Origin of the sequence: Nonomuraea sp. H19, assembly GCF_052068215.1 — a bacterium.
In the GTDB taxonomy this organism is placed as follows: Bacteria; Actinomycetota; Actinomycetes; order Streptosporangiales; family Streptosporangiaceae; genus Nonomuraea.
This window is the reverse complement of the sequence record NZ_JBQHCV010000030.1, coordinates 55,641-113,311: the sequence shown is the minus strand read 5'-3', so window position 1 is coordinate 113,311 and position 57,671 is coordinate 55,641. Positions and strand designations below refer to the sequence as shown.

Genomic DNA, 57,671 nt, shown 5'->3' with positions numbered 1-57,671 from the left:
CGTTCCTCGGAGAGGAGGTGCTGGTCGGCCCCGGCGGCGAGGAACTGGACGTCTACCACTCGCTGTTCTGGCACGACCAGACCGCCCGCTTCACCGACGACTACGTACAGACCATCTCCAAAGGCCTGGCCAAGTCCAAGCTGGACGCGGACGGCCGGGTGGTGCGCCGCCTGCCGTACGGCAAGCACTACACGGGCATCACCAAAGCGGGTCTGACCAGGGAGAACACCTTCGTCGCCAACTACGGCGAGTCCACCAACTACCTGCCCGAGTGGTTCTACCGCACCTGGGGTCACGCGGGCGACGAGCAGCTCAACGACGAGATCCTGAAGCTGGCGCTGAAGAACCTGCACGCCCGCGGCTTCACCCGCTACACCGACGTCGACGACAACGGCAAGCGGGTCATGCGCGCCGAGATGGTCGTCGACGAGCGCAACACCGGCTTCCCCGGCTGGCCCGCGTACGGGCTGCGGGTCAGCGAGGGCCGGATCATGGAGTACGTCTCGCTCGAGAAGCACATGGCCGACCACCCTGAGCGCTACGCCGGCGACGAGTGGAAGCCCTACTGGGACTACGCCGCCGAGGCGGTCGGCTTCGCCCAGCAGCAGCGCGCCGACAACCAGTTCTTCAACGCGTTCGGCTCGGTGGAGGGCAAACGCAAGTACGACCTGTGGCTGGCCGAGTCCTACGCCTACATCACCAAGGGCAGGGCAGGCTACGACCGGTTCGGCAAGGTGGCGGCCGGCAAGGTGATGCCGCACACCGACTTCGCCTTCTACACGCCCGAGCAGCTGCAGGCGCTCGGCGTGAACCCCGCCGACTACGAGCGCTTCGCCTTCGCGGACGTGGACAACATGTTCGTGTCCGTACGCGACGGCGACACCCGCATCTTCGGCTCGCTCTTCGAACGCCAGCGCGGCGTCGCGGGGAACGGCAGGCTGCACGTGCTGACCGGCACCCACCACGCCATCGTGCAGCTCGCCACCGACGGCGAGTTCTCCTACCAGGACTACTACCTGCGGATGAACAACATCGACGTCGACTTCATGGAGGACCAGCAGACGGGTGACGGCACGCTGCCCCAGGCCCTGGCTGGAGAGGTGGCGCCGGCCGCCCACCAACCGGGCGTGGGCACGGTACGCCGCGAGGGCTTCGAGGTCGACCACCCCTACGCGGGCTACCGCGACTTCCTGACCGCCCGCTACGGCTCGTACCTGTTCGCCTTCAACACCACCAGGCAGGAGTACGGCAACAAGCGGGACTTCACCCTGCAGGTGCCGGGCGACGCGTTCGACCTCGTCTCCGGCAAGCCGGTCGCGCGGGGCGCGGTCACCGTGCCGCCGGAGACCGCGATGGTGCTCCGCCTGGACAGCGCGGTGGAGCAGCAGGTCAAGCCGCACAAGGTGGACTTCGTCCAGGCGCTGCGCGGCCCGGCCGAGCAGGTGGTGCTCACCTGGAAGCCCGCCTCCGGCGCCGAGTCCTACACGATCGAGCGGGACGGCCAGGTCGTCGCCAAGGACGTGCGCGGCACCTCCTTCACCGACCGCCACCCGAAGGCCGCCTCCTACACGGTGACCGCGGTCAACCGGCACGGCTCCGGCTGGCCGTCCCAAGCCGCCAAGGTGGCGGACGACCCGCCGGGCGAGGGGCCGTGGCGCGCCGACAAGGTCGGCGAGGTCAGTGGCACGGTGAAGATCGACAACTTCCGCGTGGCCGTCTCCGGCGGGAACGGCAAGGGCCTCGGCGACGGCGACGAGCACCGGCTGAGCGAGCGCCCCGGCATCACCGACTCGCTCCACCTGGTGAACCAGGTGCTCACGGGCCCCGGCTCGATCACCGCGAAGATCGACGAGCACTCCGGGCCGCTCAGCGGCGTCATGCTGCGCGACCAACTCGCCACCGCCACCCGCTACATCTCCTTCGGAGCCGACGCGGATGGAAAGCTGGTCCTGCGGAACCGTACCCGCGACTCCTTCCACGACTGGCAGGACGAGCGGCGCAGCCCGCTCAACGCCCGCATCCCGGCCTACACCGCCGCCCAGTATCCCTGGGTCCGGCTGGTCCGTGACGTGGACGGCCAGATGGTGCGGGCGTGGGCGAGCAAGGACGGCCGGGCGTGGGAGTTCGTGGCTGAGATGTTCACGCCGTTCCCCGAGGGGGTGCACGCCGGCGTGGCGGCGGCCACGGCCGCGACGTTCAGCCACGTGCACGTCGAACGGGACCGCGAGGACACGCTGTACGCCAGGGTGGAGCGCGACCGTGACCAGGTGAGGCTGCACTGGAGCAAGCCCGACCAGGCGGTGCGGTTCAACGTCTACCGGACCATCGACCCCAAGGTGGCCACGACCCGGGGCGTGGAGGGCTGGAGCAAGATCCTCTCCGACATGCTCACGTTCAGCCACGCCGACAGCGAACCGCTGCGGTACGGCACGCGCTACTACAAGGTGACCGCCATCGGCGCCGACGGCGTGGAACGCAACGCCTCCCGCATGCTGGTGGCCACGGCCCGGCCGCTCGCCGAGGTGCTCGCTGAGGCGGAGCGACTGGTGCCGGCCGACTACACCAAGGGCAGTTTCTACCTGCTGTCCACGACAGTGGCCGAGGTGAAGGAGGCGATGAAGCAGGAGGGCTTCGACGAGGAGGCGCTGATCAACCGGATCTACGCCGCGATCGCCGAGTTGATGCCGGCGACCACGCTGCTGAAGAAGGTGCCGATCCAGCCCTCGATGGTGGAGGCGTCCACGGTGATCTGGCCGGGCACCGGCACCAAGGCCGAGAACGGCTGGCGAGCCGTCGACGGTGACATCACCACCTACACCGACACGACCACGGCCACGGGCTGGATCGACGTTCGCCTGCCCAACGCCGTGGCGCTGGACGGCCTGCGCTTCTACCCGCGCGCCACCCACACCACCCGCATGAACGGCGTCGTCTTCCAGGGCTCCGCCGACGGCGGCGTCACCTGGACGGCCCTGCACACCGTCAGCGGGGTCAGCGAGGCCAGATGGTACGAGGTCAAGCTGGCACGCACGGCCGCCTACCCGCGGCTGCGCATCGCCTTCCCCACCGGCGGCAACACCAACGTCGCCGAGGCGGAGTTCCTCACCACGATCAACGACTCCACGCTGCTGGCGGTGCTCATCGGTGAGGCGAGCGCGATCGACAGGTCGCGCTACACCGACGACAGCGTCGCGTCGATGGCCGCCGCCCTGGCCGCCGCCGAGCAGGTGCTCGCCAACGGCCAGGCCACCCAGCAGGAGATCGACACCGCGGCCGACCGGCTGCGAACCGCGATCGAGAACCTGGTCCCCAGGGCCGCGTGAACCACGGGCGTGCGGCGGCACCGGCCGCCGCACGCCCGCGTCACGCCGGCAGAGCCACGGATCAGCGCATCAGCGGGGAGTCGGCCGGCAGGTAGAGGTTTCCTTTGACCTGGCTTCCGGCCGCGAGCTGTCTGTGCAGGATCTGCGCGGCCTCGCGTACCGCTTCCGCGTCAAGAGCTGCGTGATTCATGCAGTGAGGCATCCTTGATCGGTCCAGCTGGTGGTTTGTAACGTTACATCCCGGGTTGGGCGGAGTGCCAGACCCTGTTCCGCGATGATGTCGCGGCGGCGGTGGCCGAGTTGAAGCCGGGTTTGGTGCGTTGCCTGGCGGCCGTCCGGCGCACGGGCTCGGGCGGTGGCCGTCATGAGCCGCGCACCGGGCCGGTTCTTCCCCGTGAGGGTCCGGCAACAGAGGGTTGACATGTCATGACTTTTATCGATACAAGTTTTTTATCGATACAAAACCCCAGCACAGAAGGGGCGGAAACCCTCCATGGCTCATGACGCCGAGACTCGGCCATCGGTGGATGGCGACCCCTCCGCCGAACCGCCGTCGAGTCTGGGCCGCTGGCTGGCGGATCCCGCTCTGGTGGCGGTGGGGGAGCGCTACTACCTCTATCCGACGACGGACGGCCATCCGGGCTGGGGTTCAACGAGCTTCTCGGCGTTCTCCTCACCTGATCTGGTCGACTGGCGCGACGAAGGCGTCGTCCTCCGGCTGGGCGAGGACGTCCGGTGGGCGGCGCACCACGCCTGGGCCCCGGCCGTGCTCGAGCGCGACGGCGCGTTCTACTGCTACTTCACGGCCGAGGAGAGCATCGGCGTGGCCCGCGCGGACTCGCCGACCGGCCCGTTCGAGGATCTCGGCAGGCCGCTGATCGCGAAGGGGGACTACCCGGGCGTCGCCATCGACCCGTCGGTGTTCACCGACGAGGACGGCGTGACGTACCTGTACTGGGGCAACGGCGTCGCCCACGGTGTCCCGCTCGGCGCCGACCTCATGTCGTTCGACCCGGCCGAGGTCGTCTCCTGGGTGCCCACCGGCTTCCGGGAAGCGGCCACCGTGCACCGGTGGCGCGACCGCTACTACCTGTCCTGGTCGGAGAACGACACCCGCGAAGCCGACTACCGCGTCCGGTACGCCGTCGGAGCGGGCCCGCTCGGCCCGTGGCAGGACCGCGGCGTCCTGCTGGAGAAACGGCCCGAGCGCGGAATCCTCGGCACGGGGCATCACGCGATAGCGCGCGTGCCGGGCACCGACGACTGGATCGTCGCCTACCACCGCTTCGCGATCCCCGATGGAGACGGATTCCACCGGGAGATCATGTTCGACTGGCTCGTTCACCGCCCCGACGGCGATCTCGAACCGGTCACCCCGGCGCGGACGCACATCCGCGCTCCCATCCCCCCACGGTAAAACGAGTACCGAAGAGGTGAGCGATGTCCCCACTCAGGATGTCCCTTCCCAGAACGAAGTCCCTGCTCATGCGCTCGGCCGCGGTGCTGAGCGCCGCCGCCCTGGCCCTGACCGGATGCGGGTCGGGAGACGGCGGCGGTAGCGGCGGGAAGACCAAGCTGAGCTTCTTCTCCTGGGACGGGGAGAAGATCATGAAGCCGCTCATCGAGGACTTCGAGAAGAAGAACCCCAGCATCGACGTCGAGTTCTCCCACGCCCCGCCCGTGGCCGAGTACATCGCGGCGCTGCAGACCAGGGTCGTCTCGGGCACCGCGGCGGACGTGTTCCTGATCGCGGCCGAGAACAAGACGAACCTCATCCAGGGCGGCTCCGTCAAGGACCTGACCGGCAAGCCGTTCATGGCGAACACGTCCAAGTTCAACACCGCGACCTACTCCCTGGACGGCAAGGCCTACGGCATGTCGGTGTCGTCGTGGTCCGCCGGGATCCTCTACAACAAGGACGTCCTCGACAAGGCGGGCGTCACCGAGTTCCCGACGAAGTGGGACGACTTCATCGCGTTGTGCCAGAAGCTCAAGGCGGCGGGCGTCACGCCGTACCTCGAATCGGTGACGGGCATGCCGCTCACCGCCGCCGCGCTCGTCGGCCACGCGAACGCCGCCCAGGGCGGCGACGTGGACGCCCAGATCTTCGCCGGGAAGAAGAAGTTCGGCGAGCTGTGGGACGGGCCGTTGACGAACTACAACCAGCTGTTCACCAGCGGCCTGGTGAGCAAGGACGTCGTCAGCCTGAAAGGCGAGCAGATCGTGGACGAGTTCGCAAACGGCCGCGTCGCCATGATCGCCGCGGGCCCGTGGGACGTGCCCACGCTGCGCGAGAAGGCGCCGAAGATGAACATGGCCTTCGCCGGCGTGCCGACACCGGACGGCAAGCCGTTCTGGGGCGGCGCGGCCTCGCCCGGCTACGCCATCAACGCCAAGACCGAGCACGAGAAGGAGGCCGAGGCGTTCCTGACGTACCTCGGCAGCAAGGAGGGCGTGGCGCTGTTCAACAAGCAGACGAGCGCCATGACCACCACGACCGACTTCACCCCCGTGATCGACAAGGTGCTGGAGCCCAACCTCCAGGCGCTCAAGGACGGCACCTTCTACCTGCCGCAGATCGCCTGGCCGCGGGTCCAGGACGCGCTCAACACCGAGGCCGTCGCCCAGCTCCAGCTGATGGTGCAGGGCCAGGCCAAGCCGGCGGACGTGGCCGCCGCGCTCGACAACCGGCTGGCCCAGGGCTGACATGACCGCGCTCGGCAGAAGGGCGCCCGCGCCGACGGGCGCCCTGTCCTGGCTCACCTCGCCGAAGAGGCTCGAAGGGCTGCGCCTGCAGGCGTTCCTGGTGCCGATCGGGATCGTGTTCGCGGTGTTGTTCGCGATCCCGCTGGCGCAGTCGCTCTACTTCAGCGTGACCGACTTCAACGGCTACTCGACGGACGTCAACTTCGTCGGCCTGGAGAACTACCGGAAGATCTTCAGCGATCCGTCCATGCTGGCGGGGCTGGGGTTCACGCTGCTGTACGCGATCGCCACCACCGTGATCGTCACGGTGCTGGCGATCCCGCTGGCCGTGCTGTTCAACCGGCGCTTCTTCGGCCGGAACGTCGTACGCGCGGTCTTCTTCTTCCCGGCGATCCCGAGCATCGCGATCCTCGGCCTGGTGTGGGGGTTCATCCTGTCGCCGCTCGGGTCGGGCGCCCTCAACTGGCTGCTCGACGCCGTCGGCGGGCTCGCACCCGTGCCGTGGCTGTCGGACGGCACGCTCGCCCAGCTGTCGGTCATCGTGGTCGCCGTCTGGTCGTCCACCGGCTGGCACGCCATCCTCTACCTGGCGTACCTGCAGTCCATCCCCGGCGACTACTACGAGGCCGCGCGGGTCGACGGCGCCTCGCCGCGCCAGTCGTTCTTCAGGATCACGCTGCCGCTGCTCGCCCCGGCGGTCACGGTCAGCTCGCTGCTGCTGATGACCGGCGGGCTGAAGGTCTACGACCTGCCCTACACCCTCACCAAGGGCGGCCCCGGGTACGCGACCTTCACCATCACCCAGTCGATCATCCAGAGCGGCATCGCCCAGGCCAAGTTCGGCCAGGCCTCCGCGCTGGCCGTGGTCTTCATGCTGGCTGTGGGGGCGATCGTGGCGGTCCAGCTCGTCCTGTCCCGCCGCCTGGAGGGACGCCTGTCATGAGAAGAAAGCGCTCCTCACCCATCCTGTCCCTGGCCATGATCCTGGCCGCGGCCGTGGTCGGCGTGCCCTTCTACTACATCGTCGTCAACACGTTCAAGACCCAGCGGGAGACGTCCGCCGCGCCACTCGCGCCGCCGACGAGCCTCTACCTGGACAACTATGTGCGGGTGTTCGAGAGCACGCCGATCCTGCAGTCATTCCTCAACACCGTGTACGTCACCGTCGTCTCCATCGTGATCATGCTGGTCATCGGGTCGATGGCGGCCTACGCGATGCTGCTGCGCAAGACCCTCCTCAACCGGGTGGTCGGCGTGCTGCTGGTGATCGCGTTCCTGGTGCCCGGGCAGGCCACGCTGATCCCGGTCTATCGGATCTTGGTGGAGCTGCGGCTGGTGGACAGCCTGGAAGGGCTCGTCTTCCTGTACGCGGCCGGCTCGATCTTCTGCTACTTCCTCATCCAGGGATACCTGCGGTCGCTGCCGATCTCGATCTTCGAGGCCGCGCGCATCGACGGCGCCGGACCCTGGCAGATCTACTGGCGGATCGTGCTGCCGCTCATCCGGCCGATCCTCATCACGGTCGGCGTGTTCCAGACCATGTGGATCTGGAACGACTTCATCACGCCGAACGTGTTCATCAGCTCGCCCGACAAGCAGACCCTGGTCCTGCAGGTCTACAAGGCCGTCGGGCAGTACTCGGTGGATTGGCCGGCCTTCATGACGCTCAGCGTGATCGTGCTGATCCCCGTGGTGATCTTCTTCATCGCGATGCAGCGGCACATCGTCAGCGGGCTCCTGCAAGGAAGCGTCAAGGGCTGAGCCCGTGAGAGGATGCAGCCCGTGCGGGTGAACGGCGAATGGTGACGATCCAGGACGTGGCGAAGGCCGCGGGCGTCTCGCCCATGACCGTCTCCCACGTGATCAACGATCATCCGCACGTCAGGAGCGAGACCCGCGAGCGCGTGCTGCGGGCCATCGCCGAGCTCGACTACCGGGTCAACGTGGCGGCGCGCAATCTGCGCACCGGGCGTACGGGGACGATCGGCCTGGCGGTGCCGGAGGTCGACCGTCCCTACTACGGGCAACTCGGCGCCGCGATCATCGCGGCGGCGGCGCGGCACAACCTCAAGGTGGCGATCGAGCAGACCGGCGCCTCCCGCGAGGGCGAACTCGCCGCGCTGGCCCTGTCCCGCAACCGGCTCTACGACGGGCTCATCCTCGCCACGGTCGGGCTGGGGCCGGCCGACACCGACCTGCTCAAGGTGGACTACCCCATGGTCATCCTGGGGGAGCGGATCTTCGACGGGCCGGTGGACCACGTCGCCATGCCCAACGTCGAGGGCGCGCGGGCCGCGACCGCGCACCTGATCGAGCGGGGCTGCCGCCGCATCGCGCTGATCGCCGGCGCGCCGCGGGACGAGGTCGAGGTCTCCGGCCTGCGCCACGACGGCTACCGGCAGGCCCTCGACGAGGCGGGCATCCCCTTCGACCCGCGGCTCCTGGCCGCCATCGAGGGGCTCACGATGGAGGAGGGGGCCGCCGCCGCGCGGCGGTTGAACGAGTCCGGGGCCGAGATCGACGGGGCGTTCTGCGTGACCGACACGGTCGCGATCGGGGCGCTGCGCGGCTTCGCCGACGCCGGAGTACGCGTCCCGCAGGACGTCAAGGTCATCGGCTTCGACAACATCGCCGAGGACGCCTACACGATCCCCTCGCTGTCGTCGGTCGACCCCGACCACCCGCTCATGGCCGCTCAGGCCGTCGGCTTCCTCGTCAAGCGGCTGGCGGAGAAGGGCAAGAAGCGGCAGGTCGCCCGCGAGTTCATCAGCCACTTCTCGATCGTGGCGCGGGAGTCGACCGGCGGCTGAGCGCCGCCGGTCCGACCGCCGTCGTTATCTTCCCGGCGTCCGCAAGCGGGGCACCGGCACCTGCGACCAGTCGACGTCCGAGCCGAAGTAGAAGCTCGGATAAGCCGGCTGGTTGTAGCCCGTCTGCTGCCTGGCCACCTCGACCCGGTACTGCGGGTCGTGCATCAGCGTGTACAGCTTGCGGTTCGTGACCTCCGTGCTGAGGAAGATCCGGATCGCCGCGCTGTCGGCCGTGCGCGTCAGCAGTTCCTCCCGCCAGTCGCCGAACACGTCGGCCACCAGCCCGGGATTGCCCTTCGTCCAGTTGTTGGTCAGGGTGCCCTCCGCGGTGAGCACCCTGCCGCGCTTCCAGTCGTCGATCGTCGGCGTCTGCAGCACGGTGGTGGCGGTGCCGTTGACGAGCTGGGTCGTCATGTCCGCCGCCCAGCGGATGCTCATGTTCGTGCCGGGCGTGCTCCTGCCCAGGTAGTCGCCGCGCGCCGACCACAGTCCCGCCTGGACCGCCTGGTTGGGCGGCATCGACGACCACGCCTCCAGGCCGCGCAGCGCCGGGTCGATGTCGCCGACCATGCCGCGCCCGGTGTCCACGCCGCTGTAGCCGCCGAACAGCACCTTCCCGGTGGCTGCGGCGCGCATCGCCCACCCGTACGGTGCCCACGGGCCGCCCTCGTGCACCGACCAGATCTCCAGTCCCGGGTGGTCGGGGTCGAGGTCGCCGACGTGGATGGCGTCGCCGTGGCCCAGCCGGACGTTCTGTCCTGGCACGTTGCTCTGCGGCGGACCCTCGGCGAACGACGAGTACAGCACGTCGCCGTCGTCGTCGATGGTCGCGGCGCCGTACACGATCTCCTGCCGGCCGTCGCCGTCCACGTCGGCCACGCTCATCGAGTGGAAGCCCTGCGTGGTGATGTCGGCATATTTCGGGTTGCTTCCCGGCACGCCGTGGGGCGAGGCGTTGAACGGGTTGGCCATCGGCGCGTGGCCGCTGTCGACGTACCAGACCTCCTTCAGCCGCCTGCCGTCCCAGTCGTAGGCCACCAGCGTGGTGCGCGTGTAGTAACCGCGGGCGAACACCGCCGACGGGCGCTTGCCGTCCAGGTACGCCACCGAGGACAGGAACCGGTCGACCCGGTTGCCCGGCTCGATCCTGCCCATCGCGTAGTCGCCCCACATCAGCCCGTCGTCGCCGCGGCCCGGCTTGTACGGGATGGTCTGCAGCTCCCTGCCGGTGGCTCCGTCGAGCACCGACAGGTATTCGGGACCGGTGATGACGAACCCGGCGAACTCCCGCAGCCGGTTGTTGCCGCTGCGGCTCGGCGCGTACACGTCGACGAAGTGGTTGGCCAGCTTCACGGCGTCCTCGTGGGACAGCGGGTACTGGTGCGCCGGCGCGATGCCGAAGGCCTGCTCCAGCGTGGCCGGCCAGCGTCCGGCGACCACCTCGGGGTGCTCGTGCCATTTCTCGAACATGGCGACGACGTGGTCGAAGTAGTCCGCGGCGCTCTTGCGGTAGTCGTCGGTGTGCGCGTATCCGGCCTTGACGTCCTGCCTCGGCATGGTGACGAACCGCTCGGAGACGACCTCGCCGCCGGCCCCATAGCGGATCATCTTCGTGCCGGGGGCCGTCTTGAGCATCAGCTCCGAACGGCCGTCGCCGTCGAAGTCGTAGACGAGGAACTGTGTGTAATGGGCGCCCGCGCGGATGTTGACGCCCAGATCGAGCCGCCAGCGCAGGGTGCCGTCCAGCTCGTAGGTGTCGATGTAGGTGTTGCCGGTGTATCCGCGCTGGGAGACATCCTTGGCGTTCGACGGGTCCCATTTGACGACGTACTCGTACTGGCCGTCGCCGTCCACGTCGCCGACGCTCAGGTCGTTGGCCGCGTACGTGTACGCCTCGCCCGCCGGGGTCACCCCGTCGGCGGGTTTCTTCAGCGGAAGATCATAAAACGATTTAATCCAGGGCGTGGCCGAGGCGCTACGCCGGCCCTCGCGGCCCTTCACGATCGGCGCGACGCGGTACGCCGAGGAGCCGGTGCCCGCGGTGTCGAGGAAGTTGGTGCTGTCGGTGACCGTCGCGATCGGGCGGCCGTCGCGGTAGACGCGGAAGTCGGCGCCCGTCATGCCGGTGGCGCCATGACCGGACACCTCGTCGCCGAGCAGCCGCCAGCTGAGGAACACGCCCTCGCCGGCGGTGGTCGCGACCAGGCCGCGGTCGAGGTGTTCGAGCTGGACGCCCGGTCCGGGCCGGCCGCTGCCGGCCGAGGCCGGGACCGCCGCGAGGGGCGTGCAGAGCAGGGCGGCTAACGCGGTGACGAGCGTGCGGCGGACGCCGCTGGGGGGTCTCATGACACAGGCTCCGGCGCATTAAATCGATATAATCATTCGGGAGGCTATTGGCCGCCTGTGAGGTTTGTCAAGGATGGATTTCAGGAGTATTTCGCGAAATCAATGCATCCCGCCTGGCCGCTCCCCGCGGAGGTCTGAGCTCAGGAGACACCGCCGCCGCCCCGGCTTGGCGAATATTTCCAGCGCATCCTGACTCGTGAAGAAATTTTGAGCAGAATGAGCAAAACTCTGGACCGGTCTATGGATCAGGGTGACAATCCGATCGTCAATCGAAGATCGTGGAGACGCCGGGCGGCCCCTTCGTCCCGCGCGTAACCCCTGCTCACCATGGGCGAGGCAGTATGCGGGTAATGCGTGGGACGGTCGCGGCGGCACTGGCTATCACAGTCCTGACAGTGCCCCATCCAGTGGCCTCCGCCGAGGCGCGGACCGTGCATCAGGTGCAGCCCCCGGAGGAGCCGATGGCCGCCCGTGCCCGGCAGACGGGGCAGCCGGTCGAGGTCGAGTCGATGCGGAGCGAGACCCGCCAGGTCTTCGTCAAGCCGGACGGCTCCTACAGCATGGAGCAGCACGTCCGCCCGGTGCGCGTGCGCAAGGACGGCAGCTGGGTCCCCGTCGACACCACGCTCCGCCTGCGCCCCGACGGGGCGGTCGAGCCGGTCGCCGCGGCGGTCGGGCTGACGTTCTCCGGCGGCGGCGACGCCCCGCTCGCCCGCTTGTCGCGCGGCGCCAAGTCCCTGGAGCTGGGCTGGCAGGGCACGCTGCCCAAGCCGGCGCTGAACGGCGACACCGCCACCTACGCCGAGGTCATGCCGGGAGTGGACCTCCAGGTCACCGCGGACGTGGACGGCTTCTCCCACGTCCTGGTGGTCAAGTCGCGGGCCGCCGCGGCGAACATGACCGAGCTGACGTTCCCGCTCTCCACCCATGGCCTGTCGCTGAAGTCCGACAAGGCGGGCAACCTGGAGGCCGTCGACAAGAGCGCGGGCACGATCTTCATAGCGCCCACCCCGAAGATGTGGGACTCCGAAGGCATCACCAGCCCACAGGCGCTCAAGGAAGGCCGCTCCCCGGAGGCCCGGGAGGCCAGGATGGGTGTGGAACTCGCGGGCGGGCGGCTGCGGCTCAAGCCGGATCAGAAGATGCTGGCGGATCCGAGGACGAAATTCCCCGTCTATCTGGACCCGTACTTCTCGGCCGCGCGCGGCTCGTGGACGGCGATCTGGAGCAACTGGCCCGACTCCAACTACCTCAACTCCAGCGACATCGCCCGCGTCGGCCGCATCAGCTCCTCCCAGACGAACCGCTCGTTCTTCCAGATGAACACCGGCTCGACCATCCACGGCAAGCAGATCATCAAGGCGACGCTGCGCACGTACGAGACGTGGTCGTACTCCTGCAGCGCCCGCAAGGTGGAGGCCTGGGGGACCAGCGCGATCGGCAAGAGCACCACCTGGAAGAACCCGCCGGCGAAGACCAGGTTGCTCTCCACGGTGAACGTGGCCAAGGGCTACAGCTCGAGCTGCCTGCCCGGCGGCGTGGAATTCGACGTCACCTCGTGGGCCGCCGACGCCGCCGCCAAGAAATGGCCCACCATGACCATCGGCCTCTATGCCACCAGCGAGACCGACGTCTGGGCCTGGAAGAAGTTCAGGAACAACCCGAGCGTGGTCATCGAGTACAACTCGCTCCCCACCAACCCCGTGGCCGCCGACGCGTGGTCGGATCCGGGTGGGACTTGCGCCTCCGGCGACACGCGGCCGATCATCAGCAGCACCGCGCCGAAGTTGTGGGCCCGGCTGAAGGACGCCGACAACTCGGTCAAGGGCCGGTTCGAGTGGTGGTCGGCCGCCGGGGTGAAGCTGGGCGAGCACGTCACCGCCGTGGGGTCGAGCGGGACCGCGTTCACCGCGGCCGTCCCGGCGGGTGTGTACGCCGACGGCGCGCTGATCCGCTGGCGGGTGCGCGCCGAGGACGGCAGGGCAAGCAGCGCGTGGAGCCCCTGGTGCGAGGTCACCGTGGACGCCACCGCCCCCGGCAGGGAGCCGGAGGTCAGGTCGCCCCAGTATGCGGAGAACGCCTGGAGCGACGGCGTGGGCCTGGCGGGCTCGTTCACGTTCGCCCCTAACGGCGTCGCCGACGTGGCTGCCTACGTCTACGGGCTCGACGCGACGCCCGGCACCGAGGTCGCACCCGGCCCGGACGGCACCGCGACCGTCCAGCTCACGCCGCGCCACGACGGCCCCAACGTCCTGGCGGTACGCAGCAGGGACCGCGCCGGCCAGTCCGGCCCGATCCGCACCTATGTCTTCAACGTCAACGCGGGTAAGGCGCCCGCAGGCCACTGGACGCTGGACGAGGGCCAGGGCACGGTGGCTGCCGACGCCGCGAACGCCCACCCCGCCACGTTGTACGGCGCCACGTGGACGACGGGCAAGACCGGCGGCGGCCTGAGACTGGCCAACGCCCACGCCCAGACCTCCGGCCCCGTCGTGGACACCACCCGCAACTTCACCGTCACCGCCTGGGCCCGCCTGACCGCCACCACTGGCACGGCCACCCTCCTCACCCAGGAGGGCACCAGGGCCGGGGCGTTCGCACTGCAGTATTCCAAGCCCGACAGCCGCTGGGCTCTGACCCGCACAGGCGCCGACGCGGACGCTGCCACGACCGCGCGCGCCCTGTCGGCCGCCGCGCCGCGCCTGAACGAATGGACCCACCTCACAGGCGTGTACGACGCGGCGGCCGCCGAGCTCTCGCTCTACGTCAACGGCCGTCTCGAGTCCACGGTCGCCTTCACCCAGCCGTGGAACGCCACCGGCCCCCTGACGATCGGCCGCGGCAAGGTCGCGGGTGCGGCGGCGGAGTTCTGGGCGGGCGACGTCGACGACGTGCGCGTCTACGGCCGGGCCATGTTCGCCGACGAGGTCGCTGAGCTGGTCAACAGCGCCGCCGCGCTGGTCGGCCACTGGAAGCTGGACGAGGAGTCCGGCACCTCCGCCGCCGACTCCTCCGGCCGGGCCACGGCCGCCACGCTCGCCGGCGCCGCCTCCTGGACGTCGGGCTGGCTGGACGGCGCGCTCGCGCTCGACGGCGTCACCGGCGCCGCCGAGGCGGCCAGGCCGGCCATCTCCACGGCGGCCGGGTTCACCGTGGCCCTCTGGACCCAGCTCGACCACCTGCCCACCCGCGACGCGGCCGCCGTCGCCCAGGCCGGGACGCGGGCGGCCGGGTTCCAGCTCGGCTACGACCAGGCGCAAGGGCGGTGGCTGTTCGGCATGGCCGCCGACGACACCGACGCGGCGGCCCTCGTACGGACCCGCTCCGACGCCATCCCGAACCCGCTCGAATGGACCCACCTGGCCGGCGTCTACGACCCCCTCGCCGGCCAGATCCGCATCTATGTCAACGGCCGCCTGTCCACCACCACCGTCACCAACCATGTCAGCAAATGGAGCGCCACCGGCCCGCTGCACCTGGGCCGGACCAAGACCGCGGGCGTCCTCACCGGCCACTGGCCGGGAACCGTCGACGACGTCCGCACGTACGACGGCGTCCTGAGCGCCGAGCAGATCGCACAGCTAGCAGCCCAGTAATTCCTGACCAGCACCCCCCGACTGGGAGAGGTACATGGACCTGCCGGACGAGTTAGACCTGCCCGAATCCCGCTGGAATCGTTTTCAGCCCCCCGACGAACCCGCCGACCTTCCCGACCCGTCCTGGAACGACCCGCTCCCTCCCAAACCCGAATCCCCCTGGCCGCGACGGCTGGCGACGGCGCTGTCGATCGTCCTCGTCGTGCCCGTGGCGTACGCCATGCCCGCCTACGCGGCCCCGCGCCCGGCGCCGGCCGTGCAGAAGGAAGCGCCGGTGACGGGCGGGAAGGTCCCCGTCAAGCCGCCGCTGGCGGATCCCGCCGCCAAGCAGGCGTGGAAGGCGGCTCCGGCCGTCACCTGGCCCAAGCCGCAGAAGGCGGAGCTGGGCGGCTCCGTCTCCACCCTGGCGGCCGGCTTCCCGGTGAAGCTGGCGCCGGGGACGGCCAAGACGGCGCAGGCGACGGCCCCGATCAGTGTCGAGTTGCTCGACACCGACCTGCTCGGCCTGGCGATGCGGGTCACGCCGGGGCAGGGGGTGGCAGCTGCGGCCAAGCCGGTCAAAACCCGCCTGGAGGTGGACTACTCCAGCTTCCGGTACGCCTACGGCGGTGACTACGGCTCCCGGCTGCGCCTGGTGAAGCTGGAGGAGTGCGCGCTCACCGGCGCGGCCGGCTGCGCTCAGCCGCAGCCGGTGAAGAGCGACAACAACGTCACGAGCGGCACGGTGACCGCCGAGGTCGAGACGGGCGGCCTGTACGCGCTGACCGCGGCGGCGTCCGGCCCGTCGGGGGACCACGCCGCCACCTCTCTGGCGGCTTCGTCCGACTGGAGTGTGGGCCCTCAGTCGGGCGACTTCACCTGGGGCTATGAGCTGCGCATGCCTCCGGCGCTGGGTGGTGAGGAGCCGGGCGTGTCGCTGGGCTACTCCTCCCAGAGCGTGGACGGGCGCACAGCCTCCACCAACAACCAGGCGTCCTGGGCGGGGGAGGGCTTCGAGCTGAACCCGGGCGGCTACATCGAGCGCCGTTACAAGTCGTGCATGATCGACGGCAAGAAGACCGGCGATCTGTGCTGGGACCAGGACAACGCCACCATGTCCCTGGGCGACTCGTCGGTCGAGCTCGTCAAGGACGCCACCACGAAGCAGTGGCGGCCCAAGCGGGACGACGGCACCAGGATCGAGGCGCTGACCGGCGCCACGAACGGCGACAACAACGGCGAGTACTGGCGGGTCACCACGCCGGACGGCACGCAGTACACCTTCGGCCTGAACCGGCTGCCCGGCTGGGCGACCGGCAAGCCGGAGACCAAGTCGGTGCAGACGGTGCCGGTGTTCGGCAACAACAGCGGCGAACCCTGCTACTCCAGCACCCCGGCCAACGCCTGGTGCCAGCAGGGCTACCGGTGGAACCTCGACTACGAGGTGGACACCCACGGCAACGCCACCACGTACTGGTACGAGCGCGAGACCAACCACTACGGCCGCAACATGAAGCCGGAGCTGGGCACCCAGTACGTGCGCGGCGCGTACCTCACCCGGATCGACTACGGCTACCTGAAGAGCGAGCTGTTCACCAAGTCGCCGGCCGCTCGCGTGGTGTTCGAGGTCGCCGAGCGCTGTCTGCCCAGCGGCACGGTGACCTGCGCCGCCGACCAGCTCAAGAAGGAGACCGCGGGCTCCTGGCCGGATGTGCCGTTCGACCAGATCTGCGACGCGGGCGTGAAGTGCATCGACCGCCTGGCTCCGACGTTCTTCACCCGCAAGCGCCTGGCCAAGGTCACCACCCAGATCCTCAACACCAACACCGCCAAATGCTCGGGCGCGCAGTACTGCTCGGTGGACTCGTGGGCGCTGGCGCACCAGTTCCCCGCTTCGGGTGACGGCATGAGCCCGGCGCTGTGGCTGGCCTCGGTTCAGCAGACCGGTCACGTGGGCGGCACGATCACGCTGCCCCCGGTGAAGTTCACCGGCGTGCAGCTCCCGAACCGGGTGGACGCCCTTGAGGGCCGCGCCCCGCTGGTCAAGTGGCGGGTGCAGGCGATCAACAACGAGTCCGGCGGTGAGCTGCGGATCAACTACTCGCCGGCCGACTGCAAGCCGGGCGACGTTCCCGCGGCCGACAAGAACACCAGGCGCTGCTTCCCGCAGCGCTGGGCCCCGCCGAACGAGGCCGAGGTCACCGACTGGTTCCACAAGTACCTGGTCACGCAGACCATCGAGGTCGACCGGGTCGCCGGCTCCCCGAACGTGGTCACCGACTACGAGTACCTGGACGGCGCCGGCTGGCACTACGCCGACAACATCCTGGTCAAGCCCGAGCACCGCACCTGGGCCGACTACCGCGGCTTCGGCCGGGTTCGCGTCCGCCAGGGCGACGGGCAGGACGGCAAACGCACGCTGACGGAGTTCCGGTTCTTCCGCGGCATGCACGGCGACAAGCTGGCCGACGGCTCCAAGCGCAGCGCGCAGGTGGAGGACTCCGAGGGCGTCAAGCTGGACGACCTCGACCAACTCGCGGGGTTCGAGCGGGAGGAGGTCCTGTTCGACGGTGACGGCGGGGCGATCCTGACCGCGACCGCACAGGAGCCGTGGTCGGTAAAGACGGCCGAGTCCACGCAGGGCGGTGTCACCAAGGCCGCGCACGTGGTCGAGCCCAAGTCCATGGTCACCCGCACCGCGCTGCCCGGGGCCACGTGGCGGCGTACCGGCGAAGACCGCGCGTACGACGCCAAGGGCCTGCTGCTCCAGGTGGACGAGAAGGGCGACCTGGCCAGCGCCGATGACGACGAGTGCATCCGCTACAGCTACGCCCGGAATGACACCTCCTGGATGCTCGACTATCCCAGCAGGGTTCAGAAGGTCGCCGCCGGCTGCGGCACCGCGGTCTCCACGCTGGCCGCCGGTGAGGTGATCTCGGACGAGAAGATCCAGTACGACGGCCAGGCGAACGGCCAGCCGCCGACCAAGGGCGACGTGACCACGGTCCAGGAACTCGTCTCGGCGGACGGCCAGACGATCACCGGCACCACCCGTACCTACGACGCCTACGGCCGCGAGACCAGCGAGACGGACCCGGTCGGCACCAAGTCCGTCACCACCTACAGCCCGGCCGCCGGCGCCCCGGCGACGGAGACCACGGAGACGAACCAGCTCGGCCACGTCGAGCGCACCCAGCTCGAACCGGCCTGGGGCGAGCCCATCGCCGAGATCGACGCCAACAACCGCCGCGTCGACATGGAGTACGACGCGCTCGGCCGGCTGATCAAGGTCTGGCAGCCCGATCGCAGCAAGGCGGCCGGGCAGTCGCCCAACACCGAGTTCTCCTACACGGTGCGCACCGACGGGCCCAGCGTCGTCACCACCAAGACGTTGCGCGCGGACGGCGGCTACACCACCAGCCACGAGCTGTACGACGGCCTGATGCGCGAGCGCCAGACCCAGGAACCCGCGCCCACGGACGACCAGACGACGGATCCCGCGCTACGTGACGGGCGCACGATCACCGACACCTTCCACAACTCCCAAGGCGAGGAGTACAAGGCCAACACCGGCTACTTCGCCACGGGCACGCCGTCCACCGACCTGCTGGCGGTGGCCGACTCCGCCGTCCCCAACCAGGTCGTGTCGTTGTTCGACGGCGCGGGTGAGGTCAACGCCGAGATCTTCAAGGTGAAGGGCGTGGAGAAGTACCGGGTGACGGCCAAGGAGGAGGGCGACCGGCTCCACGTCACACCGCCGCCGGGCGGTACGGCGACGACCCGGATCGGTGACGCGCAGGACCGGCTGATCGAGCTGCGCCAGTACAAGGGCGCGACCCCGACAGGCGAGTACGACTCCACCAAGTACACCTACGACCACGCCGGCCGCCTGTCCACGGTGACCGACCCGGCGGGCAACGTCTGGCGCCACCACTACGACCTGCGCGGCCGGGAGATCAGGACGGAGGACCCGGACAAGGGCGTCACGACCACCACGTACAACGACGCCGACGAGATCGTCACCACCACCGACTCGCGCGGCAAGACCCTGTGGTACGACTACGACGCTCTGGGTCGCAAGACGCAGATGCGCGAAGGCTCGGCGAGCGGCCCGCTGCTGGCCGAGTGGAAGTACGACGCGCTGGCCAAGGGAGAGCTGAACGCCACCATCCGGTACGTGGGCGGGCAGGCGTACACGGCCGAGATCAACGCCATCGACACGGCCTACCGCATCCTGCGCCAGACCGTGACCATCCCGGCGCGGGAGGGCAAGCTGGCCGGCTCCTACCAGCTCAACACCCGCTACACGCTCGACGACCAGGTGCAGTCGGTCAGTTTCCCGGCGGGCGGCGGGCTGGCCGAGGAGTCGGTCGTCTACAGCTACGACGGGCTCAGCCAGCCGACCAAGGTCACCGGCCTGTCGGCGTACGTGAGCGCGGCCCGCTACTCCAAGATGGGCGAGACCCTCCAGTACGAGCTGGGCGAGGGCACCAAGAAGACCTGGCTCACCTACACCCATGACGAGGGCACCCGCAGGCTGACCGGCATGCGGCTGGACCGGGCAGGTGCCGCCGCCAGCGATCTGGACCTCAATTACACCTACGACGCGGCCGGCAACATCACCAAGATCGCAGAGAAGGCCGGGGGCCAGGACACACAGTGCTTCAAGCACGACCATTTGCGCCGGCTGACCTCGGCGTGGACGGCCACCGACGACTGTGCCGGCGGCGCTCCGCAGTCCGGGGTGATCGGCGGCGTGGCCCCGTACGCGGTCAGCTACGCCTATGACGTCACCGGCAACCGTACCCAGGAGACCAAGCACGCCTGGGGCGGCGCGGCCGAGACCGTACGCGCCTTCACCTACCCGGCGGCGGGCGGCAAGCAGCCGCACGCGCTGCAGGCAGTCGGAGCCGACCTGTTCGCCTACGACGCGGCGGGCAACACCACCCGGCGCAAGGTCGGCACCTCCGACCAGAGCCTGGTCTGGGACGCCGAAGGCAACCTGGAGTCGGTGACCGAGGCCGGCAAGACGACCTCGTTCGTCTACGACGCCGACGGCGACCGCCTGCTCCGCAAGACCCCCACCGACGCCACCCTCTACATCGACGACATGGAACTGCGCCTCGACTACGCCAAGGATGTCGTCGAGCAGACCCGCTACTACACCATCGGTGGCGAGGCCATCGCGGTGCGCACCCCGGACAACCAGGTCTTCTTCATGGCCAACGACCACCAGGGCACCGCGCAGGCCATGGTGAACGCCGGCACCGGAGACGTGGCCATCCGCAGGCAGACTCCGTTCGGCGAGGACCGCGGGACACCACCACCCTGGTGGCCGGGACAACGCGGATTCGTCGGCGGCACCAAGGACGCGACCACGGGGCTCGTCCACCTCGGCGCCCGCGAGTACGACCCCACGAACGGCCGCTTCCTCTCGGTCGACCCGATCATCGACGAGGCCGATCCGCAGCAGCTCAACGCCTACGCCTACGCCAACAACAGCCCCGTCACGATGAGCGACCCCGACGGGCAGCTGTTCTGGTTCGCCGCGGGCATCGCGGCCAGGATCGCGGCGCGCTACATCGCCAAGCGGCTGGCCCAGGCCGCCGCCAGGCGGGCGGCGCAGGCCGCTGCCAGGCGGGCGGCGCTCGCCGCGGCCAGGCGCAGGGCCGCCGAGGCGGCCAGGAAGCGGGCACTGGAGGCGGCCAGGCGGAGGGCCGCCGAGGCGGCCAGGAAGAAGGCGGCCGAAGCAGCGAGGAAGAGAGCCGCGGAAGCGGCCAAGAAGAGGGCGGCGCAGGCGGCCAGGAAGAAGGCCGCGCTGGCCAGGCAGCGGGCGGCCGCCGCGGCTGCCAGGCGAAGAGCGGCAGCGGCAGCGCGCCGGGCAGCGGCGGCCAGGCGACGGGCCGAAGCTGCGCGCAGGGCGGTGACCAGGCGTGCGAGCAGGCCCCGGACCACGGTCAGGCATCGGCCCGCCGTCCGTCCGACCAGTCGCAGGGCGGTCCAACGGCAGTCGCCGCCCAAGGCACAGCGAAATCCGCCGAACACCGGCCAGAGTCAGTCGCGCGGGCTGACCGACGCGCAGAGACGCTCGATCGACGAGCAGTTGGGAAGGACCCAGTCCACCGGGGCGTACACGAGGAGCGCCCGGACCGAGACGGAAGGCATCGCGTGGCAGGGCACTGCGCACGGCCCGGCCTCCAAGCCGTACGCGTCGGAGGCTCCGCGTTCGAAGGGGTGGGCGCGCGCCTATCGCATCTGGGAGATCTTCAGGCCGCCGGCGGTCCCCCCCAACTAACACCCATGCCGTGTGGTCAAGCGTGATACGGCGTAGTCAAGGTTAGTCGAAAGAGCAACGGAGCTCCTGCCCGAACGGTGTCGACCAAGATCACTGTTCGGTGCGGGAGCTCCGTTGTGACGAATGACTGAGCCCAGGGCAAGGGGACGAAGACAGGACCGCTTCGATCTCTTCTTGCCGGACAACCCCGGATAACTTCTCGACGCTGCCCCTGATCCGCCAGCCACCGGCGTTGGTGAAGTCCACGACCTTCAGGTACGGACCTCCGCTATTGCCGAAGTGAGCCTCGCCGTAGAAGCTTCCGCCGCAAAGTTGATCACCGGGGCTAATCGCCCCGTATGTCCAGGCCCCGGGTGTATGTCCAGGCCCCGAGGAAGCAGCCGCCGCGCGAACCGACCGGAGACGCATCCGCGAAGGCTGTGTGAGCGAGCGAGCCGACCACATCAGAGCCGGCCAGTGCGTCCTGACCGAGCCGGCCGTCTTCGACCAGGACGACGACGGCATCGTGGCCCTGCTGACCGATCACCCCGGCGACCAGAGCGCCGCACAGGCGCGCCACGCCGTCATCCTGTGCCCATCTCGAGCCCTGTCCATCCTGCAGGAGTAAGCCCTACCCGGGTGGACTACGCGTCCGTGCCAAGAGAGGGCGACGTAGGTCAGACCTTGCCTCCAGTTCATCTGAGCTGGAGGCAAGACGAACCGGGATCTGGGCACACGCCGACCAATCACCCCTCCACCAGCGCCTCACCTGCCCTGAGGTAGGCGTGCCGTATGGGCTCCGGACTCCTATCCGTGACCCAGGGTGCAAAGTAGCGAGATGATCACGTACTCACCGCTGTGTCGACCGGTTCGTCGTGGTCGCGCAGCATTCGCATGACGGTGGCCGGTGAAGGGTGCTGGCCCTTCTCCTCGCCGGTGGTGCACTGGGCCAACCGGTCAACGGCCGGGAGCACGGCACGCACCGTGCTGGCCGGGGTCGCCGCATTCGCACGCCTCAGCGTCCGCATCCGCCTCACCGAGGTCAACGGCCAGCCCGGCGCCATGGCGTACGACACGCAGGACCGGCTCGTCGAGGTCATGGGACTCGGCATCGCCGACGATGGTCGGATCCAGACCATCCACCTTGTCGTCAACCCCGACAATCTGCGGCACCTCGACCAGGTCAGCGACCTCGGCGCCCGGCTGCGCGCACAACGCCGATCCGGTGGCAACCCCTGACCGAAGGTCGCGCCCGCGACGCGGCCGGCGACGCCGACGCCGTAGCACGCCGGTCCGCCCGGCGGCGCCGCTCGAGTCCCTCCAGGCACTGACCCCGGCCTTCCCCACGAATCGGCCCGGTCACGCGGTGGCGGTCGGCGTCGGGTCACCACTGGGTGATGAGCGGCGTGTCCGGTTCGTGCTGCCGCCAGGCTTCGGCGAGGCGGGCGAGGCGGGTGGGGGCGGCGATGCCGCGCACGGTTGCGATCTTGCCGTTGGTGATGTCGAACGCCACGGCACCGACGACCTTGTCGCCGACCACGAAGAGGATGGCGGAGGCGCCATTGACGAGCGCGTAGTGGATGGCGGGCGTGCCGCCGGCAAATCGCCGTTTCGCGGGTGTGGGTCTGAAACCGGCCCGTACGACGGCGGCGATGCGCTGCGGAGTGTCGTACTGCAGCAGCGTCTCGGTCAGGCCGGCGCCGTCGGAGATCCCGGTCGCGTCGTCGGTGAGCAGCGCCGCCAGCCGTTCGGTGCGGCCCGAGGAGGCAGCGGCGAGGAATTCCTCGACGATCCTGCGGGCGGATGCCGGGTCGACTTCGCCGACGCCGCGGCGGCGTGCGGCGGTGATGCGGCGCCGGGCCCGGTGGAGGTGCTGCTGGCTTGCGGACTCGGAGATGTCGAGGATATCGGCGATCTCGGCGTGGCTGTAGGAGAACGCTTCGCGCAGGAGGTAGACGGCCCGCTCGAGGGGTGACAGGCGCTCCATGAGAGTCAGTACGGCCAGGGAGACCGATTCGCGCTGCTCGAAAGTGTCGGCCGGGCCGAGCATCGGGTCGCCGTCGAGGAGCGGTTCGGGCAGCCAGGCGCCGACGGTGCGTTCGCGGCGGGCTTGTGCCGAGCGGAGCCGGTCGAGGCACAGGTTGGTGACGACCTTGGTCAGCCATGCTTCCGGCACCTTGATCCGCTGCCGGTCGGCGGCCTGCCAGTGCAGGAACGCATCCTGCACGGCGTCTTCGGCGTCGGCGGCGGAGCCCAGCAGCCGGTACGCCAGCGAGGCCAGCCGGTTCCGGCTGGCCTCGAACCGACCGGTGTCGAAACGATCAGTGGCGGTGCTGTCCACGCGGACCACCCTAGGCGGCTACGCGACCACCTTCGCGGCAGACACATCCGGCGCGGCTGCCAGGCGGCGCCTGCGCTTGGGCACGCCGAAGGTCGGGTGCGAGTTGGCCCACAGCGACATCTTGAGGATGCCCGCCTTGACCCGCGCGGCCGTCCGGCCGCCCACATACGTCGGCTTTGCTTGCCCTTCGTCGTCGACCAGCTGGAGGATCCCGTCCCGCCGCCCGAGGCTGATGTGGTTGTACGAGTAGACCAGCTTGGTCTTCGCAATCTTGCGGCCGGTCAGGCGTCCCACGATCGCGTGGATCGCCTGCCCACCGGTGAAGCCGGCCGAAGCGCAGGACATCGGCAGCGGCCGGCCGTTGTCGCCGATGGCGTAGGCGCTGTCGCCGGCGGCGTAGACGTTCGGGTGCGAGACCGACCGCATGGTGCGATCGACGACGATCCGACCGTTCTCGGTGACCTCCAGCCCGCTGGCGGCGGCGATGGGGTTGACCGCGAACCCGGCCGTCCACACGGTCGCGTCGGACGCCAGGGCGGTGCCGTCGGCGCACAGCACCCGCGTCGCTTCGACGGCTTCGACGCTGGTGTGCTCCAGGACGGTGATGCCCAGCCGGTCGCAGGCCTGGCGCAGGTGGCTGCGGGCTCCGGCGGAGAGCCGGGCGCCCAGCTCACCGCGGGCAATGAGCGCCACCGACAGCCCGGGCCGGGATTCGGCGATCTCGGTGGCGGTCTCGATGCCGGTCAACCCGTCGCCGACGACCAGCACACTCCCGCCTTCGCCCCGCCTGCCCAGGCTGTCCAGGCGCTCGCGCAGGCGCAGCGCCGCGGGCCGGGCGGTGACGTGGAAGGCGTGCTCGGCCACGCCGGGGACGCCGCAGTCGGCGACGTGGCTGCCGAGCGCGTAGACAAGCGTGTCGTAGCCGAGCTCGCCGCCGCCGTCGGCGTCGGCCACGGCGACGACCTGGCGCGCGGGGTAGACGGCGGTGACACGGGCCAGGCGCAGCCGTATCCCCGTCCCCGCGAAGACGTCGGCGAGCTTTTGAGCCTCGATCTCCCGGCCGGCCGCCAACTGGTGCAGCCGCAGCCGCTCGACGAAGTCCGGCACAGCGTTGACCACGGTGATCTCGGTGTCCGCCGGGGACAGCCGGCGGGCCAGGTTCCCGGCCACGTAGACCCCGGCATAGCCGGCGCCGAGGACGACGATGCGGTGCTTCATGTGGTGCTCCTGTCGGTTCGCTTGCTCTCGGTGAGTTGAGCGGAACGGCGCCCCGATTGCTGACAGGAACTGCATATGGCATGGGTCACAGAGCGGCAGGAGCCCCGCCCAACGATGCTCGCGACGCCGAGGCGGCGCAGATCCAGGCCGAGCGCCGCGCTCTGCGAAGCCCTCGACTGCCAGGCCGAGCTGCACGCGGACTCCGCGGGCGCGTGATGGCCACGGGCCACCGAGGCCCCCGGAGGGTTGCCGGTCACGCCAGGCCGGCCTTCTAATGAAGGATCACCGCCGGTCGGGGCGTCCAGCAGCGCACCCGATCCGCTCTTTCGCTGGAGGCCTCCTTGCGCTTATCCACCGCCCTGCTCGGCGTGGCCGTCTCGGCCGCACTCCTCGTGATCCCCCCGGCCGTCGCCGACCCCGCCGATCCGCCCCACTCCGCTGTACGCGACTTCGGCAACGGCCCCGAGCGGAACGAGGTGGCGGCCGGCGCGGCGGAGCAGGCGCAGACGTTCCGCCTGGCACCCGACGCGGAGCCGTACGGACTGGCTCGCGACCGCGGGTATCCCAGGCAGACCACGCTCCCGATCCCCGCGGAGAACTCCGCCGACGCCTCCATCAAGCTCGGCCTGGTGCCGTACCACGCCATCGCGCCCAAGCTGAACGACCTGCAGCGGCGCAGCGACCGGGTGAGCGTGGAGGTCATCGGCCGCTCGCACCAGGGCCGCGACCTCTACCTCGTGACCGTCACCGCCCCCGAGAGCCGGGACCAGGCCCGCGAACAGAGCCGCATCCGCGGCCGCATCGAGAACGACCCGGCCGCGGCCGCCCACCTCGTCAAGAAGTACAAGGCGCCGATCTTCGTCAACGCCAACATCCACGGCAACGAGTGGGAGGGCACCGACGCCGCCCTGCGTGCCATCGAGGAACTCGCCACCGGCACCGATCCCCAGACGGCCGCCCTTCTCGCGCGCACCAGGCTCTACTTCAACATCACCGCCAACCCCGACGGCCGCGTCAACGGCGTGCGCGCCAACGGCGCCGGCTTCGACCTCAACCGCGACTTCGTCACCGCCTCGCAGCCCGAGGTGCGGGCAATGCGCCAGGTGATGATCGACACCCAGCCGGTCGCCATGATCGACCTGCACGGCTACGTCAACGGCACCCTCATCGAGCCCACCACGCCGCCGCACGGCGCCAACTACGAGTACGACCTGTTCATCACCAACACCTACGCCAACGGGCTCGGCATGGAGTCCGCCGTCAACGCGCTCGGCTACACCGTCGAGAAGGACGGCGTGCATCCCCCGCAGATCCCGTTCCGGGACTCGGCGGAAGGCTGGGACGACTGGCCGCCGATCTTCACGCCGCAGTACGCCCCCTTCCACGGCGCGGTCGCCGCGCACACCATCGAGATCCCGCTCCGGGTCAACAACGCCGACTACAACCAGCAGCCCGTCGCGGAGCTGCGCCGCCGCTCGGCGATCAACACCGACGTGGCCGCCGCGGCCATCCGGGCCACGTACGGCTTCGTGCAGGCCAGGCGCGACAAGCTGATCGCCGACCAGATCGAGGTCTTCCGGCGCGGTACGGCCGGCGAGCCGTCCAAGGTCGTGCCGCTCGGCATCGTGCCCGGCTTCGGCCCCGAGGACGTCTACAACACCACCTTCCCCCGCGCGTACGTCATCACCGGGCAGCGCTCCGCCACCGCCGCCGCCCGCCTGGTCGACCACCTGATCGCGAACGACGTGCGGGTCGAGCGGGCCAGGCACGCGTTCCGGCTGAACGGGAAGACCTACCCGGCCGGCTCGTACGTCGTGGACATGCGCCAGCCCAAGCGCGGGCTGGCCAACGTGATGCTGGAGCCGGGCGCGGACATCTCTCCCCGAGTGGATGCGATGTACGACATCTCGGGCTGGAGCCACGGCCTGCTCTGGGGCGCCACCGTGGACGGCATCCCCTCCGGCCCGCTCCACGTGGCGTCCGAGCCGGTCAAGGCCGCAGCCCCCACCGGCTCCGTCCCGCGCACCGCCGGGCCGCTCGCGCTGAAGGTGGCCGACGCCAAGGACGTCCGGGCCCTGAACGACCTGCTGGCCGATGGCGTCGCGGTGACCTGGGCGAACGACGGCAGCGCGATCGTGCCGGCGGCGGCGCGCCAGGCCGCCAGGACCGTGTCCGACCGGTACGGCGTCGTCTTCGCCCCGGCCGGCCAGGCCACAGGCATTCCGCTCTCGCAGGTGCGCATCGCCGCGGCCGCCTCCGCCGACGAGCTGTTCACGCTGCGCGAGATGGGCTTCGCCGTCAGCCCGGTCTCCACCGCCGTGCTCAACGCGGGCTTCGACTGGAGCGGGACCGACGTGCTGTTCGTCTCCAGCGGGCTCGGCTACGCGGCGCTCAACCCGGCCGCCCGCACGGCGCTGGACACCTTCCTCGCCACCGGCGGCGTGGTCACCCGCGGCGGCACGGGGGCGACGTTCAACGCCGCCGCCGGGCTGCTCACCGCCACCGCGGTCGCCGGCCGCGGCGACGCCAACGGCGTGGTGCGCACGGTCCCGTCGGGCGGTCCCGTGGGCGGCGGGTCGCCGGAGCACTCCTTCGTGTACTCGCCGCGTTGGTTCACCGCCCTCGGGGCCGAGGTGACGGTCGAGCAGTCGTACGCCGCCGACGGCCCGCTCGTCTCCGGCCACTGGCGGGCCAACGCCGACGGCACGGGCGGCCCCGAGGCGGCCAGGGGCCAGGCGGCCGTGGTCAGCGGCAGGGACGAGCGGGGCGCGGCCGTGGTGCTGTTCGGCACCGAGCCGCTGTTCCGCAACCACCCGAAGGGGTTGTTCCCGCAGGTGGCACGGGCGCTTTACTGGTCGGCCGCGGTCACGGGCGCGCCCGTCACCACGCCCTGACCGGCGGCCGGGCCGGCGGCCTCGACCACAGGCCGCCGGTCCGGCCACTCCTTCTACCGCACCCGCACCGTGATTGTCCCGCTGTGCCCGCCGCGCTGCGAGCGACGATCCCGACGTCACGGGATTCATGTATTCTTCCGACGCGAACACGACCCGGGAGCCGGCCAGGTGAATCCTTTTCCCTCGACGGCGGAGCGAACCGCAGCGGCGGCGCGCGCCGGAATGGGTGCCGCCACCGCGACCCTCGGCTGGTTCGCGATGCTCGCGAGCTTCATGCCGACCAACTACAACTGGGACCCCGGCATGCCGGATTACAGCGATCCCGACTCAGTGAGGCTGGCGATGGTCGCCTCGGGCTTCGCCACCTTCCTCACTGCGGCCGCCACGGCGTTACTCTGGCGCAGCAGGGTGGCCGTCCTCGTCCTGTGCCTCCTGCTCGCCGTGGACATCTACCGGTTCGTCACGCTCCTGCCGCACTACGAGGGCTGAGCGGGGCAAGCCCGCTCAGCCTCGGCGTCACGGCGCCGGCGCGTACCCGCCGGGCCGGGTGGTGAACGTGCCCCGGCCCTGGGTCCGGCTGCGCAGCCGGGTCGCGTACCCGAACAGCTCAGCCAGCGGCACCATCGCCGTGATCACCACGGTGCCCGCGCGGGCGGTCGAGCCGGAGATCCGGCCGCGCCGGGCCGCCAGGTCGCCCAGCACCCCGCCGGCGGCCTCGTCCGGCACCGTCACCGTGACTTCGGCCACCGGTTCCAGCAGCGCCATCGCGCAGGCCCGCAGCGCCTCGCGCAGCGCCAGCCGCCCGGCCGTGCGGAAGGCCAGTTCCGACGAGTCCTTGACGTGCGTGGCCCCGTCGGTCAGCGTCACGCGCAGCCCGGTCACCGGGTGGCCGCCGAGCCCTTCGCACGGACAGCAACCGTAGCGACGAAGTCCCCGCGAGATTACGCGACCAGCGGCAGCCGGCCTCGACCGCCCGCACGTACTCGCGCGGCACCCGCCCGCCGGTCACGGTCGAGCGGAACTCGAAGCCCTCGCCGTCCAGCGGTTCCACGTCGAGCACGACATGGGCGAACTGCCCGGCGCCGCCGTCCTGCTTGACGTGCCGGTACAGCAGCCCCGGCACCCCGCGTACCACCGTCTCCCGGTAGGCCACCTGCGGCCGCCCGACGGCGACCTCCAGCCCGTGGTCACGGCGGAGCTTCTCCGCCGCCACCTCCAGGTGGAGCTCGCCCATCCCGGACAGCAGCGTCTGCCCGGTCTCGGCGTCGGTACGCACCGACAGCGACGGGTCCTCCTCGGCCAGCCGCGCCAGCGCCCCGGCCAGCCGGTCGCCGTCGGTGCTGCGGCGCGCCTCGATCGCCACGGACACCATCGGGTCGGTCACCTCCGGCGGCTCCAGGACCACGGGCGCCTCGGGCGCGCCGCTGGTGGCGTATTCTCGCGGGGACTTCGTCACTACGGTTGACGTCGCGCGGAGGGACTTCGGCCCGACCACCGCGACGATGTCCCCGGCCACCGCCCGGTCCACCTCGGTGTGCCGGTCGGCCTGCACCCGCAGGATCCGGCTGACCCGTTCGGTGGGTCCCGCGTCCGCGTCCAGCACCGTGTCTCCCTTCCGCAGCGTTCCCGAGTGCACCCGCAGGTACGTCAGCCGCCCGCTGGGGGTGGAGTTCACCTTGAACGCCTGCGCCACCAGCGGCGCCGCCGGATCCGCCGTGGTCCCCCCGCACGTCCACGGGCGAGGGCAGGTACGCCACGACGGCGTCCAGCAGCGGCTCGATCCCGCGGTCGCGGTAGGCCGACCCGCACAGCACGACCACGCCGTCACCGGTACGGGTGAGGTCCCGCAACGCGGCGGCCAGCGTGCCCGCGGAGATCTCCGGTGCCGCGCAGAACTCCTCCAGCGCGCCCGGATGCAGCTCGGCCACCGCTTCCTCCAGCAGCCGGCGCCGCCGCCGTGTCTCCTCCAGCAGGTCATCCGGCACCGGCCCCTCTTCGAGGACGCCGCCGGCCCAGGTCAGCGCCCGCATCCGCAGCAGGTCGACCACGCCGGTGAAGCCGTCCTCGCGGCCGATCGGCAGTTGCACCACCAGCGGCGCCGGATGCAGCCGCGAGCGGATCGACTCGACCGCCGCGTCGAGGTCGGCGCCGGCGCGATCCAGCTTGTTGACGAACGCGATGCGCGGCACCCCGTACCGGTCGGCCCGCCGCCACACCGACTCGCTCTGCGGCTCGACCCCGGCGACCCCGTCGAACACCGCGACGGCGCCGTCGAGCACGCGTAGCGAACGCTCGACCTCGTCGGAGAAGTCGACGTGGCCCGGCGTGTCGATCAGGTTGATCCGGTGGCCGTCCCAGACGCAGCTCACGGCCGCGGCGAAGATCGTGATGCCGCGGTCGCGCTCCTGGGAGTCGAAGTCGGTGACGGTCGTCCCGTCGTGGACCTCGCCGCGCTTGTAGGTGGCGCCGGTGACGTACAGGATCCGCTCGGTGATGGTGGTCTTGCCGGCGTCGACGTGGGCGAGGATGCCCAGGTTGCGGACGGCGGTCAGGGGGTTGGAGACATGAGTGCGCACAGCCCATGGCCTTTCAACAGGCAAATGACAAGGACAGCGCGATTCCCCCGGCGAAGCGGCCAGAAATCAGGCAGGTGTTCGTCAGGGCGTCCAGTGACGGCCGCGCAGCCGGCACCGGGGCGACGAAGACACCAGGATCACCTCGTACCGCGACAGAGAGACGACGACGGCGGTGGTGCTGTGGCGCACGGCCGGCTCCTCTCCCTCGTCGATCACGGTGATTGCGGTTCGAGGCGAGTGTAGGGAAACCGGCGCGCGGTGGAAACCGATTTATCCGTCCGGTGGCGAGTTCACCACGCGGACGCCTGCCTGCCCCCGATGAGAGACGCCGTCGTCATTTCCGCATGTCGACATAGGTGCGAGACCCTTTCAGGGAAGGACGCGCGCCCATGACGATCTCTCTAGACACTGGTCGGTACACGGTCGGCATGGCCACCACTCCAGCCGACCTCCGGGCCGCGCAACGGCTCCGGTACGAGGTCTTCGCCGAGGAGATGGGGGCGCGGCTGGACAGTCCCGTCTCGGGCCTGGACGCCGACAGGTTCGACGCCTACTGCGATCACCTCCTCGTGCGCCATGGCGACAAGGTCGTCGGCACGTACCGGCTGCTCCCGCCGGGCCGTTCCGACCGGCTCTACTCCGACGCCGAATTCGACCTCCGCAACCTCGCGCCGATCAGGAAGGGCCTGGTCGAGGCGGGCCGCACCTGCGTGCACCCCGATCACCGGGACGGCGCGGTCGTCGCCTTGATGTGGGCGGGCATCGCCCGGTACATGGTGAGCGGCGGCCACCAGTGGCTGGCCGGCTGCTGCTCGGTGCCCCTCGACGACCAGGGTGCGGTCGCGGCCGCGGTCGCCGAACGGGTGCCGCTGGGCCCCGAGGAGTACCGCGTCACGCCGCGCGACCCCTGGCGCGGCCGCGCCGGCGCGTTCCGGGCCGACCGGTTCGTGCCGCCCGCGCTCCTGCGCGGCTACCTGCGGCTGGGCTCCTGGGTGTGCGGGGCGCCCGCGCACGACCGCGACTTCGGCACCGCCGACTTCTTCGTGCTGCTGTCCATGGCCCGGGTGAACACCCGCTACCTGCGCTACTTCCTGGGAGAGCCACGGTGAGCGGCGACCCCTGGCGGCCACTCGGCCCGTGCACGCCCGCCGCCTGCGTGCGGCTGCCGGCCGCCGTCGCCGGACCCGTCCGGCTGGTCGCGCGACTGGCGGCGGTGCTGCTCGTGGTGCTCGCGGGCGTGCCGGTATCGCTCATGGCCGGCCGGGCGCGCGCCGCCTGGCGGGCGGAGATCACCAGGCTGTGGGCGCGCCTGCTGCTGCGCGCCCTCGGCGTCAGGGTCGAGGCCACGGCGCCTCCGCGGAGTGAGAGCGGGTCAGGGGTCACGCCAGGGGCGCACGGGGAGGGCGGCCTGGTGGTCGCCAACCACGTCTCCTGGCTCGACCCGCTCGTCATCGTGGCCGCGGTGCCGTCGCGGCCGCTCGCCAAGCGGGAGATCGCCGGGTGGCCGATGCTCGGCGGGCTGGTGGCGGGATCGGGGGCGCTGTTCATCGACAGGGAGCGGCTCCACGAACTGCCGGCGACCGTCGCGGCGATCGCGGACGTCCTGCGGGCGGGCGACACGGTCGTCGCCTTCCCTGAGGGCACCACCTGGTGCGGGCGCGGAATGGGCCGGTTCCGGCCCGCGGTGTTCCAGGCGGCGCTCGACGCGGGCGTCGCCGTACGCCCGGCCACGTTGCGCTACCGCGAGGGCATGGCGACCTCGACCCGCACCTGCTACGTCGGCGACGACTCGCTGCTGGCCTCTCTGCTGCGGGTGGCCGCGACCCGGCACCTGTCCGTCGAGGTGACGTTCCTCGACCCCGTACGGCCCGCGCCCGCCGCTCGGCGATCCGAGGCCCGCGCCGCGCTGGCGCGGATCGCCGAGGCCCGGGTACGCGCCATCGTCCTCGACGACGACGCGCATAGGCCCGCAGGACAGGCCCTTGGGGCGAAGATGACATTGCACCCCCTGATCGGTTAGGTTAGCCTCGCCTAATAGGCGGCCTATCGATTGAGGAGCCGTTCTTTGTCTCGCACGCTCGCCCTCGTGGCGCTCGTACTGATCACGATCGTGGGCTGCGGCTCCACGGCCCCGGCAGGGGCCCCCGCCCCGTCCACCGGCACAGGGGCGACGGCGGCCGGCGCCTTGCCCGTCACCATGACGCACAAGTACGGCAGCACCACGATCCCCGCCGCCCCCAAGCGCGTCGTCACCGTCGGCCTCGTCGAGCAGGACGCGCTGCTCGCCCTCGGCATCGTGCCGGTCGCCACCACCGAGTGGTTCGGCGGGCACCCGGGCGCGATCGGCCCGTGGGCCAAGGACAAGCTCGGCAGCGCCGCCGTGCCGCAGGTGCTGAAGGACACCGGCAGTGGCCCCCAGTTCGAGAAGATCGCGGCGCTCAAGCCCGACCTGATCCTGGGCCTGTACTCGGGGCTCACCCAGGAGCAGTACACCACCCTGTCGAAGATCGCTCCTACCGTGGCCCAGCCCAAGGAGTACATCGACTTCGGCATCCCCTGGGACGAGCTCACCAGGAAGGTCGGCGTCGCCGCCGGCAAGCCCGCAGAGGGCGACGCGCTGGTCAAGCAGATCGAGGCCCGGTTCGCGCAGGTGCAGAAGGACAACCCCGCGTTCAAGGGCGCGACCGCGCTCATGGCGACCGTCTACGAGGGCTACTTCGTCTTCGGCAGCCAGGACTCGCGCTCGCGCCTGCTCGGCTCGCTCGGCTTCCAGCTCCCCACCGGCCTCGACCAGGCCATCGGTGACAAGTTCGGCGCGAACATCAGCCGGGAGCGGCTCGATCTCGTCGACACCGGCGTGATCGTCTGGAGCGTGGCCGACATCGCCAAGGGCCAGGCCGAGCTGCACGGCGACACCGTCTACAACAAGCTCAAGGTGGTGAAGGAGGGCAGAGAGGTCTTCCTGCAGGAGAACACCCCGCAGGGCGACGCCGTCGCCTTCCTCACCGTGCTCAGCCTGCCGTACGTGCTCGACAGCCTCGTCCCGAAGCTCGCGGCCGCGGTGGACGGCGACCCGGCGACCAAGGTCTCGTGAAGGCCCTCGGGGCCGCGGCGGTCGCGCTGTTCGTGGTGTGCCTGCTGTCGCTCTCGCTCGGCGCCCGCCAGATCCCGCCCGACCAGGTGATCGGCGCCCTGGCGGGCACGGTGACCGACCGCGACGTCCTGGACGTCATCTGGTCGGTACGGGTGCCGCGCACGCTCGTCGGCGTGCTGGCCGGGGCCGCGCTCGGCCTGTCGGGCGCCCTCATGCAGGCGCTCACACGCAACCCGCTCGCCGACCCCGGAGTGCTGGGCGTCAGCGCGGGGGCCGCGTTCGCCGTGGTCCTGGCCATCGGGGCGTTCGGGATGGGGACGCTGGGCGGGTTCGTGTGGTTCGCGTTCGCGGGCGCCCTGATCGCCAGCGTCGTGGTGTACGGGCTGGCCGGGCTGGGGCGCGACGGGATGACGCCGGTCAAGCTGGCGCTGGCCGGGGTCGCGGTGACGTTCCTGCTGAGCTCGGTGACCAGCGCGTTCGTGCTCGTGGACCCGGAGTCGCTCGGCAGGTACCGCTTCTGGTCGGCGGGGTCGCTGTCCGGCGCGGGCGGGCAGGTGCTGCCGCAGCTCTCGCTGTTCGTGCTCGCGGGGGCGGCGCTGGCGGTCGCCTGCGGACCGGGCCTCAACAGCCTCGCGCTGGGCGACGATGTGGCCCGCGGGCTGGGGCGCCGCGTCGGGCTCGTCAGGCTTCAGGGGGCGACGGCCGTGATGCTGCTGACCGGGTCGGCCGTGGCGGCCATCGGGCCCGTGGTGTTCGTCGGGCTCGTGGTGCCGTACCTGGCGCGGGCCGTGGCCGGGCTCGACGGCTCGGAGGCCGACCACCGGCTGCTGCTGCCGCTGGCCGCCATGCTCGGTCCGTGCCTGCTGCTCGCCGCCGACATCGCCGGACGCGTCGTGGCCCCGCCCATCGAGGTGCAGGCCGGGCTGCTGGTGGCCTTCATCGGCGGGCCGTTCTTCGTCGTGCTGGCCCGGCGCCGGCGTTTGGCGGAGCTGTGATGAGCGCGACTCGGCAAGCGGTGACGCGCCGGGTCGTCACGTTCCGGCTGACGATGCCGCCGGTCTCCGGCGTGCTGCGCCCGCGGCTCATCCTGGTCTGCCTGGCCGTGGCCGCCGCCGCGTTCCTGGCCTTCTGCCTGGGGCTGGGGCTCGGCGAGGTCCGGCTCGGCCTCGGCGAGGTCATCGCCTCCCTGCTGGGCGGCGGGGACCAGGGGACCGCGTTCGTCGTACGCGAGCTGCGCCTGCCCAGGGCGCTGACCGGCCTGCTCGTGGGCGCCGCGTTCGGCCTGTCGGGCGCGCTGTTCCAGACGATGACCCGCAACCCCCTCGCCAGCCCCGACATGATCGGCGTCACGCAGGGCGCGGGCGTCGCCGTGGTGGCCGGGATCGTCCTCGGCGTCGGCGCCGGGCTGCAGCTGCTCGGCTTCGCGGGCGCCGTGCTGGCCGCGCTGCTCACGTACCTGCTGGCCTGGCGGCGCGGCGCCGCCGGCCACCGCATCGTGCTCGTCGGGATCGGGCTGTCGTGGATCTGCACGAGCGCCACCGAGTACCTCATGGTCATCAGCGGGGACTTCCAGGCGCAGCAGGCGCTCGGCTGGCTGTTCGGCAACCTGAACGGCCGCACCTGGGACCACGTGCTGCCCCTGGCTCTCGCCCTGGCCGTGCTCGTGCCCGCCACGCTCCTGCTCGGCCGCTGGACGCGGGTGCTGCAGCTGGGCGACGAGGTCGCCGTCGTCCTGGGCACCCCGGTGCAGGCGGCACGGCTGACGCTGATGATGACGGGCGTCGCGCTGGTCGCCTTCGGCACCGCGGCGGCCGGACCGGTCGCGTTCGTGGCACTGGCCGCACCCCAGATCGCCCAACGCCTGGCTGGCACGGCCTGGCCGCCGCCGCTGGCCTCGGGCCTGGCCGGGGCGTTCATCGTGCTGGGCGCGGATCTGGTGGCACGCTTGCTGATCCCGGACGTGGAGCTGCCCGTGGGCGTGGTCACGGGCGTCCTGGGGGCACCGCTCCTGCTCTGGCTGCTGGCCAGGGCCCGCCGGCGATGAGGCGCCGGGGTCATCCGCCCGCCACGTTCTGGATGCGGGCCGACGCGGCCCGGTGGCGGGTGAGGATGTCCTCGACGCCCGCGGCGAGGAGCTTGCCGTACTCGACCAGGGGCCGGCCGGCGACCACGGTGTGACGGGCGGCCGAGGGGCCGCAGCGGAGCCAGGCCTCGATCGGGTCGGTGAGTGCGCCCGCGTAGGCCACGCCCTCCAAGGGCCAGCACACCACGTCGCCGACGGCTCCCACGGTCAGTTCCCCGAGTTCACCGGTACGGCCGAGGCAGGCGGCGCCGCCGCGGGTGGCCATGTCAAGGACGTCGCGGGCGGTCATGCCCGTCGGGCCCAGCCGCTGGCGGCCCAGGAGCAGTGCCGTACGTGATTCGAGCCAGAGCGAGGCCGAGTCGGTGGAGGCCGAGCCGTCACAGCCCAGGCCGACGGGGACGCCTGCCCGGCGGAACTCCCGGACCGGGGCGAAACCGCCGCCGCCGATCAACATGTTGGAGCTCGGGCAGTGGGCCACGCCGACGCCCGCCGCGCCGAGCCGGGCGATCTCCTCGGAGGAGGGGTAGATGCAGTGCGCCACCCAGGAACGCCCGGTCATCCAGCCGACCTCCTCGAACTGCTCGATCGGTCGCCTGCCGAAGCGTTCCAAGCAGTACGCGTCCTCGTCCCGGTCCTCGGCCAGATGGGTATGCAGGCGGACGTCGAGCCGCTCGGCGAGTTCCGCGGCGCGGCGCATCAGGGCAGGGCTGACGCTGAAGGGCGAACACGGGGCGATGGCCACCCGCACCATCGCGCCGTGCGCGGAATCGTGATGCCGCTTGACGAGCCGTTCGCAGTCGGCGAGGATCTCGTCTTCGTCCTGGACGACGGAGTCCGGGGGCAGACCGCCGTCCTTGACCGACACGCTCATCGAGCCGCGCGTGGGATGGAACCGGAAGCCGAGCTGCCGGGCCGCCTCGATCTCCGCCGACCACAGGTCGCCGCCCCCGGACGGCGCGACGTACAGGTGATCGGTGGACGTGGTGCATCCGCCGAGGGCGAGTTCGGCGAGGCCGACCCACGCCGACAGGTAGGACGCCTCCTCGTCGAGACCCGCCCACAACGGGTAGAGACCGGTCAGCCACTCGAACAGGGTGCCGTTGACGACCGGCCCGTAGGAGCGGGTGAGGTTCTGGTAGATGTGGTGATGGGTGTTGATCAGGCCTGGAGTCACCAGGCACCCATCCGCGTCCAGCACCCGGGCCGCCATCGGCGCAGGACCGGTGCCCACCCCGCTGACGAGCCCGCCGGTGATCGCCACCCAGCCGCCGGCGAGCTCCCGCCCTTCGCCGTCGCAGGTCGCTACCAGTACGGCCCCGCGAATTAGCAAATCCGCAGGGGCGGCCTCCACGCGGTCGTCGTTCATCGGTAGCGCCCTTTGCCTCGCCGGTCCGTCACGTACTGATCTTCGCAAGGATGTCCTTGCTGAACAGGTCCTGGGCGGTGATGGTGATGCCCACCTTCTTGAGAGTGTCGATGGTGGTGTTCATCGCGGCGTCGGGCAGGTCGATCGGCTTGGGCACGTCGGGAGTGACGATGAGGGAGTTCATCGCCTTGCTCTCGCCGAGCTGCTGTCCGGCGTCCAGCCCTTGGTCCTTGCCGTACGTCCCCACAGCCAGGTCGGTGCCCGGCTGCGGATCGGCGAGGTTGTCCAGCCAGCCCCTGCGGGTCGCGGAGAGGAAACCCGCCAGCAGGTCGGGCTTGTCCGCGATCGTCTGCTCGGTGGCGAAGAAGCAGTCCGACAGAATGCCGAATCCGAAATCGGCGAGCAGGAACGTGTTGGTCTTGATCCCGCGTGCCTCCAGCGTCGGTGGCTCGTTGGTGACGTACACGATCTGGCCGTCGACCTCGCCGTTCGCCACCGGCGCGGGGTCGAACTGGACGGGGACGACCGTGAGCTGGCTCTTCTTGATGTTGTTGAGGCTCAGCATCACGTCGAAGGCGGTCTCGTTGGCCGCCGCCACGCCGATCTTCTTGCCGATCATCTCCTGCGGCGAGTTGATCGGCGTCTCGGCCTTGCTCAGGATGCAGAACGGCGACTTCTGCAGCAGCGCGCCGATGATCTTGATGGGGGCGCCCTGGGTACGCGCCGTGGCGATGGCATCCGCGTTGAGCATGCCGACCTCGGCCTTGCCGCTGGCCACGATCGTCGCCGGACTCGCGTTCGGGCCGCCGGGCAGCCAGGCCAGGTCGATGCCCTGGGCGGTGAAGTAGCCCTTGCTCAGGGCGAGCCAGGTACCGGCGAACTCCGTGGTGGGCAGCCAGCTGAGCTGGAAGGTCATCTTCTCGGTGGCCTTGCCGCCGCTCGCGGAGGCGGCGGGGGCGGCGGTGTCGTCGCCACTGGAGCAGGCGGCGAGAAGGGGAGCGGCCAGGCCCGCCGCGGTGGCGATCCCGCCGATTCTGAGCAGGTCGCGACGGCTGTAGAACATGAGGGTGTTTCCTTTCGAGCGGGATGAGGTGGGTCAGGAGAACCGGCGGAGCAAGCTGCTCTCCACGGCCGCGGCGATGGCGTAGGTGACGATCGATACCGCGGTGACCAGGACGACCGCGCTCCACAGCAGGTTGTACTGGGCGTTCACGCTGGCTCTGAGCATGAGGAAGCCGAGGCCCTCACCCGTTGCCAGCCATTCGGCCAGGAGCGCGCCGAGAAGCGCCGTCGGGGCGGCCACCCGGGAGGCGGCGAAGATCGACGCCATTCCGTACGGCAGACGGGCGGCGGCGAGTGTCCGCCACGGCCCTCCGCCGTACGTCGCGACGAGATCGACGGCCGACCGGGGCGTGGCCCGCATCCCCGCCACCACGGTCACCAGGCACGGGAAGAACGTGACCAGTCCCGCGATCACGATGACGGTCAGCACGCCACGGCCGAAGATCAGCGCGATGAGCGGCGTCATGGCGACCAGCGGTACGGTCCGCAGGATGACCGCGATCGGCATGACGGCGGCCTCGGCGAACGGGCTGACGACCACCAGTGAGGCGAGCACGACGGCGGCGACGGTCCCCGCCGCGTAACCCAGGGCGGCATTGCGCAGCGTGACGCCCAGCGGGCCGAGCACCTGGTCCAGGTTGCCGGAAAGGTATGTCCACACGTCGAGCGGCCCTTTGGCGAAGAACGGGCTCAGGCCGCTCACCGTGATGAGAACCTGCCAGAACACCAGAATGAAGGCCGTACCGGCCAGCCCGGTGGCCAGCGCCACCACCGTGCGCCTGCCCAGGCTCCCCTGACGCGCCGTCGACGGGACCGCGGCGGTGGACCCCGACCGGGCCCACGGGGCGATGAGCCGTTCGGCGAGCGCCGTCAGGCCGTAGGCGACACCGGCGAGCAGCGCGGCGTCGAGGGCGAGGCCCCAGGTCCGGGTGGCGTCGAGCGTCTGCTGGCTGTAGACCATGGCCACGCCGAGGCCCTTGCGCCCGCCGAGGTACTCCCCGATGACGGCGCCGAGGACCGCCGCCGGGGCGGCGATGCGCAGGCCCCCGAAAAGCGCGGGCACCGCCGCCCACACCCGGACACTGCGCATCTGCCGCCAGCGCCCCCCGCCGGCCGCCGCGACCAGGTCCAGACTGGTGGCGTCGGCGGACCGGAAGCCGAGCATGACGGCGACGAGCGTGGTGAAGAACACCCCCTGGGCGGCCACGACGATCTGGGGATCGTCGCCCTCCAGGATCGCGGTGAGGATGGGCGCGATCGCGACCAACGGCAGGCAGTAGAGGGCCACGAAGAATCGGAACGCCACCAGCTCGATGGGCTTGACCAGCACGAACACCACCCCCGCGGCGATCGCGAGGAGGTTGCCCCACAGCCATCCCCACGCCGCTTCCTGCGCCGTCTGGGCGATGTGCGGCAGGGCGAACGAGAGATCCTGTACGGCCCGGCCGGCCACGGCGACGGGGCTGGGCACCGTCCCACCGCCGGAGAACACCGTCATCGCGAGGATCTGCCACCCGGACAGAACGGCGAGCGGCCCCGCCAGCCGCGTCACGGCGGGGGAGAGCGGCGCCGTTCTCCGCCTGGTGAGGGCGCTCACTGTGGCCTCCTGCCGCACGGAGTGGTCATGCGGCGCCGCCACGGCTCGCCACGCGGTCGTTCGGGGCGGTCATATGGCCGATCCGGAGCCGAAGAGGATCTCCGAGAGGCGATCCTCCAGCTTGTGGAATTCGGGGCTCCGCAGCATCTCCGGCGTGCGCGGGCGGGGCAGATCGATCTCGACGGTGGTCGCGATCCTGCCGGGACGCGGGGTCATCACCGCGACCGTGTCCGAAAGGAACACCGCCTCGGTGATCGAATGGGTGACGAGCAGCGTGGTCGTGGCCCGGGCGGTCCAGATCCGCAGCAGTTCCAGGTTGAGACGCTGCCGGGTCATGTCGTCCAGCGCGCCGAACGGCTCGTCGAGCAGCAGGATCCGGGGCTCGATGACGAGGGCTCTGGCGATGGCCACACGCTGGCGCATGCCGCCTGACAACTGCGCCGGGCGGGCCTTGCCGAAACCCTCCAGGCCGACGAGGGCGATCAGATCCTCGATCCGGCCCTTCGCCGGCTTCACGCCGCTGACCTCGAGGGGCAGCCTGATGTTGGCGTGGACACTGCGCCAGGGCAGCAGCGCGGAGTCCTGGAAGGCGATGCCCACACCGTGCGCGTTCCGTACCGCCTCGGGCGCCTCTCCCTGGATCAGCGCCTCCCCGCCCGTCGGGCTGTCGAGGCCCGCCAGGATCCGCAGCACGGTCGACTTGCCGCACCCGGAAGGGCCGAGCAACGTCAGGAAGTGGCCCGGGGGCATCTCCAGGTCGACACCGTCCAGCGCGGTCACCGTCGATCGGCCGAGCCTGAACTCTTTGCGCAGATCGCGCAGCGTCAGGCCGGTGATCGCCTTTTCCGTCACAGTCAAAGAACGCTCCCACCAGGTATTTGGTGAGATGCTCGCCGGGCAGGACTACAGGGGCCTTTCCCGCTCGTAAAGTTGCCGTTTCACCGCGCGCACCAGCCCGGAATGCGCTCGGTAATGTGCTTTCCTCCAGCACAACCGGATCCGGTGGCGGTGCCTTCTATGCGCACTGACAATTGACAGTGAGACGGCCACCACGGCACCTTTCAGACCTGCCCGATCTCCTCATGCTGTCTTTCCAAGGCGCCGGCGCGTACCGGCTTCGGGTATGCGCGAAAGGCCACCCCGGGGCCGTCACGCCGGGACGACGTGGCCGACGCGGAAGAAGCCGTCCGGATCGTAGGCGCGCTTGACCTCCCGCAGCCGCCGGTGGTCCGCCCCGGTGTAGGCCGCCGCCATGCGACCAGGGTCGGACAGGAAGTTGAGGAACGTACCGCCGTTGGCGTACGGCCGTAGCGCCTCGGCCAGGCCGGGCACCACCGTGTCCACGATGACCGACAGTTTGGTGCTCCGGTGGCTGACCGGTCCCACGTCCGGACCCGGGTGGCCCATCGCGCCGCCCCAGTGCCGGATCTCCACCGTCTGCGCCTGCTCAGCCGCCCGCACCAGGATGTCGACGACCTCGCCGGGGACTGTGTCGAACATGTCCATGTGCCGGTTCGGCGTGCCGCCCATCGCCGCGTCCGCGTACGTTGTCTCCCGGATCTCGTCTACCAGAGCCGGTCCCGCCGCCCGCCACAGCGGCGCGAGCAGCCGCCTGGCCTCCGCGGCCTCCCCGGCGTGCAGCACCTTCAGCATCAGCACGTGCCGGCTGCTCAGGGGAGCGGGCGCGTCGGCGGGCATCCGCTTGAGCACGATCGCGGTGCTGATCTCGCCGGGGGCGTCGTCGATCCAGCTCCGGTACGCCTCCAGCGTCTCGGCCGCCGCCTCGATCGGGAAGTACGCGAACCCCGCGTACACCCGCGAGACCGGGTAGAGCCGGAACTCCAGCGACGTGACCACGCCGAACCCGCCCCCGCCCCCGCGCAGCGCCCAGAACAGCTCCGGATGGCTGCTCGCGCTCGCCGTCACGTGCCTGCCGTCGGCCAGCAGCACCTCGGCGCGCACCACGCTGTCGGCGGCGAACCCGTGTTTGCGGGCCAGCCAGCCCAGCCCGCCGCCCAGCGTGTAACCGGTGACGCCGACCGAGGACGCCGAGCCCGACAGCGGCGCCAGGCCGAACGGCGCGGCGGCGGCGATCACCTCGCCCCAGCGCGCGCCCGGACCCACCCGCGCGATCCGGCGGAGGGGATCCACCAGCACCGACGCCATCGGAGACGTCCTGACCAGGACGCCGCCGTCGCACGGGGCGTGCGTGCCGTGCCCGGTGGCCTGGACCGCGAAGGGCACCCGGTTCGCCCGCGCCGCCAGCAGCGCCGCCCGCAGGTCCGCCACGCCGTGCGCCTCGGCCACCAGCGCCGGGCGGGCGTCGACCGACGGGTTGAGTGAGCGCCGCAGCTCGTCGTAGCCGGTCTCACCCGGCAGGTGCACGGCACCGGCGAAGCCGGGGAGCGCGATCTCTTCCTGGACGGTGGTGTACGGCTGGCTCATCTGTCTGCCCTTCTCTGCGGTGATCTGTGACCACTGTGCGGGAGGGCGCTTACGGCTTCGTTCTCGTCGCCTTACCGGCGCCCTTAAGTCCGGAACGACTCCAGGATCTTGCCAACCGCCACCGACGAAATCCGCCGGCCGTCGCCATCTCGCCTACGCCGCCGGTCGTACGGGCGGTGCCGCCGGTGCGGAGAGGGCGCAGGCTTTCGAGTTAGGTAAGGCTAAGCTAATATTCCGTCCGGAAGGGCGAGCCTGCGCAACGAGGAGAATCCATGGGTCAGTGTCCCCGACGTACCCTTGCCGCCATCGGCGTCGCCGCCGTGCTCGGCGTCAGCGCCTGTGGCGGCACTACCTCGCCGCCCGCCGCGGCGCCGACATCCTCCGGGCCGGCATCCTCCGGGCCGGCCTCCTCCGCGGCGCAGGGCCCCTGGACCTGGACCGACGACCGCGGCAAGAACATCTCGTTACCGCAGCGCCCGCAGCGCGTCGTGGCGCAGTCGGCCGCGGCCGCCGCGCTGTGGGACTTCGGCGTGCGGCCCGTCGCGGTGTTCGGTCCGCACAAGCTCAAGGACGGCGGCCGCGATCCGGAGGTGGGCGAGGTCGACGTCGCCAAGGTGGAGTCGATCGGAAACGTCTGGGGTGAGTTCAACGTCGAGAAGTACGCCTCGCTCCAGCCCGACCTGCTGGTCTCGGGCATGTACCAGAAGAACACGCTCTGGTACGTCCCGCCGGACTCCGTCGCGACCGTCGACCAGATCGCGCCGTCGGTGGGCGTGCAGCTCAGCGGCAAGCCCTTGGTACAGATCATCGAGAACTTCGGCCGGCTCGCCGCCGCGCTCGGCGCGGACCCGAAGGCCGCCCCCGTGGTCGAGGCCAAGAACCGCTTCGACGCGGCCGGCGCCGCCCTCAAAACCCTCGCCGCCGCCAAGCCCGACCTCAAGGTCATGATCGTCACGGCTACGCCCGACGCCCTGTACGTTGCCTACCTGCCGGACCACCCCGACATCAAGTACTGGGCAGAACTGGGCCTCAACATCGTCTCCCCGCCCGAGCCCACGGAGAGCGAAGACGGCTTCTGGGAGATCCTGAGCTGGGAGAACGCCGACAAATACCAGGCCGACGCGATCCTCGTCGACGCGCGCACGCAGTCGATGAAGATCGAGGAGATGGCCAAGAAGCCGACCTGGGCCAAGCTGCCCGCGGTCAAGGCGGGGCAGCTCTACCCGTGGCACGCGGCCGAGCGCTACAGCTACCTCGGATACGCCAAGGTCATGGAGGAGCTCAAGGCCAACCTGGACAAGGCCCGCGACGACCTGGTCAAGTGACGGGCACGATCTCGGCCCCAGCCAGCACGCCGTCCTCGATGACGAGCACGCCCAGCGTGCCGTGCGGCTGACGGCGGCGGTCGGTGGGCGAACCCGGGTTGAAGATCCGCAGGCCGTCGCCCGACTCGTCCAGCGGGATGTGCGAATGCCCGAAGACCACCAGGTCCGCGTGCGGGAAACGGCGCCGCATGCGCGCCAGACGGCCCTTGGCCGGGCCGCTGTCGTGGATCATGCCGATCCGCAGCCCGCCCAGGGCCAGCTCCAGCGTCTCGGGCGCCACCACGTCAGGGCCGTCGTTGTTGCCCTTGACCACGTGAACCGGCGCGTACGCGGCCAGCTCGTCGAGCACCGACGGCACGCAGACGTCTCCGGCGTGCAGGATGACGTCCGCGTCGCGCAGGTGCTCGGCGACCCGGGGCGGGCACGAGCGCCAGCGCCTGGGCGCATGGGTGTCGGACAGCACGACCACCTTCATGTGCTGCTCATGCCCCCTTCGCGCGCGACCAGGCCCCGCGTCACGTGCCGTCCGCGTACCGACTTTTCAGCCAGGCCCGCCACACCGCACCCTGGCCGTCCTCCTCGGCCGAAACGACGGTACCGAAAAGGTCGTCAAGACAGCCTTGTCGCTCTGTCCTCCAGGTAGCGCTGCTCGGGCAGGCTCGTCGTCAGGCGGGCCGCCTCGTGATAACCGGCCACCGCCCCAGCGGTGTCGCCGGCCATCTCCAGCAGGTGGGCGCGTACCGCCGCCAGCCGGTGGTGCCGCGACATCCGCTCGTCGGCGGCCAGGCGTTCGAGCCGGTCGAGCCCGGCACGCGGGCCGTGCACCATGGCGACGGCGATCGCCCGGTTGAGCTCGACCACGGGGTTGGCGTCCATGCCGGACAGCACGTCGTACAGCGCGAGGATCTGCGGCCAGTCGGTCTCCTCGTCCGTGGCCGCCTCGTCGTGCACGGCCGCGATGGCCGCCTGCACCTGATAGGGCCCCAGCGCGGTGCTGGACAGGGCCTTGGTGACCAGCTCGACGCCCTCCTCGATGAGCCGCCGGTCCCACAGGCCGCGGTCCTGCTCGGCGAGCGGGATCAGCCGCCCGTCAGGCCCGGTGCGCGCGGGCCGCCGCGCCTCGGTGAGCAGCATGAGCGCCAGCAGCCCGGCCACCTCGCCGTCGCCGGGCAGCAGCCGGTGCACGGCCCTGGTGAGCCTGATCGCCTCGGCCGTCAGATCCATCCTCAGCAGCTCGGGCCCGGAGGTGGCGGTGTAGCCCTCGTTGAAGATCAGATACAGCACGTGCAGCACCACGCGCAGCCGGTCGGCCCGCTCCGGCCCCGGCGGCATGCCGAAGGGCGCACCGGTGGCCTTGATGCGCTGCTTGGCCCGGCTGATGCGTTGCGCCATCGTCGCCTCGGGCACCAGGAACGCGCTGGCGATCTGCGCCGTCGTCAGCCCGCCCACGGCCCGCAGGGTTAGCGCGAGCTGCGAGGGCTGCGACAGCGCCGGATGGCAGCACAGGAACAGCAGCGTCAGCGTGTCGTCCTGGTCGCCCGGGCGTTCCTCGCCGGGCGCCGGCGCCACGGACTCGTCGGCGGGCGCGCTGACCGCCGCGCTCTCCTCCCGGCGCCGCCGCGCGTGCTCGCTGCGCATGTGGTCGATGACCCGGCGGGAGGCGACCGTGATCAGCCAGGCCCGCGGACTGTCCGGCAGTCCCTGCTCCGGCCACTGCACGGAGGCGTCGAGCAGCGCCTCCTGCACGGCGTCCTCGCACGTGTCGAACTGTTCGTAGCGGCGTACGAGCACGCCCAGCACCTGCGGCGCCAGCTCGCGCAACAGCCCTTCGACCGCGGTGTCGCCCACGTCTACACCTCGTCGATGATCGGCCGCACCTCCATCGCGCACAGCCGCGCGTCCGGCCAGCGAGCGGCGATCTCGGTGGCCCGCTCGACACCGTCGCACTCGACGATCAGATAGCCCGCCAGGAACTCCTTGGCCTCCACGAACGGCCCGTCGGTGACCACCGGCACGCCGTCGCGCACCTTGACGGTCCTGGCGCCGCCGGGTCCGTCCAGCGCCTGCCCGCCGGCCAGCTCGCCGCTCTCGCCGAGCTCCTTCATCAGCGCCTCGACCTCGGCCATCACCTCATCGCTCTGCTCCGCGACGGCCTGCTGCGACTCGGGATTGGCGTAGATCATCAGCATGTACTTCACCTGGACATCCTAGTGGTCCGCCACCTGGCAGCACGAAGCCATAGCCCAGCTCAGAGCAGGTGTGGCAAGCGCGGCCGGGGCGACGACCGCCGTCCGCCGGCGCGTGCGCAGATGGTCTGGCCGCCGGATGGATGCCGATCAAGCGGCCGCCGTGCGGCCTGCTCTAAGCTCGGCCCGTGCAGGACGAGAATCTTCACGCCATCGCCGCCAAGCTGGTCCAGGTGCCCGGTGTGGTGGCCGTGGTGCTGGGCGGCAGCCGGGCTCGGGGCACGCACCGGCCGGACTCCGACATCGACCTCGGCCTCTACTACCGGGGCAAGCTCGCCGTCGGCGAGCTGCGGGCGCTCGCGCACGAGCTGACCGGCGAGCCCACCGAGGTGACCGAGCCGGGCGGCTGGGGGCCGTGGGTGGACGGCGGCGGCTGGCTGACCGTGGACGGGTGGCGGGTCGACTGGATCTACCGCGACCTCGACCGCGTCCACCGGATCTGGCGGGACTGCCAGGCAGGCCGCTACGAGATCGGCACGCAGGTCGGGCACCCGCTGGGCTTCTACTCCCACGCCTACGTGGGCGAGGTGGCCCTGTGCCGGGTGCTCGCCGACCCGGGCGGGGAGCTGGCAGCGCTGCGGGCAGAAGTCGCGACCTACCCTCCGGCGCTACGCGAGGCGGTGATCAGGGGCCTGTGGGAGTGCGACTTCGCCCTGATGATCGCCCGGTACGGTGCGGCGGGCCGCGACCCGGCGTACGCGGCCGGGGCGCTGTTCCGTGCGATCGGCGTCGCCTGCCATGCGCTCCATGCGGCCGACGAGGCGTGGCTGATCAACGAGAAGGGCATGGTCGCCTCGGCGGACCGGCTGCCGTCGGCGCCACCCGGGTTCGGCGAGCGGGCGCAGGCGCTGCTCGCGGCCGTCGGCCGGACGCCGGAGGAGATCGACCGCACCATCGACGACGCGGTCCGGCTCATGGCGGAGGTACGGGCCGCCTGCGGAACATAAGCCGGCTCGATCAGTGTCGGTCGGTGTCGCCGCGTGCCGCTTTCCATCGCTCTGCCCGACGGACGGGCGGCATCACCAGGCCCGAACGGGTCGAGCAGATGACAGAGCTTGCCGAGTACGCTGTTCCGGAGCCGGATCGCTCCGGCTCCCGAGGAGGTCCGGCTTTCATGACCACGACGTTCGGCGCGATCGGCAGCGGGCGGCGGACGCGGTTCTTCCTGCGGTTGGCCGCTGTGATGCCAGACCGGCTCCGGGTCAGCGGCGTCGTGACCCGCAGCGCGGATCGCGGCAGCAAGGTCACCGCCGAGTGGGGCGTGCCGGCCTTCCGCTCGGTTGACGAGCTGCTCCGGCATGAGCGACCCGACTACATCGCCGCGGCGGTGCCATGGGCCGCGATGCCGGACGCAATCCGCGAGGTGGTCGGGCACCAGATGCCGGTCCTCGCTGAGACGCCACCCGCGCCGGACCTGGCCGGGCTGCGATCATTGTGGCGGGACGTGGGGAGCACCGGTCTGGTCCAGGTGGCCGAGCAGTACCTGCTGATGCCCGGACACGCGGCCCGGCTGGCGCTCGTCCGGGACGGCGTGATCGGCGAGCCGACCTCGGTTCAGGTCTCCTCGACCCATCTGTACCACGCGGTGTCGCTGATCCGCGGCCTGCTGGGCATCGGGTTCGACGCCGCCGAGGTACGTGCCGGCGCATTTGAGGCGCCGCTCGCGAACCCGCTGGGGTTCGACGGGTGGACTGGTGACGACAGGCCGCAACGGCTGACCACGACCATCGCCACCCTCGACTTCGACGGCAAGATGGGCCTGTACGACTTCACCGACAACCAGTGGTGGAATCCTTTGCGGATGCGGCGCGTCGTGGTGCGCGGCTCGATCGGCGAGTTGGTTGACGATCGGGTGGTCCGGCTGGTCGACCCCATGACGCCGGTGGAGTCTCGGCTGATCCGGCGGGAGACCGGCGTGGACCTCAACCTGGAGTTGCGTGACCTCAAGCACATCAGCTTCGACGGGCGGGTGGTCTACCGCAACCCGTTCGAGGGCGCGTCCCGGTCCGACGACGACATCGCGGTCGCGGACATCCTCGAGCGCATGGGTGCCTGGGTACGCCAGGAGGGCCCGCCACCGTACCCGCTCGCCGAGGCTTGCCAGGACCACCTGATCAGCCTGGCCATCGAGGAATCGGTGAAGACCGGCGGCCCGGTCACCACCGGCAAGGAGGCTTGGGCGGGATGAAGGATCTCCGCTCTCCTCACTGGACGGTGACGACCGTGAACACCCGGCGCTTCCGCCGCGGGGGGATCGACCACGCCCTGCGTCACCCGCGCGGCCGAGTGGGACGCGGCGAGCCCCGGAGGAGGGACGGAAGCCTTGACGGCCGGGGTTGCGGGACGACACGGAAACCTGCTTCGCAAGGCCGACCGCAGGACTCCTCCGGGTCGTTCGTGAGCTCGTGCCGGTACTGGTTCCGCGGCGACCTCGCGGTGGATGCGCCGGCGAAGGCGGGGGGATCGAAGTGTCACGGGTTGCCGGACCGGCAGACCGCGGAGGTGCGGAATTCGACGGACGCCCCGGTGGCGTCGGATATCACCGCCCGGATGTCGTACCTGAAGGTCGGCTGGCAGCCGATCCCCACGAAACTTCTGTTGTCGTACGCCGGCACGTGATTGCCGTTGACGAACCAGCGGACGGCGATCGGCGCGGCCGCACCGCTGAAGGCAACCGAGCAGAGGAATCGCCGCGAGAGCGGCTCGCAGCTGCCGCCGTCCAGGGTCAGCGTCATCATGGTCGCTGAGCCGGTGGTCGAGGCTGATGCGGCCGACGCGGAAGAGGTGAGCGCGCCCGGGAACATCAGCAGCCCGGCCGACAGCGCGGCGGGTACAGCGATTCTGTGCGACTTGCGCATTCCTGTCTCCTTTTGGGTAATGATGGAATCGGATGTCGCATTTCGACGGGATTGGCGTGGCAGGCCCGTCTAACCCTTTGCTTCGCCGGCGCGGCGGTCGCGGATGAATGCGCAGACATTTCTGTGCGGATCTCGTACCGGCTGCGGGCGGTTGAGTTTTCGGCATTCACAGGGTGGACGGCGAGATAGGACAAAGACCACAATTTTTACTGATCCCGCATCTCATATGACGCCGGTGGGAGAAGGGCGAAAGTGGCGGAGTGCATGCCGTCCGTGCTGAGGCCGGCGGCTTCGGCACCTCGCCGCCGACGGATGTTGTGGGCGAGGCTTGAAACGATAGGAGGCTGGAATGCGGTTATGGCGGAAGGTTCTCGCGGTGGTTGCGGGGGCGGTGCTGGTCGGGGAGGCCGGGTTCGCGACCAGCGCGTCCGCGGGCTCCATCCAGTCCGCGGGTTCGGCCCAGTTGTGGGTGAGCACGTGGGGGACCGACGTGAACGTCCGCAACTCGCCAACCGGGGGCTCGGCCATCTGGCAGATCGACGCCGGCAATTACCCGTACACCTGTACCACGGCGGGCGACCGGGCGACTTACGGCCCGTACACGAACTTCTACTGGTCAAAAATCAATTTCGACCGGGACGGCGACGGCTACTACGAGTCGGTGGGGTGGATCTCCGACATCTTCATCCGCGGCGGCGTCAACGACCGTCCCGCCCGCGACCCCTACGTCCTTTGCTGACACCCCGAATCGTCGTCATCTCCTACGGTCTGCCCCGGCGGCCTAACCGCCGCCGCGGCTGGCGGAACGGCCTCCACGAGTAGTGGGAAGCCGCGGTGCGCGACGCCCAGGCCGTAGTCCGCGCCCCCTGCGACGACACCGGCCCCGCCGCCCACCTCCCCAGGAACACGCCTTGGTGCGGACGCCGGCGGCACCGTCGGCCCACCTGACGATGCCGTCGTGAGCCTCATTCCGGCGATGCCAGCGTGGAGCGGAGCGCGGCGGGAACCGGTGCGCCGAGCCCGGGGGAGGCGACCCGCACGCCGTCCCCCTGCACCGCCTCCCCGGCGGACATCGCGCCTGATCGCGCGCGTCCGAACCGCTGGAGGTGTGTGAGATGACGTCCATCCGCTGGTCGAGGCACGCGTCACAGCAGTGATCGGACGTCCTCAGTGAGCGTCGGACGAGCGGAGGAAGGCCAGGACGGCGAGGACGCGGCGGTGCGAGCCTGCGTCGTCGGCCAGCCCGAGCTTGGCGAACACCTGGGCCACGTGCGCCTCGACGGTGCGCTCGGTGATGGTCAGCCGGGCGGCGATGGCCTTGTTGGACAGGCCCTCCGCCACCAGCCCGAGCACCTCCCGTTCGCGGCCGGTCAGCGCGTGCAGCGGGTCCTTGATCCGGCGGCGGCCGAGGATCCTGGACACGATCGTCGGGTCGATCACGGTCTCGCCGTCGGCCAGGCGGCGCAGCGCGTCGACCAGGATGGCGGGGTCGAAGACGCGCTCCTTCAGCAGGTAGCCGACCTGCTCGGGGTGCTCTTCGAGCAGGCGCAGGGCGTAGCGCGGCTCCACGTACTGCGACAGCACCAGCACCCCGGTCACGGGATGGTCCGCCCTGATTCGCTCGGCCGCCACCACACCTTCGTCGGTATGCGTCGGCGGCATCCTGATGTCCACCACCACGAGCTCGGGTTTCTCGGCGTTGACCAGGGCCAGGAGCTCGCCGGCGGTGCCGGCCTGGCCGGCCACGGTGAACCCGGACCTGTTCAGCAGGTGAACGATGCCCTCGCGGGTCAGCAGGGAGTCATCGGCCACGACCACACGCATGAGATCTCCACTCGCAGAGGGTGAGTCGAATGTAGCCGCCTGCCGCCACGCTGTCAGCGGCCGAGACTCGCCTCCAGGCGGTCCGGGGTGACGGTCAGCCGCCCGCCGAGGGCGCCGACGCGGTCGGCCAGGTGGCCGGGGACGGGCGGGACCCGGCCGTCGATCCGGAGGGACGGCGTCCCGTCCTCCTCCAGCACCGCGACGGACAGCGGCCCGCCGGCCACCTCCGAAGCATGCTTGACCAGCAGGTACACCGCCTGCTCTGCGGCGGGCGCGAGCCGTTCCCCGGGCACATCGCCGACCTCGACGGGAACGGGAGCCTGATCGGCGAGCGACCACAGAGCCGGACCGAGCCCGGCCTCGTGCAGGATGGCGGGGAAGATGCCGTGCGCCAGCTCGCGCAGCTCCCGCAGCGCGGCCTGGGCCTCATCGAGGGCATGCGAGAGGGCGGCGTCGCCGGGGGCGTCGGCCAGGGCGAGCCGGATTCCGTACGTCAGCGCGAGCAGACGCTGCTGCGCGCCGTCGTGCAGGTCGCGCTCCAGCCGCCGGCGCGCCTCGTCGCCCGCCTCCACGACCCGCGCCCGGGATCGCCGCAGGTCCGCCACCTGGGCTAGCACCTCGGCACGCAGCCGTTCGTTCTCGATCGCCAGCCGGGCGGCCGCGCCGATGCGCTCGGTCAGCTCCCGCCCGCCGGGATCGTGACAGACCACCGCGATCGGCACACCGTCCCTGACCACCGAGGTGGCGACCTGGCCGGCCTGCGGGGCCGCGCTCACCGCGGCGCCGGTGGAGTCGACGTACCGGCCGGAGACCGGCAGCCAGTACGCCACGCTCAGCGACGGATCGCCGGTCACCCTGCGTAACGCCGCCTCCAGCGACCCGGGCGGCGGCGCGGCGCCCAGCGCCTGGGCAAGCCGGGTCACGGCCGCCTGCCGCAGCCACGCGCGCGCCCCAGCCCAGCCGGCCGAGCCCGCGACCATGCTCAGCCCGGCCGCCACGGCGAAGAAGACGGCCTGGTGGAGGGGGCTGGAAGGGGAACTCGGGCGGACCGGCCAGGCGCGCCGCCCCGTACCCCGCCCACGCCGCCGCGGCCACCGCGCATGACGGCAGCACCACTCCTCCGGCACGCCGGGCCGCCGGAGACATGCGGACGAACCCGGCCATGGCCACCCACGCGATCACCAGGCCGAACACCACCGCGAAGACCGCCAGCGCCACATCGAGCGTCCGGGCCGCCTCCGGCCACGGGCGCACCAGCAGCACGTTCTCGCGCGAGCAGGTACGCCAGCAGAACACATCGAGGAACGGATCGTAGACCAGCGCCCACGCGAGCACGGCGCCGGCCGTGACGACATGGCCGGCGACCGCCGGCCGTCCCCGGACGGCCACGTGGGCGACGGCGGGAAGGACGAACGGGATGGCCGCCGCGCCCAGGGTCTTGACGATCGGCGGCCCCGCGGCCCAGCCCGCCCAGATCTGGGCCAGCCAGCACGCGCCCGCGGCGATCGCGGCAGCGCCGGTGACGCTCTCGCGGCGGAGCCAGAGCAGGCTGCCCGCCGCCAGCAGGCCCAGCCCCGCCGTGAACGTGGCGGCCGCCGCGGCGGGCGACATCGCGGCGTAGGTGGTGTGCGTGTGCTCCAGGCCGGTGAACACGGCGAACGTCGCGCCCGCGTACGCGAGCGCCAGAATCGGCAGCATGACCCGCACAGGCCGATTGTCACACCACCGAGTCCCGGCCACCATCGGTGCCAGCACGGACTCGCCCGCCAACGGGTGTTGTGGCTCGCCGCGATGTGCTCCACCGGCCGCGCCCCTACAGTCACCGGCAGTCCGCGAAATGGAGGGGTGGAGGATGAAGGGCGTCAGAATTGCCGCGGCAGCCTTGGCCGCCGTGCTCGCCGCCGTGCTCGCCGCCGGTTGCGCGGCGCCGTCCGGCGGCGTGGACAAGGCCGGGGCGGGCACGAGCGTGAAGACGTTGACCATCGGCACCGATGACGAGCCGGGACGCCCGTCCGCGGACGCCATCCAGGAGTTCGCGCGGCAGGTGAACGCGAAGTCAGGCGGCCGGCTGCGCATCCAGCCGCGCTGGCAGGCGGTGGGTGAGAGCGCCGACGACTGGGACCAGCAGGTGGCTCGCCTGATCACAGGGGGCCGGCTCGACATGGGACTGATCCCGTCGCGGGCCTGGGACACGGAGGGCGTGACGAGCCTGCGTGCGCTGAACGCCCCGTTCCTGATCACGACCGAGGAGCACGTGCGCCGGGTGCTGTCCGGCGACCTCTCCGGGCGGATGATGAAGGGCCTGGAGCAGATCGGGCTCACCGGGCTCGGGCTGCTGCCCGAGGGCATGCGGCGGCCGTTCGGGTACGACGGGCCGCTCGTGTCGCTCGCCGACTACGCGGGCGGAGGCGTCGCGGCGCCCAACTCGGCCACGGTCTACGCCATGCTCCGGGCCCTGGGCGCCAAGCCGGACGACTACGCCGACGACGGCATCGCACTCGACCGGGCACTCGCGGACAGGTCCCTGCGCGGCATCGAATCGAGCTACACATTCGCGACCGACTTCACGTCGATGGTCGCGACGGGCAACGTCGTCTTCTTCCCGAAGGTGAACTCCCTGGTGATCAGGAGCGACGTGCTCTCCCGCCTCCCCGCCGACCAGCGGAAGGTCCTGACGGACGCGGCCCGGAGCGTGTCCGCCTGGTCTCTGGAGCGCTTGCCCAGCGAGGCGGAGGAGGCCAAGCGGTACTGCGGCAAAGGCGGCAAGGTCGTGCTCGCCTCGGCCGCCGACCTCCAGGCCCTGGAGAAAGCGGTGCGGCCGGTGTACGCCGAGCTGGAGCGTGACGCCGTCACCAAGGAACTGATCGGCCGCATCCGTGAGATGAAGGCAGGTCAGCCGCAGGCGTTGTCCTGCGGGACAGGCGAACGGGAAGAACCCAAGGCTGGGCCGAGCCGCGACCCGGGGCCGTTCCCGGAGGGCGTCTATCGCGTGGAGATCTCCGCCGAGGAGTTCTCGAAAGCAGGCGTCACCCGGGGTACCGCGCTGCGGCACGGCGGCGTCAACACCCTGATCGTCAAGGACGGCACGTGGCTGTGGCGCGGTCCCGAGGGAGAGCGGATGTGCGGCGGGCCCTACTCCGTCACGGACGGCCGGATCAAGCTGCAGCTCGACGGGGTCTGCGGCCCCAAGGACTGGTGGCTGTTCACGGCGACGTGGACCCTGGACGGCAGGTTCCTCCGGTTCCTGGACTACCAGCAGGGCGACAGGAAGACCGCCGCGGAGGACCCCTTCGGCTGGAGGCTTTGGACGTCCGAGTCCTGGGAGAAGATCGGATGACCGCTATCCCTGGCCGTCGAGCGGGAGCTCGGCGGCCAGCCGGGTGCCCTGGCCGATGGGCGAGGTGATGGTCAGCCGGCCGCCGAAGGTCTCGATCCGGTCGGCGAGGCCGCGCAGGCCGCTGCCCGCGGCCGGATCCGCGCCACCCGCGCCGTCGTCGCTGATCTCCACCCGGCAGGTACGGCCCCGCCGCGACACCTCGATCGCGGCCGCGGACGCCCGGGCGTGCTTGGCGAGGTTGGCCAGCGCCTCCGCGCACACGTAATAGACGGCGGCCTCCAGCTCGGCAGACAGACGGCCCTCGGCGACGCCGACCCGGACGGGCACCGGCGAGCGAGCGGCGAGTGCAGCCAGCGCCGGGGCGAGCCCGTCCGCCAGCTCGCGCGGATGCAACCCACGGGCGAAGTCGCCGAGCTCGTCGATGGCCTCCCGCAGGTGAGGGAGGTCCGGCTGGGCCTCGCGCAGAGCCGACAGGCGGCGGATGGGGCCCTCGTGCAGGTACTCCTCCAGGCGACGGCGCTCGTCGTCGGCGGCCACGAGGAGGCGGCGGCGTGAGGCCGACAGCTCGGCGAGCCGGCCCCGGATCTCGGCCTGGAGGGCGGCGTTCGCGGCGGTCAGGCGGGTGGCGGTGGCGACGGCCGCGACGAGGGCGGGGTCGGTGAGCACCGACCGGTCGTGGACGAGCACGGCGAACGGCCTGCCCTCATGGGAGACGAACGTGGCCGCCTCCGTGCCCGGGCCGGCGGCGGGCAGGGCGATGGGGACGCCGTCCTGGCCGATGTAGTCGCCGTCGCACCGGGTGATGCGGGTGCCGGCCTGGTCGGCGGGGTCGCCGTCGCGCCAGTACCCCACGTGGAGTCCCGGGTCGCCCAAGGCGTCGGCGAGTGCGTCGCGGAGCGTCCCCGAGCCTCGCTGGGTGAGCTCGACGACCAGGTCCGTGACGGCCTCGTCGTCCCTGCGCCGGGCCGTCCGGGTCAGCGCGACCGCGATGCAGGCCACGACGGCCTGGTAGGCGAGGGTCACGAAGGCGGCCGCATCCCCGGCAGGGAAGATCAGGCGGGTGGCGGCGGCACCGTACACGATCAGTGCGAAGGCCGCCGTCGCCCGGGCGGCGACCCGCTCCCGCCGGCCGGCGGCGGTGTGGACGCGCAGCAGGAGCAGCGCGGTCACCAGCACGACGTCGGCCGCCGGGCTGGACCAGATCGGCTGCGCCAGGGCCGTCACGTAACCGGCCGCGATCACCACCCACCGGAGGCGTGAGGCAGGCCGCCAGCCTGGGAAGGCGAGCAGCAGGTGAACCATCGGCCCGCGATGCCAGTACCAGAACGCCGGGCCGAGGTTGCCGGCGAACCAGGCGAAGCCGGAGACGATCAGCAGGGCGGCGGCGCCCCGGCTGAGCGGCCACATGACCAGGCCAGAACCGGTCAGGACCACGCCCGCCACCAGATCCGGCACCCACCTGGCCGGATCCGACCAGCCGAGCACCACCCCCTCCGAGGCGAAGCCGGCGACGAGCGCCACGAGGAGGACGGCCCACCGTGCGGTCATGGCTCAGTCCAGCAGGGCGCGCAGGGCCGGGCCGGACAGCTCGTGCTTGGGCAGGAAGCCGCGCGCGGCCGCCGCACGCAGGCGGGGGCCGTATGAGACCGCCTCCCGGCTGGAGATCAGCACCACGTCGGGCGGCTCGGGCGCGGCGGCCAGCGCCCGGGCGACCGCGAAGCCGTCCAGGTCGGGAAGCTGGATGTCCAGCAGGACGAGGCCGGGACGCAGCCGCGCGGCCGCCCCGACGGCCTCCGCCCCGGTCGCCGCCTCGCCGATCACCTCGAAACCGTCGGCCTCCAGCAGGGCGCGCGCCGACGTCCGGAAGCCTTGGTGATCGTCAACGATGAGCACGCCGCGGTCCACGCCTCGATCGTGACACGTCCGGCCCGGCGCGGCATCCGTGCCAGCACCAGGGCCCGGCCGCGCGCGGGTCAGACGCACAACGCGCGGCGATCGGAGACGCCCAGTTTCTGGTAGATCCGGCACAGATGGTTGCCCACCGTGCGCTGTGAGAGGACCAGGCATTCGGCGATCTCCCTGTTCGACAGCCCCCATGAGGCCAGTTGAGCGATGTCCCGCTCCCGCAGGGTGAGGTCCTGACGGCCCGGCTCCAAGCCGGACCGCGGCCCCATCCGCCGGCCCAGGCGGCCGCGCACGCTGAGCGCGCCCGCCCGCCGGCGGACGACCTCACCGTAGAGGGGATGCGCCATCCGCACCGACACAGACGTGCCGTTCGCGCTGGTCACGAGCACGCCCCGCCGTTCCAGGCGCTCGGTCGCGGCACGCGCCGGCGCGCCTGCGAACACCGCGGCGTCCACCGGCTCGCCGAACGCCACCAGCTCCACCACCTCCTGCTCGGCGTCGTCCAGCGGCCCCATGACCGACTCGATCAGTGTGCTGAACCGCGAGCTCATCGCCAGGTCACCGGTCCAGCGCCAGACGCCGTCGTTCGGCTCCAGCGCTCCGCTCGCCCGGCCTGAGGCCACCAGCTCCCGCAGGAACCGGAGGTTGCCCCGGGTGGCGTGCCACAGCCGTCTCGTCGTCGAGACCTCCACCCTGCCGCCGAGGGCGGCACCGAGCACCGCCGTCATCTCGTGCTGCGTCAACGGGAGCAGGTCGAGCCGCCTGACCAGTCCGTCGCGCCACAGCGCGGAGAGCGCGCCGGGCAGCGCGGCTCCTGTACGGGCGGCGGCCACGAGGGTGGTCCCGTGGTGGACGAGGAGGTGGCGGACCAATGCCGCCGACCAGTCGTCCAGCAGGTGTGCGTCGTCCACGACGAGCAGCGTGGCCGCCTCTCCGAGGATCTCCGCGGCCCGGCGCAGCGGATTGGTCGGGATCTCCGCTGGGAGCAGGTGCGCGAAGGCGCCGAACGGGACGCTGGGCTCGGCCGCGACGGTCATGAGGCCGCCGCCGTCGCGCCGTACGGCCTCACGCAGCAACCTGCTCTTGCCGACTCCGGCCTCCCCGACGACGATCGCCCCCGAGGCGACGAACTCCAGCTCCGACCTGCGAGCGGTGAACGGCCATTCGAACTCCACTGGGCACCTCCTCCCACGTGACGCTAACCATGGGGACGGCCGCGCGAATCGGGGCTGGCTCGGATTCCCGCCGCCGGGTCCATCCGAGCCAGCCCCGCTGTTCGGAGTCACCACCGCCTGCTCGTTACGGGTCCGGTCATCGTGGCCGCTCACCATGGGGCCGGCGCCGAACTTGCCAGGGCGCTCACGGGGCGGTCTGGGCGCGCCGTGTGCTCAGGCGGCGAACTACGAGGGCGGCAAGACGGGCTCGCGGAACATCTCAGTGATCAGGCCGAAGGCGCACCAGGTGTTCGTGAGGTTCGGTGTCCGGTTCGACACGAGCGCCTCCTCCGACCCGGGCTGCACGTACCAGACCCGTGGCATCTAGGGTGATCGGCCGCTCACCCCGAGAGTGTGACCGGCCCGGGGATCCACCTGCGTAATAGGCGCGGACGCGAGCTGCTGCAGCCAGCGGCGTGTGTGCGCGGCTGGTCAGGAAGATCACCTGCTTGCCGGCCGCGTAATGGGAGATCTTCGCCGGCACTCGGGGACGCAGGGTGCGCCGGTAGCCCGCCACGCAACGCCTCCCATCTCACCGCTCATTACGGAGCGTCATCGCCATCAGCTGCGCCAGGCTCGGGCTCGACCAGTCCAGGCCGTGGCTCAGGCAGTACGACAAGTACAAGGCGATCCGGCCGGCGTAGGTCTTCTCGGTGTTGAACGCCCGGCCCGCCGCGCGCAGCCCCGCCAGGTACGCGCACGCCTCGACATGCAACCCGAGATCCTCATCGACCACTTCCCTATTGAATAGGCGTGTTGTTCCTGTTCAGTAGAGGGGCTGATGTGGCGGACCGGCGCAAGTTCTGGGTGCCTCGAGATGAAATTTCCAACGAAATAGCCCATGACCTGCGGCAATGAGCGGTTTAACTGCGTGTGACAGGTTGGCGATCACTGCCGCTACTTCGCCTGGATGGTGTCCTGGCGCAGGCGCTTCACCCCTACGCGATGTCCTTGACGCCGTAACATAGATAGACCGTGCCGTCACTGAAGCGCCGCTCGTCCAGCAGTGCCAGGTCGACTCGCACATCGTCCGGAAAGAACGCGTTGCCGCCGCCGACGATCGCCGGCCGGACGAAGAGGTGGTACTCGTCGACCAGCCCGGCCCGGATCGCCTGCGCCGCCAGGTGCGGCCCGGCGACGGCGATGTCGAGGTCGGCCTCGGCCTTCAGCTTCCGCACTGCCTCGGGGGCGAACGTGCGCTCGATCCGGGTCCGTTCGCCGACTGCCTCGTGCAGCGTCGCGGAATAGACGA

45 protein-coding genes and 1 pseudogene (2 of these 46 cut by a window edge) are annotated in these 57,671 nt (G+C 71.0%); 25 read left to right on the top strand and 21 right to left on the bottom strand.

Annotated elements, in window-relative coordinates:
- A protein-coding gene (locus ACTMTI_RS46150) for a hypothetical protein (protein ID WP_441127200.1) crosses the window boundary here: on the top strand, positions 1–3,323 show its 3' portion. 1,309 nt of this gene lie to the left of the window's left edge; the window shows 3,323 of its 4,632 coding nt (coding positions 1,310–4,632); the start codon falls outside the window, past its left edge; the stop codon is at positions 3,321–3,323.
- 61 nt (positions 3,324–3,384) lie between these two features.
- On the opposite strand, the gene ACTMTI_RS46145 is transcribed toward ACTMTI_RS46150, so the two are convergent.
- Positions 3,385–3,513, bottom strand: a complete 129-nt coding sequence (locus ACTMTI_RS46145) for a hypothetical protein (RefSeq protein WP_441127199.1) — start codon at positions 3,511–3,513, stop codon at positions 3,385–3,387.
- 303 nt (positions 3,514–3,816) lie between these two features.
- Here ACTMTI_RS46145 and ACTMTI_RS46140 point away from each other — a divergent pair, with 303 nt between their 5' ends.
- Genes ACTMTI_RS46140 through ACTMTI_RS46120 form a run of 5 tightly spaced genes read left to right on the top strand, consistent with a single transcriptional unit; the run spans position 3,817 to position 8,839 of the window.
- On the top strand, positions 3,817–4,740 hold the full coding sequence (locus ACTMTI_RS46140) for a family 43 glycosylhydrolase (protein WP_441127198.1): 924 nt from the start codon (positions 3,817–3,819) through the stop codon (positions 4,738–4,740).
- A gap of 38 nt (positions 4,741–4,778) precedes the next feature.
- A complete protein-coding gene (locus tag ACTMTI_RS46135) occupies positions 4,779–6,029 on the top strand; it encodes an ABC transporter substrate-binding protein (RefSeq protein ID WP_441127197.1) in 1,251 nt (416 codons plus the stop codon).
- 1 nt (position 6,030) lies between these two features.
- A complete protein-coding gene (locus ACTMTI_RS46130) occupies positions 6,031–6,972 on the top strand; it encodes a carbohydrate ABC transporter permease (protein WP_441127196.1) in 942 nt (313 codons plus the stop codon).
- Positions 6,969–7,790 carry a carbohydrate ABC transporter permease gene (locus ACTMTI_RS46125; protein ID WP_441127195.1) on the top strand — a complete coding sequence of 274 codons (822 nt, stop codon included), beginning with the start codon at positions 6,969–6,971 and terminating at the stop codon, positions 7,788–7,790. Before ACTMTI_RS46130 ends, ACTMTI_RS46125 begins: the two co-directional genes overlap by 4 nt.
- 38 nt (positions 7,791–7,828) lie before the next feature.
- Entirely contained in the window at positions 7,829–8,839 is a 1,011-nt protein-coding gene (locus ACTMTI_RS46120; RefSeq protein ID WP_441127194.1) for a LacI family DNA-binding transcriptional regulator, read from the top strand.
- 24 nt (positions 8,840–8,863) lie between these two features.
- Here ACTMTI_RS46120 and ACTMTI_RS46115 read toward each other — a convergent pair whose 3' ends face one another.
- Positions 8,864–11,185, bottom strand: a complete 2,322-nt coding sequence (locus tag ACTMTI_RS46115) for a rhamnogalacturonan lyase (protein WP_441127193.1) — start codon at positions 11,183–11,185, stop codon at positions 8,864–8,866.
- A gap of 395 nt (positions 11,186–11,580) precedes the next feature.
- Here ACTMTI_RS46115 and ACTMTI_RS46110 point away from each other — a divergent pair, with 395 nt between their 5' ends.
- The 4 genes from ACTMTI_RS46110 (at position 11,581) to ACTMTI_RS46095 (ending at position 22,273) form a co-directional block, all read left to right on the top strand.
- Complete coding sequence (locus ACTMTI_RS46110) at positions 11,581–14,781, top strand: LamG-like jellyroll fold domain-containing protein (protein WP_441127192.1); 3,201 nt, start codon at positions 11,581–11,583, stop codon at positions 14,779–14,781.
- Positions 14,782–14,815: 34 nt separating this feature from the next.
- On the top strand, positions 14,816–21,055 hold the full coding sequence (locus tag ACTMTI_RS46105) for an RHS repeat domain-containing protein (RefSeq protein WP_441127191.1): 6,240 nt from the start codon (positions 14,816–14,818) through the stop codon (positions 21,053–21,055).
- 421 nt (positions 21,056–21,476) lie between these two features.
- Positions 21,477–21,662, top strand: a complete 186-nt coding sequence (locus tag ACTMTI_RS46100; RefSeq protein ID WP_441127190.1) for a ferredoxin — start codon at positions 21,477–21,479, stop codon at positions 21,660–21,662.
- A gap of 266 nt (positions 21,663–21,928) precedes the next feature.
- Positions 21,929–22,273: a hypothetical protein gene (locus ACTMTI_RS46095; protein WP_441127189.1), complete on the top strand. Its 345-nt coding sequence runs from the start codon at positions 21,929–21,931 to the stop codon at positions 22,271–22,273.
- Between the two features lie 145 nt (positions 22,274–22,418).
- Here the strand turns inward: ACTMTI_RS46095 and ACTMTI_RS46090 are convergent, their stop codons facing one another.
- Positions 22,419–23,375: a sigma-70 family RNA polymerase sigma factor gene (locus ACTMTI_RS46090; RefSeq protein WP_441127188.1), complete on the bottom strand. Its 957-nt coding sequence runs from the start codon at positions 23,373–23,375 to the stop codon at positions 22,419–22,421.
- Positions 23,376–23,393: 18 nt separating this feature from the next.
- Positions 23,394–24,593, bottom strand: coding sequence for an NAD(P)/FAD-dependent oxidoreductase (locus ACTMTI_RS46085; RefSeq protein ID WP_441127187.1), 1,200 nt, complete (start codon positions 24,591–24,593; stop codon positions 23,394–23,396).
- A 75-nt stretch (positions 24,594–24,668) separates the two neighbouring features.
- Here ACTMTI_RS46085 and ACTMTI_RS46080 point away from each other — a divergent pair, with 75 nt between their 5' ends.
- The 3 genes from ACTMTI_RS46080 to ACTMTI_RS46070 all read left to right on the top strand — a co-directional run bounded on the left by ACTMTI_RS46080 (position 24,669) and on the right by ACTMTI_RS46070 (position 27,976).
- Positions 24,669–24,809, top strand: a complete 141-nt coding sequence (locus tag ACTMTI_RS46080) for a hypothetical protein (RefSeq protein ID WP_441127186.1) — start codon at positions 24,669–24,671, stop codon at positions 24,807–24,809.
- Positions 24,810–24,934: 125 nt separating this feature from the next.
- Positions 24,935–27,487: a M14 family zinc carboxypeptidase gene (locus tag ACTMTI_RS46075; RefSeq protein WP_441127185.1), complete on the top strand. Its 2,553-nt coding sequence runs from the start codon at positions 24,935–24,937 to the stop codon at positions 27,485–27,487.
- A gap of 168 nt (positions 27,488–27,655) precedes the next feature.
- Entirely contained in the window at positions 27,656–27,976 is a 321-nt protein-coding gene (locus ACTMTI_RS46070) for a hypothetical protein (RefSeq protein ID WP_441127184.1), read from the top strand.
- 27 nt (positions 27,977–28,003) lie between these two features.
- Here the strand turns inward: ACTMTI_RS46070 and fusA are convergent.
- Positions 28,004–30,063 (bottom strand): annotated as a pseudogene (fusA, locus tag ACTMTI_RS46065) (elongation factor G).
- A 428-nt stretch (positions 30,064–30,491) separates the two neighbouring features.
- Here fusA and ACTMTI_RS46060 point away from each other — a divergent pair.
- The 5 genes from ACTMTI_RS46060 to ACTMTI_RS46040 are packed head-to-tail and all read left to right on the top strand — an operon-like array spanning position 30,492 to position 35,201.
- Entirely contained in the window at positions 30,492–31,172 is a 681-nt protein-coding gene (locus ACTMTI_RS46060) for a GNAT family N-acetyltransferase (RefSeq protein WP_441127183.1), read from the top strand.
- On the top strand, positions 31,169–32,083 hold the full coding sequence (locus tag ACTMTI_RS46055) for a lysophospholipid acyltransferase family protein (RefSeq protein WP_441127182.1): 915 nt from the start codon (positions 31,169–31,171) through the stop codon (positions 32,081–32,083). Before ACTMTI_RS46060 ends, ACTMTI_RS46055 begins: the two co-directional genes overlap by 4 nt.
- Positions 32,084–32,128: 45 nt before the next feature.
- Positions 32,129–33,157 carry an iron-siderophore ABC transporter substrate-binding protein gene (locus tag ACTMTI_RS46050; protein ID WP_441127181.1) on the top strand — a complete coding sequence of 343 codons (1,029 nt, stop codon included), beginning with the start codon at positions 32,129–32,131 and terminating at the stop codon, positions 33,155–33,157.
- Positions 33,154–34,152, top strand: a complete 999-nt coding sequence (locus ACTMTI_RS46045; protein ID WP_441127180.1) for a FecCD family ABC transporter permease — start codon at positions 33,154–33,156, stop codon at positions 34,150–34,152. Before ACTMTI_RS46050 ends, ACTMTI_RS46045 begins: the two co-directional genes overlap by 4 nt.
- Positions 34,152–35,201: a FecCD family ABC transporter permease gene (locus ACTMTI_RS46040; RefSeq protein WP_441127179.1), complete on the top strand. Its 1,050-nt coding sequence runs from the start codon at positions 34,152–34,154 to the stop codon at positions 35,199–35,201. Before ACTMTI_RS46045 ends, ACTMTI_RS46040 begins: the two co-directional genes overlap by 1 nt.
- A 10-nt stretch (positions 35,202–35,211) precedes the next feature.
- On the opposite strand, the gene ACTMTI_RS46035 is transcribed toward ACTMTI_RS46040, so the two are convergent.
- From ACTMTI_RS46035 to ACTMTI_RS46015, 5 genes are all read right to left on the bottom strand, one after another.
- Positions 35,212–36,606 (bottom strand): 8-oxoguanine deaminase, encoded by a 1,395-nt coding sequence (locus tag ACTMTI_RS46035; protein WP_441127178.1) that lies wholly within the window; start codon positions 36,604–36,606, stop codon positions 35,212–35,214.
- Positions 36,607–36,634: 28 nt separating this feature from the next.
- Positions 36,635–37,669 (bottom strand): ABC transporter substrate-binding protein, encoded by a 1,035-nt coding sequence (locus ACTMTI_RS46030; protein WP_441127177.1) that lies wholly within the window; start codon positions 37,667–37,669, stop codon positions 36,635–36,637.
- 33 nt (positions 37,670–37,702) lie between these two features.
- Positions 37,703–39,265: an ABC transporter permease gene (locus ACTMTI_RS46025; protein ID WP_441127176.1), complete on the bottom strand. Its 1,563-nt coding sequence runs from the start codon at positions 39,263–39,265 to the stop codon at positions 37,703–37,705.
- A 69-nt stretch (positions 39,266–39,334) separates the two neighbouring features.
- A complete protein-coding gene (locus ACTMTI_RS46020; protein ID WP_441127207.1) occupies positions 39,335–40,117 on the bottom strand; it encodes an ABC transporter ATP-binding protein in 783 nt (260 codons plus the stop codon).
- A gap of 297 nt (positions 40,118–40,414) precedes the next feature.
- Positions 40,415–41,710 carry an FAD-binding oxidoreductase gene (locus tag ACTMTI_RS46015; RefSeq protein ID WP_441127175.1) on the bottom strand — a complete coding sequence of 432 codons (1,296 nt, stop codon included), beginning with the start codon at positions 41,708–41,710 and terminating at the stop codon, positions 40,415–40,417.
- 272 nt (positions 41,711–41,982) lie between these two features.
- Here ACTMTI_RS46015 and ACTMTI_RS46010 point away from each other — a divergent pair, with 272 nt between their 5' ends.
- The gene (locus ACTMTI_RS46010) at positions 41,983–43,035 is read left to right on the top strand and encodes an ABC transporter substrate-binding protein (RefSeq protein ID WP_441127174.1); all 1,053 of its coding nucleotides are present in this window, start codon (positions 41,983–41,985) and stop codon (positions 43,033–43,035) included.
- Here ACTMTI_RS46010 and ACTMTI_RS46005 read toward each other — a convergent pair.
- The 3 genes from ACTMTI_RS46005 to ACTMTI_RS45995 form a co-directional block, all read right to left on the bottom strand.
- Positions 43,028–43,510 carry a metallophosphoesterase family protein gene (locus ACTMTI_RS46005; RefSeq protein WP_441127173.1) on the bottom strand — a complete coding sequence of 161 codons (483 nt, stop codon included), beginning with the start codon at positions 43,508–43,510 and terminating at the stop codon, positions 43,028–43,030. The genes ACTMTI_RS46010 and ACTMTI_RS46005 overlap by 8 nt on opposite strands.
- A 134-nt stretch (positions 43,511–43,644) precedes the next feature.
- Complete coding sequence (locus tag ACTMTI_RS46000; RefSeq protein ID WP_441127172.1) at positions 43,645–44,883, bottom strand: RNA polymerase sigma factor; 1,239 nt, start codon at positions 44,881–44,883, stop codon at positions 43,645–43,647.
- A gap of 2 nt (positions 44,884–44,885) precedes the next feature.
- Positions 44,886–45,224, bottom strand: coding sequence for a YciI family protein (locus ACTMTI_RS45995; protein WP_441127206.1), 339 nt, complete (start codon positions 45,222–45,224; stop codon positions 44,886–44,888).
- A 185-nt stretch (positions 45,225–45,409) separates the two neighbouring features.
- Here ACTMTI_RS45995 and ACTMTI_RS45990 point away from each other — a divergent pair, with 185 nt between their 5' ends.
- A complete protein-coding gene (locus ACTMTI_RS45990) occupies positions 45,410–46,228 on the top strand; it encodes a nucleotidyltransferase domain-containing protein (protein WP_441127171.1) in 819 nt (272 codons plus the stop codon).
- A 167-nt stretch (positions 46,229–46,395) separates the two neighbouring features.
- Positions 46,396–47,469 carry a Gfo/Idh/MocA family protein gene (locus tag ACTMTI_RS45985; protein WP_441127170.1) on the top strand — a complete coding sequence of 358 codons (1,074 nt, stop codon included), beginning with the start codon at positions 46,396–46,398 and terminating at the stop codon, positions 47,467–47,469.
- A 283-nt stretch (positions 47,470–47,752) separates the two neighbouring features.
- Here the strand turns inward: ACTMTI_RS45985 and ACTMTI_RS45980 are convergent, their stop codons facing one another.
- Entirely contained in the window at positions 47,753–48,139 is a 387-nt protein-coding gene (locus ACTMTI_RS45980; protein WP_441127169.1) for a hypothetical protein, read from the bottom strand.
- A gap of 349 nt (positions 48,140–48,488) precedes the next feature.
- Here ACTMTI_RS45980 and ACTMTI_RS45975 point away from each other — a divergent pair, with 349 nt between their 5' ends.
- Positions 48,489–48,878, top strand: a complete 390-nt coding sequence (locus ACTMTI_RS45975; protein ID WP_441127168.1) for a hypothetical protein — start codon at positions 48,489–48,491, stop codon at positions 48,876–48,878.
- Between the two features lie 428 nt (positions 48,879–49,306).
- Here the strand turns inward: ACTMTI_RS45975 and ACTMTI_RS45970 are convergent, their stop codons facing one another.
- The gene (locus ACTMTI_RS45970; protein ID WP_441127167.1) at positions 49,307–49,963 is read right to left on the bottom strand and encodes a LuxR C-terminal-related transcriptional regulator; all 657 of its coding nucleotides are present in this window, start codon (positions 49,961–49,963) and stop codon (positions 49,307–49,309) included.
- A gap of 53 nt (positions 49,964–50,016) precedes the next feature.
- Complete coding sequence (locus ACTMTI_RS45965; protein ID WP_441127166.1) at positions 50,017–50,961, bottom strand: sensor histidine kinase; 945 nt, start codon at positions 50,959–50,961, stop codon at positions 50,017–50,019.
- Positions 50,962–51,107: 146 nt separating this feature from the next.
- On the opposite strand from ACTMTI_RS45965, the gene ACTMTI_RS45960 reads away from it, so the two are divergent.
- The 3 genes from ACTMTI_RS45960 (at position 51,108) to ACTMTI_RS45950 (ending at position 53,300) form a co-directional block, all read left to right on the top strand.
- A complete protein-coding gene (locus ACTMTI_RS45960; protein ID WP_441127165.1) occupies positions 51,108–51,278 on the top strand; it encodes a hypothetical protein in 171 nt (56 codons plus the stop codon).
- Between the two features lie 30 nt (positions 51,279–51,308).
- Positions 51,309–51,584: a hypothetical protein gene (locus tag ACTMTI_RS45955; protein WP_441127164.1), complete on the top strand. Its 276-nt coding sequence runs from the start codon at positions 51,309–51,311 to the stop codon at positions 51,582–51,584.
- 231 nt (positions 51,585–51,815) lie between these two features.
- Positions 51,816–53,300: a TRAP transporter substrate-binding protein gene (locus ACTMTI_RS45950; RefSeq protein WP_441127163.1), complete on the top strand. Its 1,485-nt coding sequence runs from the start codon at positions 51,816–51,818 to the stop codon at positions 53,298–53,300.
- 3 nt (positions 53,301–53,303) lie between these two features.
- Here the strand turns inward: ACTMTI_RS45950 and ACTMTI_RS45945 are convergent, their stop codons facing one another.
- The 5 genes from ACTMTI_RS45945 to ACTMTI_RS45925 form a co-directional block, all read right to left on the bottom strand.
- A complete protein-coding gene (locus tag ACTMTI_RS45945) occupies positions 53,304–54,848 on the bottom strand; it encodes a sensor histidine kinase (RefSeq protein ID WP_441127162.1) in 1,545 nt (514 codons plus the stop codon).
- A gap of 3 nt (positions 54,849–54,851) precedes the next feature.
- Complete coding sequence (locus ACTMTI_RS45940; RefSeq protein WP_441127161.1) at positions 54,852–55,205, bottom strand: response regulator; 354 nt, start codon at positions 55,203–55,205, stop codon at positions 54,852–54,854.
- A 68-nt stretch (positions 55,206–55,273) separates the two neighbouring features.
- Complete coding sequence (locus ACTMTI_RS45935; protein WP_441127160.1) at positions 55,274–56,380, bottom strand: LuxR C-terminal-related transcriptional regulator; 1,107 nt, start codon at positions 56,378–56,380, stop codon at positions 55,274–55,276.
- Positions 56,381–56,951: 571 nt separating this feature from the next.
- Positions 56,952–57,155, bottom strand: coding sequence for a hypothetical protein (locus ACTMTI_RS45930; RefSeq protein WP_441127159.1), 204 nt, complete (start codon positions 57,153–57,155; stop codon positions 56,952–56,954).
- A 202-nt stretch (positions 57,156–57,357) separates the two neighbouring features.
- Positions 57,358–57,671 carry the 3' portion of a dihydrofolate reductase family protein gene (locus tag ACTMTI_RS45925; RefSeq protein ID WP_441127158.1) on the bottom strand. Its footprint extends 253 nt past the window's final position, so only the last 314 of its 567 coding nucleotides appear in the window; the start codon falls outside the window, past its right edge; it ends in the stop codon at positions 57,358–57,360.

Excerpts from the sequence above, each read along its gene's own strand:
- ACTMTI_RS45960 (WP_441127165.1), top strand. The coding sequence starts at position 51,108 with ATGCGGACGAACCCGGCCATGGCCACCCACGCGATCACCAGGCCGAAC.
- ACTMTI_RS46060 (WP_441127183.1), top strand. The coding sequence starts at position 30,492 with ATGGCCACCACTCCAGCCGACCTCCGGGCCGCGCAACGGCTCCGGTAC.
- ACTMTI_RS46030 (WP_441127177.1), bottom strand. The coding sequence starts at position 37,669 with ATGTTCTACAGCCGTCGCGACCTGCTCAGAATCGGCGGGATCGCCACC.
- ACTMTI_RS46145 (WP_441127199.1), bottom strand. The coding sequence starts at position 3,513 with ATGAATCACGCAGCTCTTGACGCGGAAGCGGTACGCGAGGCCGCGCAG.
- ACTMTI_RS46010 (WP_441127174.1), top strand. The coding sequence starts at position 41,983 with ATGGGTCAGTGTCCCCGACGTACCCTTGCCGCCATCGGCGTCGCCGCC.
- ACTMTI_RS46120 (WP_441127194.1), top strand. The coding sequence starts at position 7,829 with ATGGTGACGATCCAGGACGTGGCGAAGGCCGCGGGCGTCTCGCCCATG.
- ACTMTI_RS45970 (WP_441127167.1), bottom strand. The coding sequence starts at position 49,963 with ATGCGTGTGGTCGTGGCCGATGACTCCCTGCTGACCCGCGAGGGCATC.
- ACTMTI_RS46015 (WP_441127175.1), bottom strand. The coding sequence starts at position 41,710 with ATGAGCCAGCCGTACACCACCGTCCAGGAAGAGATCGCGCTCCCCGGC.
- ACTMTI_RS46115 (WP_441127193.1), bottom strand. The coding sequence starts at position 11,185 with ATGAGACCCCCCAGCGGCGTCCGCCGCACGCTCGTCACCGCGTTAGCC.
- ACTMTI_RS46085 (WP_441127187.1), bottom strand. The coding sequence starts at position 24,593 with ATGAAGCACCGCATCGTCGTCCTCGGCGCCGGCTATGCCGGGGTCTAC.
- ACTMTI_RS46035 (WP_441127178.1), bottom strand. The coding sequence starts at position 36,606 with ATGAACGACGACCGCGTGGAGGCCGCCCCTGCGGATTTGCTAATTCGC.
- ACTMTI_RS46105 (WP_441127191.1), top strand. The coding sequence starts at position 14,816 with ATGGACCTGCCGGACGAGTTAGACCTGCCCGAATCCCGCTGGAATCGT.
- ACTMTI_RS45950 (WP_441127163.1), top strand. The coding sequence starts at position 51,816 with ATGAAGGGCGTCAGAATTGCCGCGGCAGCCTTGGCCGCCGTGCTCGCC.
- ACTMTI_RS45980 (WP_441127169.1), bottom strand. The coding sequence starts at position 48,139 with ATGCGCAAGTCGCACAGAATCGCTGTACCCGCCGCGCTGTCGGCCGGG.
- ACTMTI_RS45945 (WP_441127162.1), bottom strand. The coding sequence starts at position 54,848 with ATGACCGCACGGTGGGCCGTCCTCCTCGTGGCGCTCGTCGCCGGCTTC.
- ACTMTI_RS46095 (WP_441127189.1), top strand. The coding sequence starts at position 21,929 with ATGACGGTGGCCGGTGAAGGGTGCTGGCCCTTCTCCTCGCCGGTGGTG.
- ACTMTI_RS46140 (WP_441127198.1), top strand. The coding sequence starts at position 3,817 with ATGGCTCATGACGCCGAGACTCGGCCATCGGTGGATGGCGACCCCTCC.
- ACTMTI_RS46135 (WP_441127197.1), top strand. The coding sequence starts at position 4,779 with ATGTCCCTTCCCAGAACGAAGTCCCTGCTCATGCGCTCGGCCGCGGTG.
- ACTMTI_RS46125 (WP_441127195.1), top strand. The coding sequence starts at position 6,969 with ATGAGAAGAAAGCGCTCCTCACCCATCCTGTCCCTGGCCATGATCCTG.
- ACTMTI_RS45975 (WP_441127168.1), top strand. The coding sequence starts at position 48,489 with ATGCGGTTATGGCGGAAGGTTCTCGCGGTGGTTGCGGGGGCGGTGCTG.
- ACTMTI_RS45985 (WP_441127170.1), top strand. The coding sequence starts at position 46,396 with ATGACCACGACGTTCGGCGCGATCGGCAGCGGGCGGCGGACGCGGTTC.
- ACTMTI_RS45995 (WP_441127206.1), bottom strand. The coding sequence starts at position 45,224 with ATGCTGATGATCTACGCCAATCCCGAGTCGCAGCAGGCCGTCGCGGAG.
- ACTMTI_RS46005 (WP_441127173.1), bottom strand. The coding sequence starts at position 43,510 with ATGAAGGTGGTCGTGCTGTCCGACACCCATGCGCCCAGGCGCTGGCGC.
- ACTMTI_RS46040 (WP_441127179.1), top strand. The coding sequence starts at position 34,152 with ATGAGCGCGACTCGGCAAGCGGTGACGCGCCGGGTCGTCACGTTCCGG.
- ACTMTI_RS46130 (WP_441127196.1), top strand. The coding sequence starts at position 6,031 with ATGACCGCGCTCGGCAGAAGGGCGCCCGCGCCGACGGGCGCCCTGTCC.
- ACTMTI_RS46080 (WP_441127186.1), top strand. The coding sequence starts at position 24,669 with ATGGCATGGGTCACAGAGCGGCAGGAGCCCCGCCCAACGATGCTCGCG.